General features: G+C 35.9%; 49 protein-coding genes and 2 riboswitches (2 of these 51 cut by a window edge). Of the genes, 46 read left to right on the forward strand and 3 right to left on the reverse strand.

Translation table 11 applies throughout. The features are described from left to right. The 16 genes from SPD48_RS10860 to SPD48_RS10930 all read left to right on the forward strand — a co-directional run. Positions 1-184 carry the 3' end of a beta-N-acetylhexosaminidase gene (locus SPD48_RS10860; RefSeq protein WP_336258132.1) on the forward strand. The gene continues 1,730 nt to the left of window position 1, outside the view, so 184 of the gene's 1,914 nt are visible here — the last part of the coding sequence; its start codon lies off the left edge, out of view; it ends in the stop codon at positions 182-184. 17 nt (positions 185-201) lie between these two features. Then, entirely contained in the window at positions 202-1,230 is a 1,029-nt protein-coding gene (locus SPD48_RS10865) for a lactonase family protein (protein ID WP_336258133.1), read from the forward strand. Positions 1,231-1,468: 238 nt separating this feature from the next. Then, positions 1,469-3,106, forward strand: coding sequence for an extracellular solute-binding protein (locus tag SPD48_RS10870; RefSeq protein WP_336258134.1), 1,638 nt, complete (start codon positions 1,469-1,471; stop codon positions 3,104-3,106). A 320-nt stretch (positions 3,107-3,426) separates the two neighbouring features. Then, positions 3,427-4,410 carry an ABC transporter permease gene (locus SPD48_RS10875; RefSeq protein ID WP_336258135.1) on the forward strand — a complete coding sequence of 328 codons (984 nt, stop codon included), beginning with the start codon at positions 3,427-3,429 and terminating at the stop codon, positions 4,408-4,410. Positions 4,411-4,422: 12 nt separating this feature from the next. Next, the gene (locus SPD48_RS10880; protein ID WP_336258136.1) at positions 4,423-5,319 is read left to right on the forward strand and encodes a carbohydrate ABC transporter permease; all 897 of its coding nucleotides are present in this window, start codon (positions 4,423-4,425) and stop codon (positions 5,317-5,319) included. A gap of 26 nt (positions 5,320-5,345) precedes the next feature. Next, positions 5,346-5,963, forward strand: a complete 618-nt coding sequence (locus SPD48_RS10885) for a YesL family protein (protein ID WP_336258137.1) — start codon at positions 5,346-5,348, stop codon at positions 5,961-5,963. A 46-nt stretch (positions 5,964-6,009) separates the two neighbouring features. Next, positions 6,010-7,140, forward strand: coding sequence for an amidohydrolase/deacetylase family metallohydrolase (locus SPD48_RS10890; protein WP_336258138.1), 1,131 nt, complete (start codon positions 6,010-6,012; stop codon positions 7,138-7,140). Beyond that, positions 7,097-8,185 carry a DgaE family pyridoxal phosphate-dependent ammonia lyase gene (locus tag SPD48_RS10895; protein ID WP_336258139.1) on the forward strand — a complete coding sequence of 363 codons (1,089 nt, stop codon included), beginning with the start codon at positions 7,097-7,099 and terminating at the stop codon, positions 8,183-8,185. Before SPD48_RS10890 ends, SPD48_RS10895 begins: the two co-directional genes overlap by 44 nt. A gap of 3 nt (positions 8,186-8,188) precedes the next feature. Beyond that, a complete protein-coding gene (gene dagF / locus SPD48_RS10900) occupies positions 8,189-8,926 on the forward strand; it encodes a 2-dehydro-3-deoxy-phosphogluconate aldolase (protein ID WP_336258140.1) in 738 nt (245 codons plus the stop codon). Between the two features lies 1 nt (position 8,927). After that, a complete protein-coding gene (locus SPD48_RS10905; RefSeq protein ID WP_336258141.1) occupies positions 8,928-9,944 on the forward strand; it encodes a sugar kinase in 1,017 nt (338 codons plus the stop codon). Between the two features lie 7 nt (positions 9,945-9,951). Then, entirely contained in the window at positions 9,952-10,665 is a 714-nt protein-coding gene (locus SPD48_RS10910; RefSeq protein ID WP_336258142.1) for a GntR family transcriptional regulator, read from the forward strand. 40 nt (positions 10,666-10,705) lie between these two features. Then, entirely contained in the window at positions 10,706-11,419 is a 714-nt protein-coding gene (gene nagB / locus SPD48_RS10915; RefSeq protein ID WP_336258143.1) for a glucosamine-6-phosphate deaminase, read from the forward strand. Between the two features lie 23 nt (positions 11,420-11,442). Then, positions 11,443-11,592 (forward strand): ABC-2 family transporter protein, encoded by a 150-nt coding sequence (locus SPD48_RS19965; RefSeq protein ID WP_442962144.1) that lies wholly within the window; start codon positions 11,443-11,445, stop codon positions 11,590-11,592. A 220-nt stretch (positions 11,593-11,812) separates the two neighbouring features. Further along, positions 11,813-13,768 carry an aconitate hydratase gene (locus tag SPD48_RS10920; RefSeq protein WP_336258144.1) on the forward strand — a complete coding sequence of 652 codons (1,956 nt, stop codon included), beginning with the start codon at positions 11,813-11,815 and terminating at the stop codon, positions 13,766-13,768. After that, positions 13,765-13,932 (forward strand): hypothetical protein, encoded by a 168-nt coding sequence (locus tag SPD48_RS10925; RefSeq protein WP_336258145.1) that lies wholly within the window; start codon positions 13,765-13,767, stop codon positions 13,930-13,932. Before SPD48_RS10920 ends, SPD48_RS10925 begins: the two co-directional genes overlap by 4 nt. A gap of 134 nt (positions 13,933-14,066) precedes the next feature. After that, a riboswitch (purine riboswitch) is annotated at positions 14,067-14,167 on the forward strand. 217 nt (positions 14,168-14,384) lie between these two features. Beyond that, positions 14,385-15,713 carry an NCS2 family permease gene (locus tag SPD48_RS10930; protein WP_336258146.1) on the forward strand — a complete coding sequence of 443 codons (1,329 nt, stop codon included), beginning with the start codon at positions 14,385-14,387 and terminating at the stop codon, positions 15,711-15,713. Positions 15,714-15,747: 34 nt separating this feature from the next. Here the strand turns inward: SPD48_RS10930 and SPD48_RS10935 are convergent, their stop codons facing one another. Then, the gene (locus tag SPD48_RS10935) at positions 15,748-16,920 is read right to left on the reverse strand and encodes an MFS transporter (RefSeq protein ID WP_336258147.1); all 1,173 of its coding nucleotides are present in this window, start codon (positions 16,918-16,920) and stop codon (positions 15,748-15,750) included. 103 nt (positions 16,921-17,023) lie between these two features. Between SPD48_RS10935 and SPD48_RS10940 the strand changes: the two genes are divergently transcribed. The 20 genes from SPD48_RS10940 to pruA all read left to right on the forward strand — a co-directional run bounded on the left by SPD48_RS10940 (position 17,024) and on the right by pruA (position 44,209). Next, entirely contained in the window at positions 17,024-17,734 is a 711-nt protein-coding gene (locus SPD48_RS10940) for an MOSC domain-containing protein (RefSeq protein ID WP_336258148.1), read from the forward strand. A 138-nt stretch (positions 17,735-17,872) separates the two neighbouring features. Next, on the forward strand, positions 17,873-18,571 hold the full coding sequence (locus tag SPD48_RS10945; protein ID WP_336258149.1) for a DUF2179 domain-containing protein: 699 nt from the start codon (positions 17,873-17,875) through the stop codon (positions 18,569-18,571). A 65-nt stretch (positions 18,572-18,636) separates the two neighbouring features. Next, a riboswitch (purine riboswitch) is annotated at positions 18,637-18,737 on the forward strand. A gap of 160 nt (positions 18,738-18,897) precedes the next feature. Beyond that, a complete protein-coding gene (purE, locus tag SPD48_RS10950; protein ID WP_336258150.1) occupies positions 18,898-19,389 on the forward strand; it encodes a 5-(carboxyamino)imidazole ribonucleotide mutase in 492 nt (163 codons plus the stop codon). A gap of 4 nt (positions 19,390-19,393) precedes the next feature. Next, positions 19,394-20,512 (forward strand): 5-(carboxyamino)imidazole ribonucleotide synthase, encoded by a 1,119-nt coding sequence (purK, locus tag SPD48_RS10955; protein WP_336258367.1) that lies wholly within the window; start codon positions 19,394-19,396, stop codon positions 20,510-20,512. Next, positions 20,509-21,801, forward strand: a complete 1,293-nt coding sequence (gene purB, locus SPD48_RS10960) for an adenylosuccinate lyase (RefSeq protein ID WP_336258151.1) — start codon at positions 20,509-20,511, stop codon at positions 21,799-21,801. The genes purK and purB overlap by 4 nt, the downstream gene beginning before the upstream one ends. A 601-nt stretch (positions 21,802-22,402) precedes the next feature. Further along, the gene (purL, locus tag SPD48_RS10965; RefSeq protein ID WP_336258368.1) at positions 22,403-24,619 is read left to right on the forward strand and encodes a phosphoribosylformylglycinamidine synthase subunit PurL; all 2,217 of its coding nucleotides are present in this window, start codon (positions 22,403-22,405) and stop codon (positions 24,617-24,619) included. Positions 24,620-24,635: 16 nt separating this feature from the next. Continuing rightward, positions 24,636-26,009, forward strand: coding sequence for an amidophosphoribosyltransferase (purF, locus tag SPD48_RS10970; RefSeq protein WP_442962145.1), 1,374 nt, complete (start codon positions 24,636-24,638; stop codon positions 26,007-26,009). Between the two features lie 126 nt (positions 26,010-26,135). After that, complete coding sequence (gene purM, locus SPD48_RS10975; RefSeq protein WP_336258152.1) at positions 26,136-27,152, forward strand: phosphoribosylformylglycinamidine cyclo-ligase; 1,017 nt, start codon at positions 26,136-26,138, stop codon at positions 27,150-27,152. Beyond that, positions 27,149-27,718 carry a phosphoribosylglycinamide formyltransferase gene (gene purN / locus SPD48_RS10980; protein ID WP_336258153.1) on the forward strand — a complete coding sequence of 190 codons (570 nt, stop codon included), beginning with the start codon at positions 27,149-27,151 and terminating at the stop codon, positions 27,716-27,718. Before purM ends, purN begins: the two co-directional genes overlap by 4 nt. Positions 27,719-27,777: 59 nt before the next feature. Further along, positions 27,778-29,310, forward strand: a complete 1,533-nt coding sequence (purH, locus tag SPD48_RS10985) for a bifunctional phosphoribosylaminoimidazolecarboxamide formyltransferase/IMP cyclohydrolase (protein WP_336258154.1) — start codon at positions 27,778-27,780, stop codon at positions 29,308-29,310. Between the two features lie 256 nt (positions 29,311-29,566). Further along, positions 29,567-30,820 (forward strand): phosphoribosylamine--glycine ligase, encoded by a 1,254-nt coding sequence (gene purD / locus SPD48_RS10990; RefSeq protein WP_336258155.1) that lies wholly within the window; start codon positions 29,567-29,569, stop codon positions 30,818-30,820. 373 nt (positions 30,821-31,193) lie between these two features. Further along, a complete protein-coding gene (locus tag SPD48_RS10995) occupies positions 31,194-32,936 on the forward strand; it encodes an adenine deaminase C-terminal domain-containing protein (RefSeq protein ID WP_336258156.1) in 1,743 nt (580 codons plus the stop codon). Between the two features lie 22 nt (positions 32,937-32,958). Then, positions 32,959-34,005, forward strand: a complete 1,047-nt coding sequence (locus SPD48_RS11000) for a DUF3048 domain-containing protein (RefSeq protein ID WP_336258157.1) — start codon at positions 32,959-32,961, stop codon at positions 34,003-34,005. Between the two features lie 12 nt (positions 34,006-34,017). Further along, the gene (locus SPD48_RS11005) at positions 34,018-34,311 is read left to right on the forward strand and encodes a YerC/YecD family TrpR-related protein (protein ID WP_336258158.1); all 294 of its coding nucleotides are present in this window, start codon (positions 34,018-34,020) and stop codon (positions 34,309-34,311) included. 593 nt (positions 34,312-34,904) lie between these two features. Continuing rightward, a complete protein-coding gene (locus SPD48_RS11010) occupies positions 34,905-35,588 on the forward strand; it encodes a heptaprenylglyceryl phosphate synthase (RefSeq protein WP_336258159.1) in 684 nt (227 codons plus the stop codon). A gap of 13 nt (positions 35,589-35,601) precedes the next feature. Continuing rightward, positions 35,602-37,854 (forward strand): DNA helicase PcrA, encoded by a 2,253-nt coding sequence (gene pcrA, locus SPD48_RS11015; RefSeq protein WP_336258160.1) that lies wholly within the window; start codon positions 35,602-35,604, stop codon positions 37,852-37,854. 10 nt (positions 37,855-37,864) lie between these two features. Next, complete coding sequence (gene ligA, locus SPD48_RS11020; RefSeq protein ID WP_336258161.1) at positions 37,865-39,883, forward strand: NAD-dependent DNA ligase LigA; 2,019 nt, start codon at positions 37,865-37,867, stop codon at positions 39,881-39,883. After that, positions 39,880-41,001, forward strand: coding sequence for a CamS family sex pheromone protein (locus SPD48_RS11025; RefSeq protein WP_336258162.1), 1,122 nt, complete (start codon positions 39,880-39,882; stop codon positions 40,999-41,001). The genes ligA and SPD48_RS11025 overlap by 4 nt, the downstream gene beginning before the upstream one ends. Positions 41,002-41,253: 252 nt before the next feature. Further along, positions 41,254-42,492, forward strand: coding sequence for a PucR family transcriptional regulator (locus tag SPD48_RS11030; RefSeq protein ID WP_336258163.1), 1,239 nt, complete (start codon positions 41,254-41,256; stop codon positions 42,490-42,492). Between the two features lie 163 nt (positions 42,493-42,655). Further along, positions 42,656-44,209: an L-glutamate gamma-semialdehyde dehydrogenase gene (gene pruA, locus SPD48_RS11035; RefSeq protein ID WP_336258164.1), complete on the forward strand. Its 1,554-nt coding sequence runs from the start codon at positions 42,656-42,658 to the stop codon at positions 44,207-44,209. A 586-nt stretch (positions 44,210-44,795) separates the two neighbouring features. Here the strand turns inward: pruA and SPD48_RS11040 are convergent. Next, complete coding sequence (locus SPD48_RS11040; RefSeq protein WP_336258165.1) at positions 44,796-45,005, reverse strand: hypothetical protein; 210 nt, start codon at positions 45,003-45,005, stop codon at positions 44,796-44,798. Between the two features lie 83 nt (positions 45,006-45,088). After that, a complete protein-coding gene (locus tag SPD48_RS11045) occupies positions 45,089-45,235 on the reverse strand; it encodes a hypothetical protein (RefSeq protein WP_336258166.1) in 147 nt (48 codons plus the stop codon). 43 nt (positions 45,236-45,278) lie between these two features. Here SPD48_RS11045 and SPD48_RS11050 point away from each other — a divergent pair, with 43 nt between their 5' ends. From SPD48_RS11050 to SPD48_RS11095, 10 genes are all read left to right on the forward strand, one after another. Beyond that, positions 45,279-46,013: a hypothetical protein gene (locus SPD48_RS11050; RefSeq protein ID WP_336258167.1), complete on the forward strand. Its 735-nt coding sequence runs from the start codon at positions 45,279-45,281 to the stop codon at positions 46,011-46,013. Between the two features lie 435 nt (positions 46,014-46,448). Beyond that, positions 46,449-47,681, forward strand: coding sequence for a DUF2157 domain-containing protein (locus SPD48_RS11055; protein WP_336258168.1), 1,233 nt, complete (start codon positions 46,449-46,451; stop codon positions 47,679-47,681). Next, complete coding sequence (locus SPD48_RS11060; RefSeq protein ID WP_336258169.1) at positions 47,678-48,196, forward strand: GDYXXLXY domain-containing protein; 519 nt, start codon at positions 47,678-47,680, stop codon at positions 48,194-48,196. Before SPD48_RS11055 ends, SPD48_RS11060 begins: the two co-directional genes overlap by 4 nt. Before the next feature lie 192 nt (positions 48,197-48,388). After that, positions 48,389-49,909: a sodium/proline symporter PutP gene (putP, locus tag SPD48_RS11065; RefSeq protein WP_336258170.1), complete on the forward strand. Its 1,521-nt coding sequence runs from the start codon at positions 48,389-48,391 to the stop codon at positions 49,907-49,909. Between the two features lie 192 nt (positions 49,910-50,101). Then, the gene (gene gatC, locus SPD48_RS11070) at positions 50,102-50,392 is read left to right on the forward strand and encodes an Asp-tRNA(Asn)/Glu-tRNA(Gln) amidotransferase subunit GatC (RefSeq protein WP_336258171.1); all 291 of its coding nucleotides are present in this window, start codon (positions 50,102-50,104) and stop codon (positions 50,390-50,392) included. A gap of 12 nt (positions 50,393-50,404) precedes the next feature. Continuing rightward, the gene (gene gatA / locus SPD48_RS11075; protein ID WP_336258172.1) at positions 50,405-51,868 is read left to right on the forward strand and encodes an Asp-tRNA(Asn)/Glu-tRNA(Gln) amidotransferase subunit GatA; all 1,464 of its coding nucleotides are present in this window, start codon (positions 50,405-50,407) and stop codon (positions 51,866-51,868) included. Between the two features lie 3 nt (positions 51,869-51,871). Then, positions 51,872-53,299 (forward strand): Asp-tRNA(Asn)/Glu-tRNA(Gln) amidotransferase subunit GatB, encoded by a 1,428-nt coding sequence (gene gatB / locus SPD48_RS11080; RefSeq protein WP_336258173.1) that lies wholly within the window; start codon positions 51,872-51,874, stop codon positions 53,297-53,299. A gap of 191 nt (positions 53,300-53,490) precedes the next feature. Continuing rightward, a complete protein-coding gene (locus SPD48_RS11085) occupies positions 53,491-54,447 on the forward strand; it encodes a diacylglycerol kinase (protein ID WP_336258174.1) in 957 nt (318 codons plus the stop codon). Positions 54,448-55,033: 586 nt separating this feature from the next. After that, on the forward strand, positions 55,034-56,656 hold the full coding sequence (locus SPD48_RS11090) for a helix-turn-helix domain-containing protein (protein WP_336258175.1): 1,623 nt from the start codon (positions 55,034-55,036) through the stop codon (positions 56,654-56,656). Between the two features lie 83 nt (positions 56,657-56,739). Next, positions 56,740-57,671, forward strand: the 5' portion of a protein-coding gene (locus tag SPD48_RS11095) for an aldehyde dehydrogenase family protein (protein WP_336258176.1). It continues 520 nt past the right edge of the window; 932 of the gene's 1,452 nt are visible here — the first part of the coding sequence; it begins with the start codon at positions 56,740-56,742; its stop codon lies beyond the right edge, outside the window.

Raw genomic sequence — 57,671 nt, forward strand, 5'->3', positions numbered from 1 at the left:
TGATACAGTAACAATGAGAGTGAATGATTATCTAAACGGACAAATTGAGATGATTGAAGAATTGGAACAGGAACGTCTCTATTACTCACCAGGGATAGAGAATGCTACTAGTTTAGGTTGGTGCAGTTACTATTATCGAATGGCATCGCCAAACGTATTTTTCCATGTACTTCCCATTTATTAATGAAAGAGTGAGTATAAATGTTTAAAAAGCACTTAGATCTTTTTATCGGTTGTTATGGCAGTAAAAAAGAGGAAACGATTCATTGGTTGAACTTTGATATTCAAACTGGGAGGTTAAGCAGAAAGTATTCATTCACCGGTATAGAGAATCCTTCGTTTCTAGCAGTCGATAAAAAGAAGAGTCACTTATATGCTATTAGTGAAACGGCTAACGGTGAAGTAGTAAGTTATCAGATAAAAGAAAATCAAGGAATCATTGATGAATTGAACAAATTGCCAACTAAGGGAGGACCATGTTACTTAGAAGTTGATCAGAATAAACATGCTTTATATACAGCAAATTATGGTAATGGAAGTGTCATTGTTCATTCATTAAAAGAAAATGGCGAAATAGGAAATGAAATAGGTTTTTATCGTTCTTGCTCAGAACAGTCGGACTCTAAAATGCATGCGATTAGGAATATCCCTAATACTCCTTATTATATTGCAACAGATTTAGGGTTGAATAAATTAAATCTTTTTAAGCATGATCAGTCGACGGGAAAATTTATGTTTCTTTTTGATGAAAAGGTACCTGATGGATCTGGACCACGCCATATCGCTTTTCATCCGACATTATGTGTTTTTTATATTGTAAATGAATTTAATTCAACCATTTTAATGTATTCCTACGATAAGAAGTTAAATCAATTAAAATTATGTCAAATATTGCCGACAATATCCGATGATTTTCAGCACGAAAATTACGGTGCGGATATTCATGTAACACTGTCAGGGGAATTTGTTTATGTTTCAAATCGAGGACATGATTCGATTACAGCATATAAAGTTTTAGAAGATGGGACGTTATCATTAATATCTTGTACTGAAACGGGAGGCAAGTGGCCAAGAAATTTTACGATTTTGCCTAAGGATGAACATATTTTAGTTGCAAACGAACATTCGAATTCTATTACTGTGATGAAAATATTAACAGATGGGAGTTTACAAAGAACAGGACATCAATATAGTATAAACAAGCCAGTTTGTATACATGCCGTAGTATAGAAATTACTAGAAAAACTCAGATTTTTTGTAATTTTATCGAAATAAACATTATAATGTTATAAGATAATGTTGATTTATTTTCTGAATAGTAGTATTATATAATTAAGTTGAAAACGCTTTCGTTTTTTCACACTTAGATTCTTGTAGCTAAAGGGGGAGAGAGAAAGTCTTTTTCTTAAGAAAGATAGAGAGTGAATTTTTGGAAAAATTTTCGAATTTTATTAAGGAGGGTAATTTGGTGAAATATAAAAAGAGCCTAATATTATTATTGTTTGCTTTATCAGTCTTATTAGTTTTTGCTGCCTGTGGGGGAGATAAGGATTCGGGATCAGATAGTGATTCAAATGAAAGCGCATCCTCGGGAGACAGCAATGTAAATGAATCTGGTATGCCTATCGTAGATGAAGAAATAAATATGACCATTTTCGCAAACAAACCAGCGCAAAATGAGGATAATGATTGGAATGACATTTTAATTTGGAATCATTATCGTGATTTGACTAACGTTAATGTAGAGTGGAACTCCATTAATCCTGATGCCCTTGAGGAAAAAAGAAACTTGGCACTTGGTAGTGGTGATTTACCGGACGCATTTTTCTTGTCACAACTTACGAATGCAGACTTACAAAAATATGGTGGACAAGGAACATTCTTGCCGCTTAATGACTTAATTGAAGAATATGCGCCGAATTTAACGGCGTTGATGGAAAATGATCCAAGTATCCGAAAAGCAATTACTTTCCCAGATGGAAATATATATTCGATGCCATCATTAATTGAAGAGGACTTTTTATCCCTACGTCTTAGTGCAAGGCCTTGGATCAATGAAGATTGGCTGAAAGAGTTAGATATGGACATACCTGAAACTACAGGAGAGTATTATGAGTACTTAAAAGCAGTTAAAGAGCTAGATCCAGTTGGTGGCGGGAAAACAGTTCCATATGGTGGAACAGATATCACTGAGTTAGTTCAATGGTTAGCTGGTTCATTTGGTGTTATGAATCATGGTGCTGCGAATACAAATATCGATTTGGACCCAGATGATCCGAGTAAAGTACGTTTCTATGCAACTACTGATGAATATAAGCAACTTTTAGAATATATACACATGCTATATGATGAAGGCTTAATTGAACAAAACATCTTTTCTATCGAGTGGGGTCAGTTTTTAGCTAACGCGTCTGACAACTTATATGGAAGTATGATTTTCTACGATCCTATTGAACTATTTGGTGAAGAAATTGGTTCACAATATAACAGTGTTGCAGCTTTAGAAGGACCTGAAGGGTATAAGGACTATAATAAACTTTCGCCTTCTGTTTGGGAAACTTCGAGCTTCGTTATTACAAGTGAAAACGAAAGTCCAGAAGCTGCTGTACGTTGGATGGACTACTTCTATAGTGAAGAAGGAGCAAAACTTTACTACATGGGTGTAGAAGGAGAAACTTTTGAAGAAGATGGTGGAGAAACGAAGTACATGGATCATATCTTGAACCCTGAAGGAGATATGACATTTGAACAAGCGATCGCAAAACAACTTACTTGGTTAGGTGCGATCAGTGGAATCATTAAAACTGACTACTTCCAAGGTGGAGAAACTGCACCACAGTCGATGGAAGCTGCTGAAAAGATCGAACCATTTGTTCCAGACGAAATTTGGCCAAGATTTACATTTACTCCAGAAGAAAACAAAGTGCTTGAAGCAACAGGAGCAGATGTAGATAAATATGTTGAAGAAATGCGCGATCAATTTATTAGTGGAGACGCAGATTTCTCACAATGGGATGGCTATGTTGAAACAATTGAAAAAATGGGTGCTTTAGATGAATTATTAGATGTGTATCAAGCAGCATATGATAGATATGAAGCGAATTAAGTAGTGAATTGGTCTTAAGTGATAGTTGAAAACTAGGCTTATTGCCAAAGGAAACATGCTCCTTCATAGGAGTATGCCGACGTTAGGCGCAAAGCCTGTTCTTAGTCGATCTTTCTTAGAGCCGTACTGGCGTTGCGACAAATCTATACGGTGGGACGAACAGAAGTGTAGTCTCCGAACGTTGCGTGTTAGCCATGAGCAGTAAGAAAAGATGTATACTTTTTATCTGCCTAAAAAAAGGGGGGGCTCCCCCTCCCCTTATTTAATTCGTTAAGTTCAGAGTTTAATAGGATAGTAGTGTAAGAGGGGGCGTGCAATCAATGGAATTGCAACAAGACAAAGAAACTCTAAATCAAATAGAGTTACAGCAAGTTAAACAGGGAATCAATCGTAAAAGTCGAATATATACAATTAGAAAAAGTCTCTTAAGAAATTGGCAATTATATGTTTTTCTTTTACCTACTTTAATTTATTTTCTTATTTTTCATTACATTCCAATGTATGGTGTGCAAATTGCATTTAAAGATTACTTTGCAAACTTAGGGATATTAGGAAGTCCTTGGGTTGGCTTTGAGCATTTTGAGCGATTTTTTAATTCGTATTATTTTTGGCGAATATTAAAAAATACAATAATTTTAAATGCGTATGGATTAATTCTTTTCCCACTTCCAATTATATTTGCTTTATCATTAAATGAACTAAGAAATGGACCATTTAAGAAGTGGGCACAGACATTAACTTATGCACCACATTTTATTTCTGTAGTAGTTGTTGTAGGAATGTTAATTGCATTTTTTGATCCAGTTACAGGTTTAGCAAACCATGCGATTAAATGGTTAGGTTTTGAATCTGTTCCATTTTTAACTAGTCCGGATTGGTTTAGACATATTTATGTATGGTCGGGACAATGGCAAACATTGGGCTGGAGTACCATCATTTATTTGGCAGCTTTAGCTGGAGTGAATCCAGAGCTGCATGAAGCAGCTAAAGTTGATGGAGCAACAAGACTACAAAGAGTCTTACGAATAAATGTTCCGGGAATTATGCCAACAATCGTCATTTTGTTTATATTGAATATGGGGAATTTCATGCAAATTGGTTTTGAAAAAGTTTTATTAATGCAAAATACCTTAAACTCCGAAACATCAGACATTATACAAACATTTGTTTATGAGACAGGACTATTAGAAGGCCGCTATAGTTTCGCTGCGGCGATCGGTCTATTTGAATCAGCAATTAATATTGTTTTGCTAATTACCGTTAATCAAATAGCCCGAAAGGTTAGTGAAAATAGTCTATGGTAAGGGGGAGAAATGATGCGTAACTTTAGCTTGTCTGATGAGGCATTTGGTAGAATTAATTTTATTTTTGTCCTAATGATCACGTTGATCATTGTTTATCCACTTATATTTGTGATAAGTGCGTCCATTAGTGACCCACACGCTGTAAATACAGGAAAAGTCTGGCTTTGGCCAGTTGATATAACATTTGATGGATTTATACGAGTATTTAATAATAAGGCAATTTGGGTTGGGTATAAAAATACAATTATTTATACAGCATTAGGTACACTAATCCACTTATTTCTGCTCTTGCCATGCGCGTATGCATTATCAAGAAAAGAATTAATGGCAAAGAGATTTTTTTTATGGTTTATTTTATTCACAATGCTTTTTAATGGGGGATTAATTCCTACCTATCTAGTTGTTAAGGGATTAGGTATGGTAAACACCATGTGGGCAATCGTCGTTCCGGGTGTAATAGGCGCTTGGTCAATCCTAGTTGCACGTTCTTTTTTTCAACAAACTATTCCAGATCAGTTAGTTGAAGCATCTAAAATTGATGGAGCAAGTGACTTTTATTTATTTATTAAGGTTGTTTTACCCTTATCCTTGCCGATCATAGCAGTAATGGCATTATTTCATGCGGTTGCTTTATGGAATCAATATTTTAATGCGTTGATTTATTTATCAGATGATAAGTTATTTCCACTTCAATTGATATTAAGACAGATATTAATTTTGAATGAAGTTAGTGCCGACAGTGCAGCTTCAGCAGCAGGGGCAGCCCAATCATTTTCAGATCAAGTAAAAACTGCATCGCTTGTAAAATACGCGGTTATTATTGTGTCTGCTTTGCCATTACTAATAGTCTACCCGTTTTTACAACGCTTTTTTGTTAAAGGAGTTTTAATAGGATCAGTTAAAGAATAATGTAAAGAGTGAATGGAGGAAACACAATGCATGGATTTATCGCAGGGTATTACAAATTTAGTGTTTGGGCGATGAAATTGGCTTATGTCAATTTCCTATGGATAGCCTTTACATTACTTGGTTTAGGTGTTCTTGGTTTTATGCCTGCAACGATTGCAATGTTTTCTGTGGTGAGAAAATGGAATAATGGTGAAGAAGAAATTCCGGTTTTTAAAACATTCTGGAATACGTATCGTAAAGAGTTTTTAAAAGCGAACGGTTTTGGCCTTATTTTGTTTCTTTCCGGCTATTTATTAGTGTTAGAGTTCCAAATTTTAAGATTGCAAGAAAATATTATTTATTTCATTGTAAGTTTTGGAGTTTTAGCTATATTCATTTTATATGCAATCGTACTAATCTATTTCTTTCCAATCTACGTTCATTTTAATTTAAAGATCACAGATTATATAAAATGGCCATTCATTATAGGAATTGTTCACCCGATATTAACATTATTTATGATGGTCGGATTAGTGGCGATTGTATATCTTATTTATGTAACAATACCTGCTATTCTGTTCTTCTTTGGAGGTAGTGTCACAGCATATTTCATCATGTGGGGTGCTTCAAAGACCTTTGAAAAATACGAAATAACAGAAGCTTAAAATTACTAATTGAATTGATAATAGCAGTACTAAAGGGGCACTAAACATGATACAGATTATCAAAAATGCAAGATTATCAAATGATCAAAAAGTAGATATTATTATTAAAAATGGAAAAATACTAGATGTTGTTTCCGATTGGACTGGATTAGGAGAAATTATTCAGTTACCTAAAAATGTATATGTCTCTTCTGGATGGATCGATTTACATACTCACTCTTATCCAAAATATAAACCGTATTGTGCATATCCAGACGATATTGGATTTAAAACCGGAGTGACCACAGTGGTTGATGCAGGGAGTTGTGGTGCGAATGATATTGATGAATTTTATTTTTTATCAAAAAAATGTATTACAAGAGTCTATTCTTTTTTAAATGTATCTTCGGTAGGTTTAAAGATAAGAAATGAATTAGCGGATATGTCAATGCTCTCGTTAGAAGCAGTCTTACAAGCCAATGAAAAATATTCTACATTTATTGTAGGTCTTAAAGCAAGAGTGAGCGCCAGTGTGGTAGGGGAAAACGGCACATTACCCTTAGAAGTTGCGAAAAAATTTTCTAAGCAAATTAACAAACCGTTAATGGTTCATATAGGAAGCACTCCTCCAAAATTAGTCGATATTGTCAGTTTACTAGAACCAGGGGATATTATTACTCATTGTTATAATGAAAAAATCAATAATCACATTTTTAGTGATAATGGTTTGACTAAAAATAGTATAAAAGAAGCCATTGAACGTGGCGTGTATCTAGATATAGGGCATGGAACATCTAGTTTTTCTTATCCTGTTGCACAACAAGCGAAAAAAGAGAATATTAATTTTCATAGTATAAGTACAGATATTTATGAATGGAACAAGATAAATGGTCCAGTTTATAATATGGCTACAACATTATCAAAATTTTTAGCACTAGGATACTCGTTGGAAAAGGTAATTCATTCTGTAACAGAAATGCCCGCTAAAATAATTAACAAACGAGATATTGGTGTTATTCAAAAAGGAGCACTTGCTGATTTTACTTTTTTTACAATTGAAAATAAAGAAGTGATTCTTGAAGATTCAATAGGGAATGAAATACTTGCAGAAAAGCAGATTAAACCATATGCCGTGATGATAGGTGGGAACTACTATGAATGTAACACAAATGAAATTAAAGAAGGTTATAAATGCTAGTGGTAAAATGAGTATACTTGGTGTCTCTACTATTTCACATGATGTCTTAGAAGCAATGAAAATAGGGGCATCAAATTTTTATGAAATGGAACAATTAATTGATGAATCTGGTAAAATTGTATCCAAATATATGGGAACAGAAGCTGCTTTGATAACAAATTCAGCATCTGCAGCAATCGTTCTTGCTATTGCTGGCCTTGTAACAAAAGGTAATACGTATATGGTGGAACATTTTCCCGCGTTGCCAAAAAATAAAGAAATTATTATTATGAGAGGACATATGGTTGATTACGGGGCTCCAGTTAGTACAATGATTCAATTAGGTGGAGGTTTAATAAAAGAGGTCGGATATGCAAATGGGTGCAGTTTACAACAAATTGAAGCTGCAATTACAGAGCAAACGGCTGGAATGATTTTCATCAAATCTCACCATACTGTACAAAAAAATATGCCTACATTACAAGAAATGAGTAAACTCGCACAGCGAAAACAAATTCCATTAATATTGGATATTGCAGCGGAAGAATCTATTATTAACTATGAAGATATAGCGGATTTAATTATTGTTAGTGGTTCAAAAGCGATTGAAGGACCAACTTCCGGAATCTTAGCAGGTAGAAAAGAGTACATTGGTTTTTCAAAACAACATTTACAAGGTATCGGCAGAGCAATGAAAGTAGGGAAAGAATCGATTTTTGGCCTATTAAAGGCACTGGAATATTTTAAGAGCAATAAGATGTCAAAGCAAGAACAATTGGAATTATTGGACTCATTATTAGGATTAGAGAAAATATCCGGTGTAAAAATTACAATTAAACAAGATGAGTCGGGTCGTGAAATCTTTCGTGCCCGAATTCAAATCGATGAAAAATTAACAAATGTATCAGCGAAGCAATTAACATATGAATTGCAATCTGGAGATGTTGCTGTTTATACGAGAGATTATTATGCAAATATTGGGTATTTTGATATTGACCCACGTGCATTATCAAGTAAAGATATTGAATATATTACTGCTAGAATAAATGAATTATTGGGAGCTTAACATATGATACAAAAGCGCTTTTATAATAATAAAATTTGTTTAAATGTACTGGCGGCCGATGTAGAAAATGCGAAAGAAATATATGAGATTACAGAAGGTCATGTTGTGATTGGTTTATTAGCGGCAAATTATGCAACGGTTGAACAAGCGGTTAACGAAATGGCAAAATTTAAAAAGGCAATTGATGGGGCAATTTCAATAGGATTAGGTGCAGGTGATCCAAATCAGTGGCAAAAGGTTGCCCATATTGGTCACCAATTGGAAGCAGAACATATTAATCAAATATTTCCAGCAGTAGGGTATACCCGGGCAATGGTCAAAAATAATTCGACTTTTATTAATTGCCTTGTAAATCCGACTGAACAATCGGGATATGTAAATATTGCAACTGGACCACTTTCTTCAAGGGAAGCCCCGGCAAAAGTTCATCTCACAACCGCAATCGCACTCATTAGAGAAATGGGGGGGAATTCGGTTAAATTATTCCCATTGAATGAAATGACAAACAAAGAAATGTATAAAGAAATTACTAAAATATGTGCAAATGAAAATTTTGCTATCGAGCCAACCGGGGGCATCGATTTAAATAATTTTGAAGAAATTGTTATGATCGCACTTGAATCAGGAATAAAACAGATCATTCCACATGTATATTCTGCTATTATAGATTCAAGTACAGGTAAAACAAATATAGACGATGTCAAACAACTGTATGAAATAATAAAAAGAGTTGGGAGATAACATGAAAGAAATAATAAAAGCCTATGGCGAAGTAATGATGCGCTTGGAAGTACCAAATTATTTAAAATTGGAGCAATCCCATTCACTAAATGTTACTTATACAGGTACTAGTGTAAATGTATTAAGTGCTTTAAGTAAATATGGACATCATACGTCGTTAATTACAAAATTACCTGAAAATAGTCTCGGTGATGCTGCTATTGCTTCGATCAGATCGAGAGGAGTATCAACTTCAGATATCGTTCGCGGTGGAGAGTATTTAGGAATGTACTTCTTAGAAAATGGGTATAGTGTCAGACCGACAAAGGTAACTTACTCAAATCGAGAGGCAAGCAGCTTTTGTTCGGCATCTTTATCGGATTTTGATTTAACAACTATTTTACAGGATACGAAAATAATTCACTTTTGTGGAATCGCTCTAGCAATTTCGGAACAAACAAGGATGAATGCTCTTCAGATCGCTAAAATGGCAAAAGAACAAGGTATTACCATTGTTTTTGATTGTAATTATCGACCAAAGCTTTGGAAAAATCAAAAAACAAATCCGAAAAAAGTATATGAAAAAATGTTACATTTATCAGATATTTGTTTTATGACCGAAAAAGATGCATTATATGTACTAGGTATGGAAACGAAAGAAATTGATCAACAGAAACAAATTGAGGATGTTTTACCAATGGTCGCTAAAAAATATCAACTATCCACAATTGCAGGGACCATAAGAAAAAATGAACATAGTGAGAACAAGATAATTAAAGGGTTTCTCTATTACGATAATGATTTTATTTATTCAAAGGAGTATGTATATAAGGTAGTAGACCGAATTGGAGCCGGTGATGGATTTACAAGTGGTGTGATGCATGGATTGTTGAATCAATTGTCTTTAAAAGATACGATTGAATTTGCAACTGCTTCAGGTGTTTTAGCTCATACTACCCATGGGGATGTACCGGTATGCTCGCTGGAAGAGGTATGGAATTTAGTTAACGAAAAATTTGAGACAAATTTGGAAAGGTAGATGGACGATGAAACTAAGCTTAAAAAAAGGTCCACTTTATATACAATTAGAAGAAATATTAAAAGAACGGATAATTAGTGGAAAATACCAAAAAAATACGTTAATTCCATCTGAGCAAGAGCTTAAAGATGAGTTTGGTGTAAGTATTATAACCGTGCGCCGTGCTGTAGAACAGCTTTCACAGCAAGGGTATGTTGAAAAACGCAGTGGAATTGGGACTACTGTACTTGAAAATAATGCAATTTCAAAACTATCAAAGGGGCAACGGTTTTCGGAATATTTATTGGAAGAGGGCAACGAATTAAGTAAAGAATTCGTTGAACTTTCTGTTATTGAAGGGTCTTCTCATTCTATTTTAAAAGATTATTATACTGGTGTGAAATTAAATTGTATTGAACGTCTGTATAAATTAAATGGAAAACCTTACATCCATTTTAAACATTATATTCCACAAAATATTGTGTTACCGAAAAATTACGAACATTTACAAAACTCATTATACGAAATTATGTATCAACAAGGTATTAGATTTCACCGTTTTAAGGATGAATTCGGAGTAGGTACTCCCAATGAAAAAGTTGCACAAATGTTACAAATAGAACAACAACCTTTGTTACAGAGATTTCGATTTTCATTCGATTTAAATGGAAATTTGGCCGAATATTCGGAGGCTTATTATAACACGAATATTCACCGATACGTAGTAAACTTTGATATGTAATGTTTAACTAATATAAATTTCAAGGAGGAATGACATTCCATTGCAAATTGTAAAAGTGAATAACTATGAGGAAATGAGTGAAAAAGCTGCCGATTTAGTGACCGGATTAATAAACCAATCTAAAAAATCCGTTTTAGGTTTAGCAACTGGTTCAACACCGGAAAAGTTATATGACATTTTAGTCGAAAGAAATATTCGTAAAGAAATTTCATTTCAGCAAGTGAAGACATTTAATTTAGATGAGTATGTAGGATTGGGAGAAAATGACCTTAATAGTTATCGTTATTATATGAATGAGAAACTGTTCCATAAAGTAGATATTGAAATGGAAAATACGTATATTCCAAACGGATTGGCTACTTCTCTAGATAAAGAATGTGAAAGATATGAGCAAGAAATTCAAAAGGCTGGAACCATTGACTTGCAACTATTAGGTTTAGGGTTGAATGGACATATCGGATTTAATGAACCAGGGTCCTCATTTAACTCCAGAACGCATGTCACCCAATTAGATCAATCGACAATTGAAGCGAATGCTCGTTTTTTTAAGACACCAGAAGATGTTCCGACAAAGGTAATAACGATGGGAATAGGAACGATTATGAAGGCAAAACAAATACTTCTTTTAGTTCAAGGAGAAAAGAAGGCAGAGATCTTAAAAAAAGCAATTGAAGGAGAGGTAACGGAACATATACCTGCTTCTATCTTACAACGGCATTCAAATGTAACATTAATTACGGATATTTCTATCTAAAATAATGTCTGAATTATCTTAGTTTGTATTTTAAGATAAAAGATTTTATTAATTATCCCCCATCTATTAACTTCAATTTAATCCAAATAACGTTAACATGGATTATTCCGATAGCGTTTATTAATTATTATCCAAGCTTGTTTTTGTTAGAAAAAGAAATATGGATTTTTTAACCTTGCGATAAACTTTCTTTGTAGCATTTCCATACTGGTAGAATATTCTTTTAGTTTTTTGATAGATGTCCTATTTTTTTGAAATGAAAATTCCCCTTTAAAGATAAGTATAATGATATGGTCCTAAATTATTTTGGGGCTTTTTTTATTGTTTACATGAATTTGTGTGAACCAATTGGGAAATATATGACCTAAGTACACTGTAGGAGGAATAATCTATATGGGACTAAATGTTACACAAAAACTGATTCAAGATCATTTACTTTCAGGTGAAATGGTACCCGGTCAAGAGATTGGTCTTAAAATTGATCAAACACTTACCCAAGATGCTACTGGTACAATGGTGATGCTTGAACTAGAGGCGATGGAGCTTGATCGAGTTAAAACAGAGGCGTCAGCCCAATACGTCGATCATAATTTAATTCAAGTGGATAGCAAGAATCCGGATGATCATCTCTTTTTACAAAGTGCAGCAAGACGTTTTGGATTCTACTATAGTCGACCTGGTAACGGAGTAAGCCATCCTGTACATATGCAACGTTTAGCGAAACCAGGAAAGACATTACTTGGTTCAGATAGTCACACTTGTGCAAATGGCTGTATGGGAATGCTTGCAATGGGAGCTGGTGGAATTGATGTGGCGATGGCAATTGCAGGAGAACCATTTTATGTAAAAATGCCGCAAGTATGGGGAATAAAATTAACCGGAAAATTGCCTGATTGGGTAAGTGCGAAGGATGTTATTTTAGAATTACTTCGCCGCCATGATGTAAAGGGTGCAGTTGGTAAGGTGATCGAATATTATGGTCCAGGTTTAAATCATTTAAGTGCCATGGATCGCCATGTAATTGCCAATATGGGGGCTGAATTAGGTGCTACAGGAACCGTTTTTCCTTCTGATAATGAAATTAAGCGTTTTTTAAAAGAGCAAGGAAGAGAAGAAGATTGGGTTGAATTAAAAGCAGATAAAGATGCAATATTTGATATTGACGAAGAAATCGATTTATCGACACTTGAACCGTTAATTGCGAAACCATCTAGTCCTGGAAATGTTGTCCGCGTAACAGATGTGGCAGGAACCCCAATTTATCAATCTTATATTGGATCCTCTGCAAATCCGGGTTTTAGAGACTTTGCAATTGCTGCTGAAATTGTGAAAGAAAAACAAGTTGCTGAAGGAGTTTCTTTGGATGTGAATCCAACCTCAAGACAAATGTTGACTGACCTTGTAAAAGAAAGTCATATTGCAAGTCTTTTGCAAGCTGGTGCCAGATTACACCAAGCAGGTTGTAATGGTTGTATCGGGATGGGACAAGCTCCTGCTACAGGACGAAATAGTTTACGTACAACTCCAAGGAATTTTCCTGGTCGCTCGGGAACAAAAGAGGATAGTGTTTTTTTATGTAGCCCGGAAACAGCCGCTGCATCGGCTTTAACCGGAGTTATCACTGATCCACGTACAATTGGAAAAAATGCTCCAACCATAAAAGAACCGAAACAAGTAACAATTGATACGAACTTACTTGAAGAACCTCTACCAATCGAAGAAGCGCAAAAGATAGAATTACAAAAAGGACCAAACATCGCTTCCATACCTGAAATGGATGCATTGCCAGATGAATTAGAATTACCGGTCTTATTAAAGATGGGTGATAATATATCTACAGATGAAATTTTGGCTGGTGGTTCACGGGTACTCCCATATCGAAGTAATTTGCCTGAAATAAGTAAGTTCTGTTTTGAGATTATTGATCCGACGTATTATGAACGTGGTAAATTAAGTTTAGACCTTGGTGGACATGCTGTTGTCGGTGGTTTTAATTATGGGCAAGGATCAAGTCGAGAGCATGCAGCATTAGCCCCGCGGTATTTAGGACTACGTGTTGCGCTAGTAAAAGATTTTGCTCGTATCCATTGGCAAAACTTAGTGAACTTTGGTATCTTGCCTCTCACTTTTATAAATGTACAGGATTACGATGAGTTAGAAGAGGGAGATATTCTCCAATTAAAAGATATCCGTACTAAAATAAAACAAGCTAACGAATTATCAGTTGATGTAAAAGGGAAAAATAAGAGTATCGCTGTGAATCATTTATTATCCCCACGACAAATTGAAATTATCTTAGCAGGTGGCCTTATTAATTGGGTTCGTGAGACGAAGGAGGCGAAAAAATGAAGGAGACTGAATGTATTGCTTGCCATGGTTCAGGGATGCAAGCGGATGATGAAGGTTGGCAATATAAATGTAGTGTTTGCGATGGATTAGGATTAGTAGCAGCTGAGCGTGAACATGGAACTAGGATTATGTCGGTGGATGAAAACAATCGTTTGTTAGATTGAGCTTTCTAAGTTTAAACTTTCCAAAAATTTAAATAGTGCTGCTATCGCAATGTAAACGAAATCATGAATAAAACACGATAAATCAACGTTTTTTCATTGACGAAACGCTCTTTTATTCGTATGATTAGAAGTATGAAAATACAATAAAAGCTTTGCGTATAATCTAGGGAATATGGCTTAGAGTTTCTACCAGACCACCGTAAATGGTCTGACTACGCTTAATAGTAATCAATGATTGGACAGGATAAATGAAGATATATGTCTTTTTTCTGCCATTGTGATTACTTTATTAGCATAGATCGGTAGCACTCTTTATTAGAAAAGAGTGCTTTTTTTGTTTTTATGCAGAGGGGATTTTAAACCAGCATAAGAGCAATGAAGACTACGTCATAAAATTAGTTTCTAAAGGAACTCCCAGTACCAAGGCGTTTACTATTTAAGGAGGAAAAGGATTGAAAAAGTATTTTCGATTTGAAGAATTAGGAACAAATTATCGTACAGAATTTATGGCGGGTTTGACGACATTTTTAGCAATGGCATATATTTTATTCGTAAACCCAGCAACTTTATCACTTGCAGGAGTAGATGTTCCCGAAGGTACAGGAATGGATGCAGGAGCTGTATTTACAGCGACGGCAATAGCTGCTGCTGTAGGAACTTTGTTAATGGGAGTCATAGCAAAATATCCGATTGGACTTGCTCCAGGGATGGGACTTAATGCATTCTTTGCATATACAGTTGTCCTAGGTTACGGAATTCCATGGGAAACAGCATTATCTGGTGTTCTTGCATCTGGACTAATTTTTATTGTTTTAACTCTTACTGGTTTAAGAGAGAAAATAATTAACCTGATTCCGGGTAATTTAAAATTAGCTGTTGGAGCAGGAATTGGATTTTTTATTGCATTTATCGGTTTTCAAAACGCAGGAATTATCGTTGGAAATGATGCAACATTAGTAGCAATTGGAGAATTAACATCTCCTCCCGTTTTACTCGCGATCTTTGGAATAATAATATCTGTTATTTTATTAAGTTTAAATGTTCGTGGTGGAATTTTTTACGGAATGATTATTACATCAATTGTAGGAATGATTTTTGGATTAATTCCAACCCCTAAAGGAATTAGCGATATTGTCAGTTCTGCACCAAGTATCGCACCAACATTTGGACAAGCTTTTGTTAACTTTGGTGATATATTTACATTGCAAATGTTTGTCGTTATTTTAACCTTTTTATTCGTAGACTTTTTTGATACAGCTGGAACCCTTGTTGCGGTTGCAACTCAGGCTGGTCTTATGAAAGATAATAAATTACCGCGTGCAGGAAAAGCATTATTTGCTGATTCATCTGCAACTGTAGTCGGGTCGATCGTTGGGACATCTACTACAACCTCTTATGTTGAATCTACTGCCGGGGTAGGAGTAGGAGGGCGTACAGGATTTGCATCCGTTGTTACAGCAGCATTTTTCTTACTGGCATTATTTTTCTCTCCATTATTAGCTGTAATTACGGTTGAAGTAACAGCGCCAGCCCTTATTATTGTTGGTGTTCTTATGTCATCTTCACTTAAAAATATTGAGTGGGATCGTTTTGAAATAGCTGTACCAGCCTTTTTAGTTATCATTTCGATGCCATTAACCTACAGCATAGCTACGGGGATTGCGATAGGATTTGTATTTTACCCGATCACGATGATTATGAAAGGGAAAGCGAAAGAAATTCATCCGGTAATGTACGGGTTATGTTTGATATTTATACTTTATTTTATTTATTTAACATAAAACAGCATAAAAGCTAGTGGTCAATAGAGACCCACTAGCTTTTTTCACTAATCAGTGCACGTTTTCGTTCAACACCAAAATGAAAAGCAAGTAGAGTTAACGCTCCTATTAATGCAAGGAAGCCCATAATTTGATAGAGGGTCTGACCGCTCAAATGTTCAAAAATGAGCCCGCCACCCATTGAGCCGATGATTCCTGAAACGCCAAAAAGTACTGAATAAAAAATTAGATGTCCAGTAGATTGTAACAGTTTTGGAATTATCCTAGTGACATAATCGAATGCAGCAATGTAAAAGATTCCAAATGTTAGACCGTGTAATATTTGTAAAGAAATGATTAAAAACGGACTTGTAGCCGTCCCATAAATAAACCAGCGTAAACTATACAGAGAACCGGCAATGACAATGAAAGAGATCGGATGAAATCTCCGAAACCAAAAGCCAGCAGAAGCAAAAATAACGGCTTCACTGATAACGCCTATAAACCATGCAAAACCGACCAATCCTTCACTACCGCCAAGATCTGTAATGTAAATACCCATAAAACTGTCATTTGCACGATGTCCAATTGCAATAAACATCATTAAAAATAAAAATAAGATAAAAGGTTTATTTGTTATTAGTTTACCCATGTCTCTTATTTTAACAGGGGAAGAATCAGCTTGAACGTCTTGGATAGTAAATGTTATAAGTAATAATATCGTACCTATAATAACGTAAGGCCAGACAATAAATTGGACTCCGAATCTGGTTAGAATTTCTCCTACAAGAAGTGAAGAAAATGCAAATCCGACTGAACCCCACATACGGATGGTGCCGAAAGGGATTTTGAGATCAAATGCCTTTCGTTGGGCTAAACTGTCACTCAGTGCACCAACAGGAGAAGAGAAAAAATAAAAAATTGCGCCAAAGATGAGAATTGCAACCAAATGATTCATCTGAAAAAATAGTATACTAGCTATTAACATACAAATAACAGAGATTATAAGCATACGTTTTACTGTTTTATATTTATCACTTAAATATCCCCAAAATGGTTGAGAAATGATGGAGGCAAACGGCCCGATTGCAAGGACCCAGCCAATCTCAGTTCCAGTCAATCCTTTATATTTTAAATACAGAGGTAAAAAACTAATAATGATTGTATTCGTTGCGTGAAAATTGAAAATTAACATTTTTAACGATAGTAACGAATTGTTTTTTGTCATATCGACACCTCAAAATAAACGATAGTTTGCTGAACGTTATTTCCATAGTAAACTAGTAAATAACTGATATTAACTATACCATATTACGAAAGAGGGGCATAACATGAATTCACCATTTATAAAACAGCTTCGAACGGGTAAAGTAAAACAAATGGGGACTGAAAACGCGAATGATCCGCTTGAACGACCATGGAAGAGTGGGATGTTTAAAAAGGAACAGGAAGGGAAAATCTTGCTTACTAAGACTGGGTTAACGTCTGATGAAGTGGCTGATACAAAAGTTCACGGCGGCCCGGAAAAAGCATTATTTGCTTATCCAATTCTACACTATTTTTACTGGCGTGAAGAATTAAATGTTGATATTGATGCTGGCGCAATGGGAGAAAACTTAGTCATGGAAGAAGCGGATGAATTCACGACGTATATAGGGGATACATATCGATTTGGAGATGCGATTATTCAAGTTTCACAGCCACGGCAACCATGTTGGAAACCGGCAAGAAGATTTAAAGTGCTTGATTTCGCATTGAGAATTCAAAAGAGCGGCAAGACTGGCTGGTATTATCGAGTTATTGAAGAAGGAAAAGTTGAAGCAGGGAGTTCATTAGAATTACTTGAAAGACCATACCCTGAATGGTCGATAGCTGCATGTAATGAAGTCATGCATGTAAATAAATCTGATCTACACTTAACGTATGAATTAGCATCATGTCCGCTATTAGCTGAAAATTGGCGGCACAGACTACAAAGACGACTACGAGGGCAGGAGTCTTCCATTGAAAAGCGAGTTTATGGTCCAAATAAAGAAAAATAATAGTTATTAGTATAGCGGCAATCCTCTTTTAATCAATAAGCTTTTTAATCGGGGGTTTTTATTAACTACTGTTCTTTCTATGTAAAAAAGTGAATACAATAAATTTGGTGTGCAAAGAAGGAATCGGGAGGGAACGTCGTGTTAAGTAATGCATATATGATCGTTGCTATTATATTAATCGTCAATATTGTCTATGTTACTTTTTCCACCATTCGCATGATATTAACGTTGAAAGGTCGTCGTTATCTTGCAGCGTTTGTTAGTATTTTTGAAGTAATTGTCTATATCTTAGGATTAAGTATCGTCTTAGATAATTTGGATGGAATTCAAAACATTATTGCCTATGCTGTCGGATATGCACTTGGAATCGTAACTGGATCAATGATCGAAGAAAGATTGGCGCTAGGATACATTACAGTAAATGTAATCTCGTCTAATCCAACATTGAATTTTACTGAACGACTTAGAGAAGAAGGTTTCGGTGTAACAAGTTGGACATCATCCGGAATGGATGGGGATCGACTATCTATGCAAATTTTAACACCAAGAAAATCAGAAATCCGATTATATCAACTTATTTCAGAAATTGACCCACGTGCTTTTATGGTTGCTTATGAACCAAAACATATTCAAGGAGGGTTCTGGGTTAAACAGGTTAGAAGGGGAAAGCTATTTCAGAATGGTAAACAAAAAGATCAGGTATTAAAAGATATTGTTCCTACAGAAAAAATTATGGAGGATGACCAAATAGTAGAAGAATTCATTGATGAACAGGATACTATCAGTCCTCTCACAAAGCCTAGAGCGCAAAAACCGAACATTAAACCTAAATTGTAGTTTAATGTTCGTAATTTAATTGACGAATAAATTATTGATTTGTTATACTAGGGTAGTAATTAATATAAATAACATAAGTATTTCCCCGTATAATTTTGAGAATATGGCTCGAAAGTTTCTACGTTGCACCGTAAATGCTACGACTATGGGGGAAGATGATGTGGTGAAAATGAAATTATATATTATTTTTATTTTTCGTTCATATTTTACATGGTAGTCTATTCATCTTCTCCTAAGGTTTATGGGGAGGAATAGACTTTTTTTACTTTTTTATAGAAATATTAACGAAAAATACCAACTTATTCAAAAAAATGGAGGGCTTAATCATGACTCAAGTGGGAATCATTATGGGTAGTATTTCAGACTGGGAAACGATGAAATATGCTTGTGAGATGCTGGATGAATTAGGTGTGAGTTATGAAAAAGAGGTAGTTTCAGCACATCGGACACCAGACGATATGTTTGACTACGCTAAAACAGCAAAACAACGTGGTATAAAAGTAATCATTGCAGGAGCTGGAGGGGCTGCTCACTTACCTGGAATGGTCGCCTCACAAACAACACTTCCAGTGATAGGGGTACCTGTACAGACGAAAGCATTAGGAGGAATGGACTCTCTTTTGTCTATCGTCCAAATGCCAGGCGGTGTTCCGACAGCAACAATGGCCATCGGTAAGGCAGGGGCTACGAATGCAGGAATATTTGCTGCACAAATCATTGGGTTAACAGATATGACAACGAGTATCAAATTAGATAATTACCGCAAAAAAATGAGAGAAAAAGTACAAGAAATGAGGGACGATCTTGCAAGCAAATAAATCTATGAAAGTTTTACCGCCTCAGACGATTGGAATTATTGGCGGCGGACAACTAGGAAGAATGATGGCAATTGCTGCAAAATATATGGGGTACAATGTGATCGTTCTTGACCCTACACCTAATTGTCCCACTGCTCAAGTTGCAGATGGACAAATTGTTGCAGCATATGATGATATGGACGCAATTAAAGAGTTAACAATGAAAAGTGATGTTGTAACCTATGAGTTTGAAAATGTAGATTTAGATGCAGCAACATTTATTGAAAAGGCGGGCAAACTTCCTCAAGGATCATATGCATTAGAGGTTACACAAAATAGAGAAAAAGAGAAAAATTTAATGAAAGATATTGGTTTACCTGTACCGAGTTTTTCAATAGTTCATAATGGGGCTGAATGCGAAGAAGCTTTAGAAAAAACAACTCTCCCAGCAGTAATTAAAACATGCCGTGGAGGATATGATGGTAAAGGACAATTGAAGATTGAAACAGAGCAAGACAAAGATGCAGCAATCCAATTTGCGGACCAGGGTGGCACGTTTATTATTGAAGAATGGATTACATTTGACAAGGAAATATCTACTGTATTTACAAGAAGCCAGTCTGGGGAGATCGTCTTTTTCCCGGTTGCTGAAAATGATCATAAAGACCATATATTATATGAAACAATTGCTCCTGCAAGAATTTCAGAAGAATTACATCGAAAAGTAAAAGAAGCCGCTTCTTTGCTCGCTGAAAAAATTAACGTTGTAGGCACCTTTGCGATTGAAATGTTTGTTAAAGGTGAAGAAGTTTTTATTAATGAAATGGCACCTCGACCGCATAATTCTGGTCATTTTACGATCGAGGCTTGTAATGAATCACAATTTAGCTTGCATATTCGTGCAATTTGTGGATTACCACTACCAGAAGTTTTCGAGCATCAAAAAGCTATGATGATCAATGTTCTTGGGGAAGATATGCTTAAAGCACTTCGAGCACTTAATCAACTCCCTCAAGCACATGTTCATCTATATGGTAAAAAAGAAGCAAAAGAAAAACGTAAAATGGGGCATGTGACATTCATCGCAACTAGCCAAGAGGAACTTTATACGTACAAACGCAAATACGAGGAGGATCTTACATGATTGACCGCTACACCCGAGAAGAGATGGGTACTATCTGGACAGAAGAAAATAAATATAAAGCTTGGCTTGAAGTAGAGATATTAGCTTGTGAAGCATGGGCAAAACTTGGCGTTATCCCAGAAGAAGATGTTAAAGCAATCCGGAAAAATGCATCGTTTAACGTGGATCGTATTTATGAAATTGAACAAGAAACTCGCCATGATGTTGTTGCTTTTACTCGCGCAGTGTCAGAATCACTTGGGGAAGAACGTAAATGGGTACATTACGGTTTAACATCAACAGATGTCGTTGATACAGCACTATCTTATTTAATAAAGCAGGCTAATGAAATAATTCGGAAAGATTTAGAACAATTTATTGAGATTATTAAAACAAAAGCGATCGAACATAAGCATACAGTCATGATGGGACGTACTCATGGTGTACATGCCGAGCCGACAACATTCGGCTTGAAGCTTGCTTTATGGTATGAGGAAATGAAGCGGAATCTAGAACGTTTTAACGAAGCGGCAGAGAGAGTCGAATTTGGAAAATTATCGGGTGCGGTTGGAACATATGCAAACATTGATCCATTTGTTGAAGAATATGTTTGTAAACATTTAGGTTTATCACCTGCACCATTATCAACGCAAACATTACAGCGTGATCGTCATGCAGCTTATATGTCCGTGCTTGCGCTAATTGCTACATCAATTGAGAAATTTGCAACGGAAATTAGAGGGCTGCAAAAGACTGAAACACGTGAAGTAGAAGAGTTTTTCCGTAAAGGACAAACTGGTTCATCTGCAATGCCACATAAACGGAATCCAATTGCTTCGGAAAACATGAGTGGAATGGCACGAGTGGTAAGAGGATATATGGTTACAGCCTATGAAAATGTATCTTTATGGCATGAACGTGATATTTCTCATTCTTCAGCTGAACGGGTTATTATCCCAGATGCAACAATTGCTTTAAATTATATGCTGAACCGTTTTAGTAATGTAGTGAAAAACTTAACCGTTTATCCAGAAAATATGAAACGAAATATCGATAAAACATTTGGAGTTATTTTTTCACAACGTGTACTGCTTGCCTTAATCGATAAGGGACTTGCTCGAGAAGAGGCTTATGGTATTGTTCAGCCACTCGCAATGGAAGCGTGGGAGACAGAAACACATTTTAAGCAATTAGTAGAACAAAATGAAATTGTACAGGAAAAATTATCTAAAGAAGAAATTGATGATTGCTTTGACTATACGTACCATTTGAAAAATGTTGATTTTATTTTTGAACGTTTAGGGTTATAACAAACGAGCCTAAATTATCTGAAGATAAAAATGAAAGTTGCTCGATTCGGGCTGAAAGTCGCGCAATTCGGATAAAACCTGAGCAATTCTAGGTCAAAGTTGCGCAATTGGGGTAAAAGTTGCTCGATTCGGGCTGAAAGTCGCGCAATTGGGGTAAAAGTTGAGCAATTCAAGCTAAAAGTCGCGCGATTGGGGTAAAAGTTGAGCAATTCAAGGCAAAAGTCGCGCGATTCGGGTAAAAGTTGCGCAATTCAAGGTCAAAGTTGCGCAATTCAAGGTAAAAGTCGAGCGATTCGAGGTAAAGTTGCGCAATTCAAATTGAAAGTCGCGCGATTGGGGTTAAAGTTGAGCAATTCAAGGTAAAAGTCGCGCGATTCGAGGTAAAGTTGCGCAATTCAAGGTAAAAGTCGCGCGATTGGGGTAAAAGTTGAGCAATTCAAAGTGAAAGTCGCGCGATTGGGATAAAAGTTGCGTAATTCAAGGTAAAAGTCGCGCAATTCGAGTTAAAGTTGAGTAACTTAAGGTACAAGTCGAGGTTTCAACATATACTCAATCTGTAATAGGGAACACCTGAATGAAAATGTTTCTACTATATAAGGAGATGATCATTGTGCCAGAAAATATGAATCCGGAACAAATAGAACGAGATAAAGAATATCGGAAGATGGGGTTATCGGACGAAGAGTATGATCGCATAAAAACCATTATGAAACGTCATCCTAATTATACCGAAACGGGTATTTTTTCAGTAATGTGGTCAGAACATTGCAGTTATAAAACATCAAGGCCACTTTTAAAGAAGTTTCCGACAAAAGCTCCACAAGTTCTCGTCGGACCGGGAGAAGGTGCAGGGGTAGTAGATATTGGCGATGGCCAAGCAGTCGTCTTTAAGATGGAAAGTCATAATAGCCCATCCAAAATTAATCCTTTTGAAGGAGCAGCAACGGGTGTTGGTGGAATTTTAAGGGATGTATTTTCAATGGGAGCTCGTCCAGTTGCGGCGATTAACTCTTTACGATTTGGGCCTTTGATCTCAGACAGAACGAAATATTTATTTGAAGAAGTTGTAAAAGGAATTGCACATTATGGAAATAATGTTGGTGTTCCAACAGTTGGTGGAGAAGTCAAATTTGATGAGTGTTATGAAGACAGTCCATTAGTGAATGCGATGGTCGTGGGAGTTCTAGATCATAAAGATATCCAAAAGGGAATTGCAGCTGGAGTAGGAAACACCGTAATTTATGCGGGAGCACCTACAGGTAGAGATGGGATCCATGGTGCAACACATTCTTCAGATGACCAGCAGTCAGAAGATGCAAGCCCTGCAGCAGGAAATCCAGAGCTTGAAAAAAGACTGATTGAAGCATGCTTAGAAGTGATCCATCATGATGCGCTTATAGGTATGCAAGATATGGGAGCGGCGGGACTTACGTCATCTGGAAGTGAAATGGCATCAAAAGCCGGAACAGGAATGTTACTTGACTTAGATTCCGTACCTCAAGCAGAAGAAGATATGTCAGCATATGAGATGATGCTATCTGAGACGCAAGAAAGAATGCTTTTAGTCGTTAAAAAAGGTTCCGAACAAGAAATTATTGATCTGTTTAATAAGCATGATATTGAAGCTGTTGCAGTTGGCAAAGTTTTAGAAGAAAATGTTTTTCGAATTCAGCATGAAAATAAAATTTGGGCAGAAATCCCGGTTGATGCATTGGATAAAGATGCCCCAATCTATCATCTCCCATCAAAAGAAGCAACTTATTATAAGGAGTTTCAGCAATTAGAAGAGACTGTTCCGAAAATTAATAATTATGGTGAAATGTTAAAGCTGTTATTAGAAAGCCCAACAGTTTCAAGTAAAGAATGGGTATACGATCAATTTGATTCAGAAGCGCGTGGGAATACATTAGTAGGACCTGGGTCTGGAGCAGCCGTAGTAAAAATAGAAGGAAAAGATAAAGCAATCGCAATTTCGGCAGATTGTAATGCTCGTTATATCTATTTAGATCCGGAAGTAGGCGGAAAAATTGCTGTTGCAGAGGCATGTCGAAACATTATTGTTTCAGGTGCAAAACCAATTGGAATTACGGATGGTTTAAATTACGGGAATCCTACAAATGAAGAAGTTTTTTGGCAGATGGAAAAAAGTATTGATGGGATAAGTGAAGCATGCCGTGAGTTAAGTGTACCTGTTATTAGTGGTAACGTATCGATGTACAATCAGTCATACGGCGAGCCAATTTTTCCAACACCGATCATTGGCATTGTCGGTCTGTTTGAATCACTGGATCACATTACACCAAACTCGTTCCAAAACAGTGGAGATGTTATCTATGTGATTGGTAAAGCAAAAGCAGAATTTGGCGGCAGTGAACTGCAAAATCTTATGCAAGAAGAATACGATGGAAAAGCACCACAACTCGACTTACAAATAGAAAAAGAACGTCAGGAAAAAGTATTGCAAGCCATTCAAAATGGACTTCTCGTATCAGCTGAAGATATCGCTGAAGGTGGGTTAGCCGTTGCATTAGCGGAGAAAGCGATTCGTGGAAATGTTGGAATCAATATTACCTTAACAGAAGATGCGACGATTGAACTATTCAGTGAGACACAATCTCGTTATGTTGTTTCAGTAAAGGAAGAAGATGCAGAATCATTTGAAAAAAGTGGGCTTGAACTAACTAAACTTGGTAACGTAACATCAGAGGGGAAATTTATCGTCTATACAAAAGACGGTGAGCAAATCATCAATGAAGATATGGAACAACTCAGAAAAGGATGGAAAAACAGTATCCAAACTTTACTGAAATCCAATTAAAAAATGAGGAATGACTATGTTTGGAATTTGGGGTCATAAAAAAGCCGCTGAGATCACCTATTATGGATTACATTCTATGCAACATCGAGGACAAGATGGTGCAGGAATAGTTGTGACAGATGGTGAACAGTTAAACGTTCATAAAGATGTTGGTCTAGTCAATGACGTATTTAAACGGTATGACTTTGCCGAAAATCCAGGACATGCTGCGATTGGGCATGTCCGAAACGCTACACAAGATGACGGAGTTTTTAATAATGTACAACCTTTCGTATTTCATACATTAAATGGCAGTACAGCAATCGCACATAATGGCAAAATTGTTAATGCAGACAGTATTCGTAGAAATTTAGAAGAGACAGGAAGTATTTTACAAACTACTTCCGATACAGAAGTTTTAGCACATTTAATGCGAAAAAACAGTCAAAAAACAACTGAAGAAGCAATTATTGAAAGTTTAAAACAGCTTGTCGGCGCATATGCATTTCTAATTTTAACAGAGGATAAGTTATACGTTGCACTAGATCCAAGGGGGATTCGTCCTTTATCGTTAGGTAAGTTGGGAGATGCTTATGTCGTTGCCTCGGAAACTTGTGCATTTAATATCATTGGTGCAACATTTGAACGTGAAGTTATGCCAGGTGAATTACTGACAATAAGTAATGAAGGCATAAAATCGACTCGTTTTCTATTAAGAGAACCTCGAAATCTATGTGCAATGGAATATGTTTATTTTTCTCGTCCGGACAGTGATTTGAATGAAGTAAATGTTCATACAGCAAGAAAAAGAATGGGAATTGAACTCGCTAAAGAACATCCTAAGTTTGATGCCGATGTTGTTACAGGTGTGCCTGATTCAAGTATTTCTGCGGCGATCGGGTATGCGGAGCAATGTGGATTACCATATGAAATGGGTGTCCTTAAAAATCGGTATATAGGGAGAACGTTTATTCAACCTTCTCAAGAATTAAGGGAACAAGGGGTTAAAATGAAACTTTCTCCTGTACGTGGTGTCGTAGAAGGTAAAAGCGTTGTGATGATCGATGACTCTATTGTTCGGGGAACAACAAGTCGACGGATCGTTCGTTTATTAAAAGAAGCTGGTGCAAGAGAGGTTCATGTTCGAATTTCTTCCCCTCGTATTGAAAATCCATGTTTATATGGTATTGATATGCTAACGAAAAAAGAGCTTATTGCAGCTAATCACACGAATGAAGAGATTAAAGATCTTATTGAAGCGGACTCGATCGAGTTTTTATCCGTTGAAGGAATGGAAAAAGCGATTATTAAAGATAAAACATTGAACCAAGGTGTTTGTGCTGCATGTATGACAGGTAACTACCCTGTTCTTGAAAATGACCAGCGAAAAGAGTTTTATAGAAAATATTAATTCGCTATTCGATTAAATAAGCTGAAAAAAATAGGCTAACAAACAGTAAATAAGCTATAATATAGAAAACATATTTACAAACAAACTTTCAATATGAATACAATAAATTTAGGGGCGAATAAATATATGTCAAATGTATATAAAAATGCTGGTGTCGATGTTGAAAAAGGGTATGAAGCTGTCGAACGTATGAAAAAACATATCACGAAAACAACACGATCAGAAGTATTAGGTGGAATAGGGTCCTTCGGCGGGTTATTTGAATTAACATCTCTACAATACAAAGAACCGGTACTTGTTTCAGGGACAGACGGAGTAGGTACAAAATTAATGCTTGCATTTGAAATGAATAAGCATGACACAATCGGCATTGATCTAGTTGCTATGTGTGTAAATGATGTCGTTGCACAAGGAGCAAAGCCACTATTCTTTCTCGATTATATCGGCTGTGGAAAAAACGATCCAGAAGTTATTGAACAGATTGTTGCTGGAGTAAGTGAGGGATGTGTTGCCTCAGGTGCTGCTTTAATAGGCGGTGAAACAGCCGAGATGCCAGGGATGTATAAAGAAGAAGAGTATGATTTAGCTGGCTTTGCAGTTGGGATTGCTGAAAAATCAAAACTTATTACCGGTGAATCAATACAAGCAACTGATTGTGTAGTTGGTATTGCATCAAGTGGCATTCATTCAAATGGTTATTCGTTAGTACGAAACGTAATTCAAGGACTTGATTTAAATAAGCAATATGATGGCCTCTCAGAAACATTAGGGGAAGCTGTTTTACGACCGACAAAAATATATGCCAAATCAATTGATGCCGTGATGGAAAAGATCGAGATAAAAGGGATCGCACATATTACGGGCGGCGGATTTTATGAAAACTTCCCACGCATACTTCCTGATGGACTCGGTGTGAAATTAGATGAGAGTAAATGGGAAGTCCCTGAAATTTTGACATTTATTCAGCGTAAAGGAAATATATCTACTGAAGAGATGTATGGAGTGTTTAATATGGGTGTCGGCATGGCGTTAGTCGTTTCAAAAGAAGATGCAGCTGAAGCAATTACTATTTTGCAAGATTTAGGTGAAGAAGCTGCAATAATTGGAAATGTGATTAGTGGGGAAGGGGTGCAATTTGCATGATTGAGATTCGGACGCGTGTAGCAGTTTTCGCATCTGGTGCTGGAACAAACTTTGAGGCAATGATGACAAGTAGAGATCGTAATTTTGATGTCGTCATGTTAGTTTGTGACAAACCAAAAGCACATGTAATAGGAAAAGCAGCAGGTTTTGGTGTAGAAACAGTCGTGCTAGACCCAAATACCTTTTCATCAAAAGAAGAATATGAAGAAGACATTTTAAAAAGACTTAAACGAGCGAATGTTCAGTGGATTGTATTGTCAGGCTACATGCGAATTGTAGGGAAAACATTACTTAACGGTTATGGCGACAAAATTATCAATGTACATCCATCTCTTCTACCGTCCTTTCCAGGAAAAGATGCTGTAGGACAAGCTCTAGAAGCGGGAGTAAAGGTTTCTGGAGTTACTATTCATTATGTAGATGAAGGCGTTGATACAGGGCCAATCATTGCACAAGAGCCGGTAACTGTCTTTCCTAATGATACGCGGGAGACACTACAAGAGCGAATTCAACAAGTAGAGCATGTATTGTATACAAGAGTAATAGCCGACATAACGAAACAATGATTAATAGTTAAATCTTACTAGTTCATAAAAATTTTAAACACGTATGAGGAGTATCAAGCATGAAAAAAAGAGCATTGATCAGTGTATCGAATAAGGAACATCTCGTACCATTTGTAAAAAAATTAGCAGCATTAGATTATGAAATCATATCTACAGGCGGCACCTTAAAATTGTTAACAGATGAAGGTATTGACGCAAAACAGGTTGATACGGTAACCGGGTTTCCAGAAATTTTAGATGGAAGAGTAAAAACATTACATCCGAAAGTGCACGGTGGTCTACTTGCAAAACGCGATCAGCAAGCACATATGGAAGCATTAAAAGAAAACGAGATTGAACCGATCGATCTTGTCGTTGTTAACTTATATCCATTTAAAGAGACGGTAACGAAACTAGGCGTAACAGAAGAAGAAGTGATCGAAAATATCGATATCGGTGGACCGACAATGTTACGGGCCGCTGCCAAAAACTTTAATGATGTTGTCGTTGTCGTAGACCCTGCTGATTATGAGCATATTGGTGCTAAACTTGAGGAAGGCACGGTCGATATGGAAACACGCAAACAGTTAGCGGCAAAAGTATTTCGACATACTGCACATTATGATGCGATGATTGCCCGCTATTTCAATGAAGTCATCGAAGAAGTTTTTCCTGAAAATTATACAGTTACATATGAAAAAGTACAAGATTTGCGTTATGGAGAGAATCCTCATCAACAAGCTGCGTTTTATGAAGATGTACAATATAAAGGGGTAAGCTTAGCAACTGCAAAGCAATTACACGGCAAGGAATTATCGTTTAACAATATTCAAGATGCGAATGCAGCCCTTGAAATTGTCGCAGAGTATGATGCATCTGCTGTTGTAGCGGTAAAACATATGAATCCATGTGGAATCGGATTAGCGGATCATTTACATGAAGCATTTAAGCGTGCATATGAAGCAGATCCTATTTCAATTTTTGGTGGTATTATTGCATGTAATCGAGAAGTGGATAAAGATACAGCGATACAAATGCATGAAATATTTTTAGAAATTGTGATGGCGCCAAATTTTACGGACGAAGCAAAAGAAATTTTAATGCAAAAACAAAATATTCGTTTACTTGAACTAGAAAATTTTAACGCAAGAAAAGCGCCTGAAAAAATAACAACAGTTAAAGGTGGAGTTCTCGTTCAAACGAGTGACGAAGGAAAGATTGAAGCTTCAGATCTTGAGGTTGTTACAGACCGAAAACCGTCAGCGGAAGAAATAGAAGATTTATTATTTAGCTGGAAAGCAGTTAAACATGTAAAATCGAATGCAATTGTAGTCGCAAAAAATAAACAGACTGTAGGAATCGGTGCTGGGCAAATGAATCGAATTGGCGCAGCGAATATCGCTATTGAACAAGCAGGGAAAAAAGCTGAAAATGCAGTTTTGGCATCTGATGCATTTTTTCCAATGCCAGATACGGTTGAAGCCGCAGCAAAAGCCGGAATCACAGCGATCATTCAGCCAGGAGGGTCAAAGCGAGATCAAGATTCCATAGACGTATGTAATGCAAATGGAATTGCTATGGTCTATACGAAAATGCGTCATTTTAAGCATTAAGAACAGTGGTGCAGTGGGCACCTTGGAGGCGGCGGGTGATTTTCGCACTTAGTGTGAGAATACGCCGAAATATTTCGTAATACGGCCGATAAATACGATTTATCGCCGATATATCTAGGGAATCACCGATAAATACAATTCAGCGCCGATATCTCTAGGGAACCACCGATAAATACAATTCAGCGCCGATATATTCGTAAAACCGCTGATAAAACAAATTATTATAAAATATAACAGTCTTAGAAAGGTGTATGGGATGAATATTTTAGTTGTCGGGCGTGGGGGACGCGAACATAGTGTCATCATGCATTTAGAAAAAAGTGATCGTGTTGGAAAAATATACGCAGCTCCAGGCAATGGTGGGATAGAAGAGCATGCGACATGTGTTCCAATCGATGAGATGGATATTGAGGGACTTATCCAATTTGCAAAGGATAAAAACATTGATTTGACAATTGTAGGACCTGAGAATCCATTAAATGCCGGGATCGCAAATGCATTTAAGGAACAGGGATTAGCTATTTTTGCCCCGACGAAGGAAGCAGCATTGTTGGAAGGTAGTAAAGATTTTGCTAAACAATTCATGGTGAATCATGGTATTCCTACCGCAGCCTACGAAACTTTTACAGAAGCAGAAGCAGCAAAAAAATATGTGGAAGAAAAAGGTGCACCGATTGTTATTAAGGCAGATGGCTTAGCAGAAGGTAAAGGGGTTATCGTCGCCGAAACAAAAGAAATGGCGCTCGATGCGATTGATAAATTAATGGTTGAAGACGCCTTTCGTGGTGCAGGGCGTAAAATTGTAATAGAAGAATTTCTGGATGGCCGCGAATTTTCATTAATTGCTTTCGTACATGAGTCCAATGTTTTTCCAATGATTCCTGCACGTGACCATAAACGGGCTTATGATAATGACGAGGGGCCAAATACTGGTGGTATGGGAGTATTTGCACCAGTACCTGATATTACGGATGACATCGTGGAATATACAACGAGAGAAGTATTACAAAAGGCAGCAGATGGCTTAATGAAAGAAGGCCGTCCATTCACAGGAATTTTGTATGCAGGTTTAATGCAGACAGCAACGGGTACGAAAGTGATCGAATTTAATACTCGTTTTGGGGATCCGGAAACTCAAGTAGTCTTGCCTCTTTTGGAAAATGATTTATTGCAAGTCATTCTTGATGTTATGGAAGGAAAAGACCCGAAATTAAGTTGGAAAAATGAAGCTTGCGTTGGGGTTGTTGTGGCATCAAAAGGGTATCCGAATTTGTATGAAAAAGGTGCTCTTATTCCTGACACAAAAACGACTGAGCAAACATTTGTCGTTCAAGCCGGTACAAAAAGCACTGAAAAAGGTCTTGTCTCAAACGGAGGGCGTGTCTTACTTATAGGCGGTTTAGGAGACAATTTGGAGATTGCCCGGAAAAATGCATACGAACTTTTACGTGTTTATGACGATACTGATGCATTCTTTTATCGAACAGATATTGGCATATCAAAAATATAATTTTTAAACAAAGAAAAATCCGAACATCAATTTGGATTTTTCTTTTTCTGTTTTATAAGCAGCGTGTGTGCCAAGGATTAATTTCCTGTTCAGATAAAGGAATAGTGATTTTCTGACTAATAGGAATGATCAGTGATATGCGATTTTCACCATAGTTGAACTTATATGATCCAATTTTATCTTATTTCTATTAATCTATATTAGAAAAACTTCTCTATTTGTTCAAACTTTCACATGAACTTTTATTTTTTTAAGCGTTTTCAGCAAAATATCTTTTCTATGTATGATAAAATAATAATATAATCACAATCATAAAATAACCAAAAACTTTGATTGTGTTGGGAAAGAATTCATTTTATTGGAGAGTTGACTTATGCTAGAACAAGGACAATTTTGGAGAAACAGAGAGCTGCGTGAACATGTGGCTGTCGTTGAAAATAAAATAGCACCATCCATCGTATTTACAAATGGTACATACTTAAATGTTTTTACAAAGACTTGGAAACAAGAAAATGTTTGGGCGTATAAAGAGCGTATTGTATATGTTGGAAATAGAATGCCTCAACAAACAGAAGGTACAGAAATCATCGATTGTACTGGACAATATTTGGTTCCAGGTTATATAGAGCCACATGCTCATCCATTTCAGTTATATAATCCTGAGATGTTAGCATTTCATGCTGCAAAATTTGGAACGACTACATTAATTAACGATAATATTCGGTTACTTTCTTTATTTGATAAAAAGAAAGCGTTTTCGATTATAGAGAATTTTCACAAATTACCCGTTTCGATGTTTTGGTGGGGGCGGTACGATTCCCAATCGATGTTAAGAGATAGCGAAGAAAAGTTTAATACGAATGATATTTTATCATGGGTATCAAACCCATCTGTAATTCAAGGTGGTGAGCTGACTTCTTGGCCTCAGCTGCTCGCAGGAGATGACCGATTATTATATTGGATACAAGAGACAAAGAGATTGGGTAAACGAGTGGAAGGTCATTTTCCGGGAGCTTCACAAGAGACATTAACCAAATTAAAGTTACTCGGTGCTAGTGCAGATCACGAAGCAATGACAGGAGAAGAAGTTGTAAGAAGACTTGAGTTAGGGTATCATGTAGCGTTGCGTTATTCATCTATTCGCCCTGATTTGCCGATAATATTAAAACAATTGCTTCATGATAAAATAGATGCGTATGACCAAATGATGTATACGACTGATGGATCTACCCCTTCGTATAATAAACGTGGATTAATTAATGTCTGTATAGATATTGCCATTAAAAAAGGTGTTCCGCTTATAGATGCTTACCGAATGGCTACGTATAACGTGGCAAAATACTATCATTTGGATGAACTATTAGGTAGTATCGCTCCTGGAAGACTGGCGCATATTAATATACTGTATGAAAAGGATGACCCGCATCCATTAAGTGTTTTAGCTAAAGGAAAGTGGATTATCCGAGATGGTGTCACAAGTCCTCAAAAACCTTTGATTGATTGGAAAAAACATGAAGTAACCAAGGCTGAATTTAATTGGGAAATTAATAAGGATGATCTACAATTCTCTATACCAATCGGATTGAAAATGGAAAATGATGTCATTATGAAACCATACGCGGTTGATATCGACATTACTGCCGATAATTTACCTTCTGGAAATGAAGATGCATTTTTACTATTAATCGATCGATTTGGTAAGTGGCGTGTGAATTCAGTTATTAACGGATTTACAAATCAACTTGGTGGTTTATGCAGTACTTATTCTACAACAGATGATATTATAGTAATTGGAAAGAGAAAATCAGATATGAGTTTAGCGTGTAATCGAATGAAAGAAATTGGTGGAGGAATTGTTCTCGCTCATGAAGGAAAGATTCTATTTGAATTATCATTACCTCTTGCAGGTGCTATGTATGATGGGAAAATGTCGAGTCTGATTGACAAAGAAAGAGAATGTGTCAAGATCCTTAAAGAGGCAGGATATAAGTTTACAGATCCAATTTATACACTCTTATTTTTATCTTCCACTCATTTACCTTATATTCGCGTTACTCAACAAGGGATTGTTGACGTTATGAAACATGAAGTCATTGTTCCAGCAAATATGCGTTAAGAAAATAGGGGGAACGCATTATATGAAAAAAATCTATCTACTTATAATCGTCATTGCAATTGGACTAGTAGCAGTTGCTTGTTCGACTAATGAAGAAGAAAAAGAAAAAGGTTCTGAGGATAGTAATGAAGTAGGAAAAGTAGAAACGGAACAAAATATTTACCCATTTACTGGGATCGCAACTGATGAGGATGTTACAAATCGTGCCATTGCAGTTATGGTTAACAATCATGCACAAGCAAGACCACAAACTGGTCTCTCGGATGCAGACATTGTTTTTGAAATGTTAACAGAAGGAGATATTACACGATTTTTAGCAATTTATCAAAGTACTGAACCAGAAGTTGTTGGTCCGGTCCGCAGTGCCCGCGAATACTTTTTTACACTCGCCGATGGATATGACGCAATTTATGTGTATCATGGAGCAGCAAATTTTGTAAATGATATGATCCAGTCCAGAGGAATAGAAAATTTGCCTGGAGCTATTTACGATAATGACGGACATCTGTTTGTACGAGAATCATTTAGACAAGCACCACATAATTCTTATTTTCAATTTGGTGCTGCTTATGATGTTGCCGCTGAAAAAGAGTATGAAACTCATATGAATTATGAACCATTACCATTTTTGAAAGAGGACGATAAAATAGTTGGAGAAGATGCAAATTATGTCCGAATTAATTATGCTCAAAATGACGTTTATGTAGAATTCACCTATGATGAGACAACTAATCAATATACACGTTATAATGATGGACAAATGAGTGCTGAATTAAATACAGATGTACCGATACAGGTTTCTAATGTTTTAATCGTTGAAGCTGAACATCGAGTTATCGATGATGAACAAAGAAGATCTATAGATATTGAATCTGGCGGGTCCGCGTATCTACTACAACAAGGTAAGGTTCAGCAATTACAATGGGAAAACCAAGATGGACGAATTATTCCTATTAAAGATGGACAAGTAGTGCCATTTGTACCCGGAAAAACATGGATTAATTTTATTCCATCTACTACATCTCCACAAGGTGTAGATGAACAGGTTGAATTTAAGAATAAAGAATAAGGGGGATTTGATTTGCAAATTGATAAATTACGTGGGAAGCAATTAGATCAATTATTCGATGCGATTCTCTCTTTAAAAACACGGGAAGAATGTTATAAATTTTTTGATGATGTCGCAACGATGAATGAAATCCAATCGCTAGCCCAACGACTTCAAGTAGCTAAAATGTTAAACGAAGGAAGTACGTACAATGAAATAGAGCGACAGACGAAAGCTTCTACTGCTACTATTTCCCGTGTAAGAAGATGTCTTGATTACGGCAGCGGCGGTTATGAAACAGTTTTAAGTCGGATGATAGAAAAATAAGGACTAGTCAACGTAGGATCTTAATAGATAGTTGCTATAAACTGCGCAGTAATTATAAAAAGTTAATCGTATAACTCGCTACGAAAATACACTGCGCTTTCCGTGGGCGGCTGTTGAGCCTCCTTCGTGCCACGCACTTCGTAGTCTCACCGAGACCTTTCCTCCCACAGGAAGCGGTTTTTGCTTCCGAGGAGGCTGAGGCCGTGCCCACGGTAAAGGAGATACTGTAAAAGCAAACGATAGTGCAGCTTGAACAGATGTCGCTCTTATGCCTGTGGTGAAAGCGAAGTATTCTGCCGAAGCGGTATTTCAACTCCAAATTATTGGGGTGGTGAACAGTCTACGTTCATTTAACAACACAATTTTATAAAAAAATATACAAAAGATAATCCGAACAAATATAATTCATTGTTCGGATTTCAATTTGAATAAAACGTATTTAATTTAACCTCTACATTATCTCCTGTACTACTACTTTCCTTTTCAATTAGTTTCTGTTCAAATGGAAATAGAATTTATTCTCGTTTCACTCTAGTTCATACAATATTTTTGCTATAATATATAAATGGATAATAAAAGTGGAGGACTATGCCTTGAACTATCTAATTAATGAATGGAAGCATGTATTTAAATTAGACCCAGCGAAAGAAATTTCTGATGATCATTTAGAACAATTATGTGATTCAGGAACAGATGCGATTATAATTGGTGGAACTGATAATATCACTTTTGATGCGATTTTAGAATTAATGTATCGTGTTAGAAGGTATGCAATTCCTTGTATATTAGAAGTTTCTTCTTTAGATGCAATTTCACCAGGATTTGACTATTACTTCATTCCAATGGTATTAAATAGTAAAGAAAAAAAGTGGATTATGGATATTCAGCATAAAGCTATTAAAGAATATAGAGAAATGATGGATTGGGATGAGATTCTAGTTGAAGGATATTGTATATTAAATCCGGAATCCAAAGCATATAAAAAAACGAATTGTATATTACCGGATGAGGAAGACGTAATTAGTTATGCATTTATGGCAGAACATATTTTTAAATTACCGATTTTTTATTTGGAGTATAGTGGTACATATGGCGACCCAAAACTCGTTGAAAAAGTAAAACAAGAACTAAATAAGACGACATTATTTTATGGTGGCGGCATTAAGAATGTTGAACAAGCGAAAGAAATGAAACAATTTGCTGACGTCATCGTAGTTGGAAATAGTATTTATACTGATTTTAATGACGCATTAAAAACAGTAGAGGTAGTAAAATAAGGGGCTGGTATTAATGAGCGTTATTGAATTTTTAAGTAACTTAAATAAAGAACAACAAGAGGCAGTTAGACATACAGCAGGCCCACTTTTGATCATGGCAGGTGCAGGTAGTGGTAAAACACGAGTTCTGACCCATCGGATAGCTTATTTAATCGATGAAAAATCCGTAGCACCAAGAAATATATTAGCGATCACATTTACGAACAAGGCCGCTCGAGAAATGAAGGATCGTGTACAAAAGCTAGTTGGTCCGGCAAGTGATGCAATGTGGGTTTCTACATTTCACTCGATGTGTGTAAGAATTTTGCGAAGAGATATTGATCGAATAGGATATAGTTCTAATTTTACTATTATTGATAGTAGTGACCAGCAGTCTGTAATGAAACAGATTTTAAAAAACTTAAATATAGATCCGAAACAATATGACCCAAGAGCAATGATTGGGCAAATTAGTAATGCAAAAAATGAATTGATTACTGCACAAGAAGCTTTGGAAAAAGCCGGCAATGTATACGAAAGGCAAGTTGCAGAGATTTACGATGCATATCAAAAAACACTTAGAAAAAACCAAGCACTTGATTTTGATGATTTAATTATGGAAACCATTCATTTATTTAAACGTGTTCCGGAAGTTTTACACTATTATCAACGTCGATTTCAATATATCCATGTTGATGAGTATCAAGATACAAACCATGCGCAATACTATTTAGTAAAACAACTTGCAAGTCGTTATCAAAATCTTTGTGTCGTAGGGGACTCTGACCAATCGATTTACCGCTGGCGAGGTGCAAATATCGGTAATATTTTAACTTTTGAAAAAGATTATCCGAATGCTCGGACCATTTTCCTTGAACAGAATTATCGATCAACAAAATCAATATTAGCTGCGGCAAACCATGTTATTAATAATAATACGGGAAGAAAACCGAAAAAGTTATGGACGGATAATGAAGAAGGGAATAAAATTACTTATTTCCAAGGAGCAACAGAACGAGAAGAGGCTTTATATATTACAGAAAAAATCCAAGATCTATTAGTAAGTGGAACGTACACTCCCGATGATATTGCAATTTTGTACCGAACAAATGCCCAGTCTCGTGCTATTGAAGATACGTTAATGAAAGCGAATATGACGTATCAAATCGTTGGAGGTTTACGATTTTACGACAGAAAAGAAATTAAAGATATTATTGCTTATTTAAGACTTATTACTAATCCGAATGACGATATTAGTTTTGAACGAATTGTAAACGTACCGAAGCGTGGGATTGGAGCTACCTCCCTTGAACGGTTACGGGCGTATGCGACTAAACATGGTCTTTCTTTCTTTCAAGCCGTAAAAGAAATTGATCAAACAGGTGTACCTAAACGAGCCGCTCAAGCATTAATAGAGTTCCAACTGCAAATGGAAACATTGATTAAACAACAAAACTTTCTTACTGCAACGGATATGGTAGAAATGGTATTAGAACAAACAAAATATGAAGAGATGCTAAAAAATGAAAAATCAATAGAAGCACAGAGTCGTCTTGAGAATATAGCAGAGTTTTTAACAGTCACAAAGGATTTTGAGAAATCTAGTGAAGATGATAAAACGCTTGTTACTTTTCTAACAGACTTAGCCTTAATCGCAGATATTGACACGATGGATGATACAACAATTGATGCTAATGAAAAAATAACATTAATGACGCTTCACTCTGCGAAAGGACTTGAGTTTCCAGTAGTATTTCTTATCGGAATGGAAGAAAATATTTTCCCACATAGTAGGTCGCTTATGGATCAAGAGGAGATGGAGGAAGAAAGAAGGCTTGCATATGTTGGAATTACAAGAGCGGAAAAAGAATTGTTCTTAACTCATGCAAATATGCGTACATTATATGGCCGGACTAACTTCAATCCAATCAGTCGGTTTATCAATGAGATTCCAGAAGATCTAATAGAGGGAGTAGACGTAGCGAAAAAATCAATGTTTGGCTCATTTTTTGACGAACCAAGTGATAACTCAATCTCTTTCGCTAAACCTAAAGCTCACCCACCAAGAAAGCAACCAGCGCGTAGAAAAACTGAAAAAATTACTACGACTGGGGCACAAAATCAAGAATGGAGAGCGGGAGATAAAGCTCATCACAATAAATGGGGAATAGGAACGGTCGTTAAAGTTCAAGGGAACGGCGATGCAACAGAACTAGATGTGGCATTTCCAGCTCCTACCGGTATTAAACGGTTATTGGCGAAATTCGCACCGATTACGAAACAATGAGGTGTAGATGATGGATAAACAAGAAGTAAGACAGAAAATAGAATCATTAGTTGACCGCTTAAATAAATATGCTCATGAATACTATGTATTAGATACACCAAGTGTACCTGATGCAGAATATGATAAATTATTTAATGAATTAGTACAGTTGGAGGGAGAACATCCTGATCTAGTATTGGAACATTCGCCGACGAAACGAGTAGGAGGGGAACCTCTTGAAGGTTTTGAAAAGGTCGAACACGAGATTCCAATGCTTAGTCTAGGAAATGCTTTCGACGAGCAGGATTTAAGAGATTTTCATCGACGGGTTACAAACGGTTTAAATGAAGAAGTTGTTTATATTTGTGAATTAAAAATTGATGGGTTAGCAATTGCATTAACATATGAAGCTGGTCAATTTGTTTTAGGTTCAACACGAGGAGATGGACGGGTTGGAGAGAATATTACAAGTAACTTACGTACTGTAAGAAGTGTTCCTTTAACAATTCCGGAAAAAAGAAAGGTAGAAGTACGTGGAGAAGCGTATATGCCGCATGAATCTTTTGTAAAATTAAACGAATTGCGCGAGAAAAATGGAGAAATGTTATTTGCTAATCCTCGAAATGCTGCCGCTGGTTCTTTAAGGCAGCTTGATCCCCGCATTGCAGCTACCCGGAATCTTGATTTATTTTTATTTGGGTATGGAGTGTGGGAATTAGATGATATTCCAACACATAGTGAACGTTTAACGTATTTGACTGATTTAGGATTTAAAATTAATAAAGAATGGAAAAAATGTCATTCGATCGAAGAGGTGATCGAATATGTCACATATTGGACAGAAAATCGACGAAGCTTATCCTATGAAATTGACGGCATTGTCATCAAAGTAGATGATTTAAGTCAGCAGAAAAAGTTAGGGTTTACAGCTAGAACTCCTAGATGGGCCATTGCATATAAATTCCCAGCAACTGAAGCAGTGACAACGATTGAAGATGTTGAATTAAGCGTTGGAAGAACGGGAGTCGTCACACCTACTGCCATCTTAAAACCAGTTTTCATTGATGGCTCGACTGTTGGAAGAGCTACCCTCCATAATGCAGATCAAATTCGAGCACTTGATATTCGAATTGGAGATACAATTATTATTAAAAAAGCAGGAGACATTATTCCAAAAGTAGTCAGAGTAATAAAAGAAGAGCGTTCAGGTGATGAGGAACCATATGAAATGCCGACCCATTGTCCTGCCTGTGATTCAGAACTTGTCCACTTGGATGATGAAGTAGCACTTCGTTGTATGAACCCAAATTGTCCTGCCCAATTAAAAGAGGGCCTCATACACTTTGTTTCTCGTGATGCCATGAATATTGACGGTCTTGGTGAAAAAGTAATTGAACAACTTTTTAGAGAACAATTAGTTAACTCCATTGATGATATTTATCGATTAGAAAAAGAACAGCTGCTTCCACTGGAACGGATGGGAGAAAAGTCAGCTACTAATTTAATTCAAGCAATTGAAACGTCGAAGAATAACTCATTAGAGAAACTTATTTTCGGGTTGGGAATTCGCCATATTGGAGCAAAAGCAGCTCAAATTTTAGCTGGTGAATTTGAAACTATGGAGAGCTTACAACAAGCAACATATGATAAACTCGTTTCCATTGATGAAATCGGGGAAAAGATGGCTGATGCGGTTGTTCATTATTTTGCACTAGAAAAAGTAAGTACATTGCTGAATGATCTGCGTGAATTAGGTGTTAATATGACTTATCTTGGAAATAGAAGAACAACAGATGAGACGTCTGGAGAGCTAATTTTCGCAAATAAAACAGTTGTATTAACAGGAAAATTAGAGAAATTAACGCGGAGAGAAGCAAAAGAGTTTATCGAAGCGAACGGTGGCAAAGTTACAGGCAGTGTAAGTAAAAATACAGATTTAGTTATTGCCGGTGAAGCAGCCGGATCTAAATATGATCAAGCAAAAAAATTAGAGATTACGATTTGGGATGAAAGCCAGTTAGAAGAAGCAATTAAGGGAGTGTCCACATGAGAAAGTTTTTGATCATGCTTGGATGTTCACTCCTCGTGTTAGCAAGCTGTTCGAACCAAAAACAAGAAGATATTGTTCAACCTGAAGAAAATGAAGGCGAGACAGAGGTGTCTATTATCCCTCATTATTCTTTATCAGAAGACCAATATAGAATGGTTTTGCCATATCGGCCAAGTGCTGCTCGTGGAGCGATCACAAACCAAGTAACAAACCGGGTAGATATTGATGAATTAGAAGAAGGACTTCGGAGGCATTCAACAACCGTTTTCGACCCGAAAAAATATGTTTTTGAAGAAGGACAATTTTTAGATACAGAAGAAATTTATAGTTTAATTGATTCGTTAAATCCTGAAATAAAGAAAAAAGGAACGAAGGAAGAACAGATTAAAGAACACAGAAATAATCCAAGAGTTTTTTCCCATGTACTGGAACAGAATTTTTTAAAGAAAAATGATGATAATACAGTAAAATTGGTTGGAGTATCAATAGGGATTTCTTTAAAATCAGTATACCGATTCCAGACAGAAACAGGCGGACCATATTATTATGAGAAAATACCTAAGGATGAAATGATTGCAGAAGGGCAGCGAGTTGCCGAACAAGTACTGGCAACTTTACAAGAAAAAGATGGTCTTGAAAAAGTGCCGATTATGTTTGCATTATTTAGAGAAGAAGAGCAATCTTCACCAGTGCCAGGAAATTTCGTTATGAAAACCGTTGTTGGTGAAGGCGATACTTCTATTGGTAAATGGGAAAATATTAACGAAGAATATGTTTTATTCCCCTCTGATCGGGCAAAAGATAAATACAATGAGGATTATCAAAAAGTAAAAACATTCAGTGAAAAAATTGCTGGTTATTTTCCTAATTATGTTGGAGTAGCAGGAAAAGGATTATATATCGATAAAAATTTAACTCAATTGTCGATCGAAGTACCGATAGAATTTTATGGGAAAGGTGAAGTACTCGGTTTCACTCAATATGCTTTTGGTTTAGTAAAAGAGATTTTTCCTAATTATTATGATATTCAGATAGAGATTACATCAAGTAGCGGTTCGGAAAGTTTAATTTATCGAAAAGCTGGAGAAGACGAACCGAAAGTCCATATCTATCATTAATATGAATGCTGTATCCTCATATAAAGAGGTACGGCATTTTTTCTTATTGTGGAACATCCACAATAAGATGCCTTTAACTTTAGATAGTTTCGATATTGTCCTGAGTTTTTTTACAATTTATACTAAGGTTAGTAAAGTAATTTTTCTCTTTTTCCAATCATGAAGTCAAGTGTAGACATGCTTTCGTTTACTTAGTACAATTTAATTAGACGAAAGCACGTAAATTTTAAATAGGGGAGAAGAGAGAAGAGGATGGATATAACTGAAAAGGTTTTCCAATCTACAAACGTACATCAGTTAGTAGAGCAATTAAGTAAAAAATTACAAAAAGCAACGATTATAGAAAATAAAAATTTCGAACTCATTGCTTACAGCTCGCCAAATGAATTTTCATTTGATCCTATACAGCAGAAGACAATTTTATCCAAAAGATGTCCATTATTTATTATTGAACGATTAAAAAAAGAAGGCATAATTGATCGACTGAAATGGGAGGATCAACCAATTCGTTTGCAGGCAATCGAAGATATTGGGTTTTACCAACGAATTGTCGTCAGTTTGAAATATCATAATATTATACGAGGGTACTTGTGGATTTACGAAGCAGATGAGTTATTGAATGAAGAAGATTTTGCATTGTTATCTAAAATAGCGCCTTATTTAGGGAAATTATTATTCGAGGAACAGAGCATAATAGAGAATGATGTGCAAACAGTAATTTGGAAACTACTTAATGATGAATTTTTAAATGAAGCTGAGATGCATCAAGCTACTAATAAAGTTTCCTATACTGTTCCCGATCAATTTACTGTGTTGGTTACATCGATAATAGAAACGGAATACTTAAATATTCTTGAAAAGATAAAAGAAATTTTTATACAAGAAGAAATTGGCTATTATCTTGGGAAAGGCACAGAAATTGTGGGTATAATTGATGGTACAAAACACCATCCTGCTTCTGATAAAGTAATTCGAATTCAGGAACGTATCGAAAAAACGTTAACAAAACAGGAACAGAATGCTGTTTTTATCGGCAGTGGAAAAGAATACTCCAAAATCAGTCAAATTAGAAAAAGTTATTTAGAAGCTCTTGAAGTTATTGAAACGATGGTATTTCTTGATGTTGATAAACTAAGTAGTACATTTGAAGAGCTAGGTTTATTTCGATATTTAAAACTGATGTATAAAAAAAATATAAGTGAGCAATATCGTAACGAAAAAATCGTAAAAATCATGAAAAAAGATGCAGAGAATAATAGCGAATTATTAAAAACGTTATGGTGCTTTATAAAAAATAATTGTCGAGTCGGAAAAACAGCGGAACAGTTATTTATCCATCCAAACACATTAAATTATCGAATTAAACAAATTACAGAGTTGACTGCGATTGATTTTGGTAATGTCCATGAACGAGCCGAATTATATTTTCAATTAATTGCTTTGCATTATATACCAGATTATTATGAGTTTTACCGAAAACAATTTTATTAATGCCTAATAATTTGGGGTAGAATATAAAAGAGGAAATATTAGCTAATTTAGGTAATCAGATAATTTGCGGATGTATTCCCATCTCCCGTATGTATATCATTTTTTTAGAACGTTTATATTATCTATATCATTAATCCGTTATTATTTAAAGGAGGCTATATAAATGGTAGTTCCATATAAACATGAACCATTTACCGATTTTTCCATCGAAGAAAACAAACGTCAAATGGAAGAGGCATTAAAAAAAGTAGAGGCAGAATTAGGACGTGAGTATCCGCTCATTATTAATGGAGAGCGAGTTACAACAGAAGATAAGATCGTTTCTGTTAATCCTGCTAATAAAGAAGAAGTCATTGGCTATGTATCAAAGGCGAATCGGGAAATTGCTGAACGTGCGATGAAGGTTGCTGATGAAACGTTTGAAACATGGAGAAAATCTGATCCTGTTTTCCGGGCAGATATTTTATTTAGAGCGGCAGCAATTGTTCGTCGTCGCAAACATGAATTTAGCGCACTATTAGTAAAAGAAGGCGGAAAACCATGGAAAGAAGCAGACGGAGATACAGCAGAAGCAATTGATTTTCTTGAGTATTATGGACGTCAAATGCTTCGGATAAAAGATGGTGTACCAGTTGAAAGCCGTCCGATTGAACGAAATCAATTTCACTACATTCCTCTTGGTGTAGGAGTCGTCATTTCTCCTTGGAACTTCTTGTTTGCTATCATGGCAGGAACGACTGTGGCAGCAATGGTAACTGGTAATACGGTATTATTAAAACCAGCAAGTGCAACTCCTGTCATTGCATATAAATTCATGGAAGTACTGGAAGAAGCAGGCCTTCCAAAAGGTGTCGTTAACTATATTCCTGGCCCTGGTAGTGAAGTTGGAGATTACTTAGTGGATCATCCACGTACTCGATTTGTCAGCTTTACAGGTTCTCGTGAAGTTGGAACAAGAATTTTTGAACGGGCAGCTGTCGTTCATGAAGATAAGGGACAAAAGTGGTTGAAACGTACCATTATTGAAATGGGTGGAAAAGATACTATTGTAGTTGATAGTGAAGCTGATTTAGAACTTGCAGCCCAATCAATCGTCCAATCGGCATTTGGTTTCTCCGGTCAAAAATGTTCTGCATGTTCCCGTGCGGTGATTCACGAAGATGTATATGATGACGTTAAAAATCGTGTTGTAGAACTAACGAAAGAAATGGTAGCAGGAGATCCAGCGACAAATGAACATTTTACAGGACCTGTAATCGATCAAGCTGCATATGACAAAATTATGAGCTATATTGAAATTGGGAAAAAAGAAGGAAAGCTTCTTATTGGTGGCGAAGGAGATGATTCAAAAGGCTGGTTTGTTCAACCGACTGTATTTGCTGATGTTGATCCAAAGGCACGTATTATGCAAGAAGAAATCTTCGGGCCTGTTGTTGCTTTGACAAGTGCAAAAGACTTTGATGAAGCAATTGAAATTGCAAACAATACAGAATACGGATTAACCGGAGCGGTTATTACAAATAATCGTGCACATCTGGAACAAGCTCGCGAAGATTTTCATGTTGGAAATCTCTACTTTAACCGTGGCTGTACTGCTGCAATTGTTGGTTACCAACCATTCGGTGGATTTAATATGTCAGGAACAGACTCAAAAGCAGGAGGACCTGATTATTTAATTCAACATATGCAAGGAAAATCTACATCAGAAATGTTTTAATACTATTAGATAATTCGACTAACGGTTATCTATACTAAATTTTTACAAGCAGTATCGTTTAATGATTGATTGAGAAAATATAAAATCTAACCTTTTCGTTTAAAGCCTAGCAATTTCCTGCTAGGCTTTTTTTTCGTCATTATTCTGATCGCTTCCTGTTCTCTACTAGATTCTTTGATTAATGACTCTTGTCCATTCGTTGAGATATTTACTTATAAAGTCTTCAAGATCATGGGGGCTATTTTCACTGCTATTCGATTATTAGCAAGTTATAATATTTACTGACAAGCAAATATTAATTTTTATTAACTTCGGTAAATTATTCTATAACCTAGAATAGGTGATTATTAAAAGATCTGCCGAGTCTGCTTGATTTGAGGGAAGCAAATTGGAGTAATATGGTTAATGAATTGGTTTCTACTGTTTAGACTCGTAATGAAATTCATCTAGTAAAAATTATAGCGCGATCACTTAATTAGTTTTAGTATTCTTTCAAGTTCCTTTGACGTCGCTTGAGGGAGAAGTTGATTTATTTAATACATCAGCTAATTCCTTTTCCATATTAGCTGCAACTTCGATAAAATTATCAAGAATAGCACTTACGTCGTTTTTTCTTAGGCCGGTGAAACTCCTCTAGTAAAAATTGTAATACAATCTCTTTTTTGATTATTAATTTTAATATTCTTTCTAATTGTGCTTTATCATGAAAATTATCAGAAGTAATACTTTTTAATACATCCGCTAACGCATTTTCCATATTAGCTGCGGCTAGCTGAAATTGTTCTTTTGGTGTCATATCTTTTCCCTCCTCTCTGTTACATTAATATCTTATTGACTTTTTATAATAAGGTATAAACAACTGTCACTTTCAAGGGCTATTTAGATTAAAATGGTAAAACGAACTAGCGACAGTTTATTAATCATAATATTTCCAGTAAGCTTTCGAATCCCTAAATAAATAGCAGGTACAATAATAATAATTATTGTCAAACTCATCACGTTCACATCTACAATTCTCGTAATCACAATATCTACATCTTAAATGGCATCTACAGTTTATAAGGTGACAATGCGGACACTTCTTACATTTACATTCGGTGTGGTTACAACGCTGGCATTTTTTCTTACATTTACATTCCGTGTGCTTGCAACGTGGGCATTTTTTCTTGCATCTACATTCTGTGTGGTTACAACGTGGGCATTTTTTCTTGCATTTACATTCTGTGTGCTTGCAATGCGGGCATTTTTTCTTGCATCTACATTCTGTGTGGTTACAACGTGGGCATTTTTTCTTGCATTTACATTCGGTGTGGTTACAATTCGGGCATTTTTTCTTGCATTTACATTCGGTGTGGTTACAATGCTGGCATTTTTCCTTGCATTTACATTCTGTGTGGTTGCAATGCGGGCATTTTTTCTTACATTTACATTCTGTGTGGTTGCAATGCTTGCATTTTTCCTTGCATTTACATTCTGTGTGGTTACAATGCTGGCATTTTTTTTTACATTTACATTCGGTGTGGTTGCAATGCTGGCATTTTTCCTTGCATTTACATTCTGTGTGGTTGCAATGCTGGCATTTTTTCTTACATTTACATTCGGTGTGTTTGCAATGCTGGCATTTTTCCTTGCATTTACATTCTGTGTGGTTACAATGCTGGCATTTTTTTTTACATTTACATTCCTTGTGGTTGCAATGCTGGCATTTTTTCTTGCATTTACATTTCGTGTGCTTACAATGGCATTTTTTCTTACATTTACAATCTTTACAACCTTTTTTTATGTCATCAATAAGGAGTTCTAAAATTATTTCTTTCTTTATAGCGAGTTTTAATATATCCTCCAGTTGATCTGAAAAATAGCGTAGTTGTTTTGGGGATAATGAATCTCTTTTTAATAAATCACTTTGGGCTTTTATTGCGTCTGCTAAGGAATTTTCAATATTTGCTGCTGCTCGAATAAAGTGATTAAACCCAGTTGAACAACAAAATTCCCTGCCGTCTAGTTTTGTGTCTTTTTGATCAGCCATTATTACACTCTCCTTTCATTTCATGGACTTATATTAGTTTACTCATATGGCTTCATCTATGTATAAGCAGCTGTCTACCAAAAACTTTAGAAATAGATTTTTATATTAAAAAAGATTAATTGATGGCTAAATGTGGTAACAGTTTACTAATTAATGGTTTATAATGAAAATACAATAAGAATGTGACCTTAGTTAGTAGGAGGCCTATAAATGAATAAAGAAAAGCTAAGAAAAGAAGGAAAGAATTGGGTGAAAGATGGTATTATTACTGATCAACAGTTAGAGGCGATTTTAAATAAGTATGTAAAAAAGGATCAAAGCTATTTGCTAATTCTTTTTTCGGTTTTATTAATTGGGATAGGTGTATTAATATTTATTTTCTCTGATTGGGCCCAAGTACCGCATTTTTCACGATTAAGTATTATGATTTTTTGTATGTTAACATTTTATATAGTCGGTCATTATTTTGCCAAACGGAGCACTACTCAAGAAGAAGACTCACAAAGAAGATCACATATATATGGAATGAGCTTTATAATTCTAGGCTATATTTTTTTTGGAGCGACATTATTTTTAATTTTAAATGTTTATCAAGTTCATTATTTAAATGTCTGGCCGTTTATTATTTGGAGTATTGTCGGACTTCTTCTATACAGTATTTATGAGAATCCTACTTTATTTGTTCTTGCCTTACTTATTACTATATTTACTCAAATATATAGTGCTTTTGCTTTTTCAACATATAGTTCCATTGCATTTCTAATTTTTTCCCTCGGATATTTCTACTTTGTATTTCATCGATCAAATCCTGTGTTTAATTATATTTTTGCAATCGGGCTTAGCATCCAATTAGTGATACATACGGTAATAGAAGCTCCAGAATACTATTGGATGATCTTTTTTTTCTTACTTATGTATACATTGGCTCACATTATTCCGAAACCGCATTTACGTCAGTCGCTAATTTATATAAGTTTACTAAGTATCTTTATATTTAAGATATATGAATCATTTTTATTGCAAGAGTCATATTTTTTGGAAGATATGCATATCCAAGTTTCCTTTTTTGTTATCATTTCAATTTGTCTCTTTGGAGCATTCGTTTATAAAAGACGGACCAACCCCTCAGAATTAATAGATTTACTATTATTTCTTCCACTGTTTTATTTACCTTTTTCATTTCTTTTCGTTATTCTCAGTATGTTTGTTTTCTCAGTTTACTGGTTAGTCGTGGGCTTTCAAAGAAAACTAGAAGATAAAATAATTATTGGAATTATGAGCTTTATTATTAGTACGTTCACTGCCTATATCCAATTTGCATGGGAAACTTTAAATAAATCATTGTTTTTCTTATTAGGTGGAATTTTATTGTTTCTCATTAGTTTTATTCTTGAAAGAAAAAGACGAACAACAGAAATTGAAAAGGGAGGGCACACTAAATGAAACGACTCCTTTTTTATCTCGTAATATTACTTCAGTTATTTGTACTCCTGTTTTTAATTTTTCAATTTGAAAAGATTGATCAGACGGGTCATGAAGTAAAAATTCAAACATTATCTTCTGATTTTCCTGTTTACGATGATTTTATTCGTAGTGACTTGTATGTAGATTACGACATTAATAAAATAGCATCTGATAAATGGAATGATTCTTTGCCATCAGATTATAATTCTCGTGTATATGTGTTGCTTCAAAAAGATAAAATGAATGTTTATCGAACACGTGAAGCTTCAGCGGATAAGTTGGAGGCAAAAGGGGAAGACGAAGCTGTACTAGTCGGGACATATCAATACTACGATGTAGACAGGGATGTTTATTATGTCAATTATGGGTTTGAAAAGATTAAAGGAGTGGATCAATTTGGTGGATTTAAGCAAACAGATCAACTAATTGTAACCTTATTAATTGGAAAGTGGGGGCAGTATAAAGTGATTAATATTGAGAAATGGAACGAATAATGTACTATTCGACAGAATCAGATAAATCCTTAAGAGTTTCCTTGGTATAATAGTAAAAAATTACAATTAATAAGGAGGAAAAAATGTGGAATATGCTATTTCCGGCTGGTCCTTATTTTGGCTTTTTGTACCAATGCCATTATTAATTTTACTTTCGATCATTATGATGTTTGTTGAAAGGAGTAGATAGGTTTGAGTACTAGTACATTAATTACTTTTTTAATCTATTTAGTAGGTATGTTAGCAATTGGAATTATTATGTATCGTCGTACGACAGATTTATCAGATTTTGTTCTAGGAGGACGTTCACTTGGTCCAGCAGTTGCAGCACTTAGTGCAGGTGCTTCGGACATGAGCGGTTGGTTATTATTAGGTTTGCCGGGAGCAATTTATTTAACGGGAATTTCTGAATCTTGGATTGCTGTAGGACTTGCGATTGGTGCTTATTTAAACTGGCAATTTATCGCAAAAAGATTACGGGTCTATACGGAAGTCTCAAATAATGCGATTACAATTCCTGATTTTCTAGAAAATCGTTTTAAAGATACGTCTCGTTTATTACGTTTAATTTCAGCAATTGTAATTTTATTGTTCTTTACTTTTTATACATCTTCTGGAATGGTAGCAGGAGCAAAACTTTTTGAGGCATCATTTGGTTTATCCTATCAAGCTGCATTATGGATTGGTGTCATTGTTGTCGTATCTTATACTTTTTTAGGTGGATTTTTAGCGGTTGTTTGGACTGACTTTATTCAAGGTTCATTAATGCTTCTAGCTTTGATTGTCGTTCCAATCGTTGCGATCAGTCAAATAGGTGGTTGGAATGAAGCGGTGCAGGCAGTTGGTTCAATTAATCCAAGTCATTTGAGCATGATAAAAGGGGTTGGAGTAATTGCTATCATTTCTTCTTTGGCTTGGGGACTAGGTTATTTTGGGCAACCACATATTATCGTACGATTCATGGCGTTAAGATCAGCTAAGGATGTACCTACAGCTCGTTTTATCGGAACGACATGGATGATTTTAGGGTTATATGGTGCTATTTTCACTGGTTTTGCTGGGCTTGCTTTTGTTGCTTCCCAAGACGCCACAATTTTTTCCGGGATTGGTATTGGTGTAGTGAATGAAGGCGGCGTCCAGATGCTTGACGATCCAGAAAAAATCTTTATTGCGTTTTCCCAAATTCTTTTCCATCCTGTAGTGGCTGGTCTACTGTTAGCTGCTATTTTATCCGCTATTATGAGTACGATTGACTCACAGCTTCTCGTTTCTTCGTCTGCGGTTGCAGAAGATTTTTATAAAGCGATCTTTAGAAAAAATGCTTCTGATTCTGAATTAGTATGGGTTGGAAGGATTGCGACTGTAGTAATCGCATTGATCGCTGCTATTATCGCAATTAACCCGGAAAGTAGTGTACTTGAGTTAGTAAGTTATGCGTGGGCTGGATTTGGAGCTGCATTTGGACCAATCATCATTTTGTCGCTTTTTTGGAAAAAAATCACTCGAAATGGTGCGTTGGCAGGAATAATTGTTGGTGCAGTTACCGTAATCATATGGGGAGACTTCCTAAAAGGGGGAATCTTTGATTTGTATGAAATTGTACCAGGATTTTTATTGAACTTAATCGTAACAATTATAGTAAGTTTAATGGGGAAACCAAAACCAGAAATGGAACAGGAATTTGAAGAAACGTTGAAAAGATTAAATGAATAAAATGTAAAGAAATTAACGGAAAAAAACCTGCGCATCTGTGTAGGTTTTTTCTTCTGAAAAGAACGATTAGTTGCGAAGAGACAAGCATTTCTGATATTATCAAGAGTGTTGTTAGATATATTACAAAATTATTTATCATAAAAATTGAAACCGTACAGATACTGATAGTAAGCATTTTTGGAGGTGAAAGATATGGCAGAAATTACAAAGCAAGATATGTTAAGGACAGCGGACCAAGCACGTTTAGTCCTAACTGAGGAAGAGGCTCAAAACTACGCTGTACAATTGAGTGAAATTTTAACTTTTACAGAAAAAATAAATGAAATTAATATGGACGATGTTAAGCCGACAACGAACGGAAATACGATTATAAATGTGTTAAGAAATGACGAACCAAAACAATGGGATGAAAAAGGAGCAGCATTAGAAAATGCTCCAGAACATGAGGATAATCATTTCAAAGTGCCTGCAATTATGGACTAAGGAGGTTTGAGAATGGGATTATACAATTTTACAATTAAACAAATTGAAAATATGTTACATAAAAAAGAAATATCTGCCGAAGAACTTGCTAATCTTTCATACGAACAAATTGACAAGGTCGATGGTGATATAAAAGCATTTTTAACATTAAATAAAGAAAACACCTTGGAAAAAGCGAAACAGATTGATGCACAAGGAACATATGATAAAAAATTATCAGCAATTCCAGGTGCGATTAAAGATAATATTGTAACGAAAGGTATTCGGACAACTTGTGCAAGTAAAATATTAGCAAATTTTGATGATCCACTTTACGATGCAACAGTTACTGAGAAACTTGCCAGTGAAGATTCATTAATGATCGGGAAGCTGAATATGGATGAATTTGCCATGGGATCATCCACTGAAACTTCCGCCTTCCAAAAGACAGTAAACCCTTGGAATCATGACTTCGTACCGGGAGGATCAAGTGGTGGATCAGCGGCAGCAGTAGCGGCAGGAGAAGTGATGTTCTCGCTTGGAACAGATACAGGCGGATCGATCCGTCAACCAGCATCTTTTTGTGGAATTGTTGGGATGAAACCAACATATGGTCTTGTGTCACGTTATGGACTAGTAGCATTTGCTCCATCTTTGGATCAGATTGGCCCAATGACGAGAACAGTAGAAGATAACGCAAGAGTATTAGAAGCGATTGCCGGATATGACGCGAATGATTCAACTAGCAGTAAAGAATCTATCCCATCTTATTTAAATGCTCTTTCTGAAGATATTAAAGGTTTAAAGATTGCTGTTCCTAAAGAATTTTTAGGAGAAGGAGTTTCCGAAGAAGTAAAAGAGTCGGTTCAAAATGCATTGCAAATGTTTGAACTGCTTGGAGCTACATGGGAAGAAGTATCTTTACCACACTTAGCATATGCAGATGCAGCTTATTACTTAATTGCAAACGGAGAAGCATCATCCAGTTTGGCAAGGTTTGATGGTGTACGATTTGGAAAACGATCTGACAATGCAACAGACATGATCGATATGTTTAAACAGTCAAGAACTGAAGGGTTCGGTGATGAAGTAAAACGCCGGATTTTAATGGGAACAACTGTATTAACTGGTGATAATAATGAGGCATATTTTAGAAAAGCTCAGAAGGTTCGAACATTAATAGGAAACGATTTCCGTTCTGCCTTTGAACAATATGATATTATTATTGGGCCAACTACACCAACTGCAGCTTTTAAATTTAATGATAAAATAAAAAATCCACTGACAATGTATATGAGTGATATGCTAACTGTCCCAGCAAATTTAGCAGGACTTCCAGCACTTTCTGTTCCTGCAGGATTTACCGAAACAGGGTTGCCTTTAGGATTACAAATTATCGGAAAACATTTTGATGAACAAACTGTATATCGTGCAGGTTACGCATATGAAAAAGCTACGAACCATCATAAGAAGCGTCCAGAAAGAGGGGGTGCGTAAATAATGAAATTTGAAACAGTGATTGGACTTGAAGTTCATGTCGAATTGAAAACAAAATCAAAAATATTTTCATCTAGCCCAAACGCGTTTGGAAATGAACCGAATACAAATATAAACCCAAAAGATCTAGGTTACCCGGGTACATTACCAGTGCTAAATGAGGAAGCAGTAAACTTCGGGATGAAAGCTTCGATGGCACTTAATTGTGATATCGCTTCGGAAACTGTCTTTGATAGAAAGCATTACTTTTATCCGGACAACCCAGCAGCATATCAGATCTCTCAAGATGCACAACCGATTGGAGAACACGGTTGGATAGAGATCGAAGTGGACGGAAATAAAAAGAAAATAGGTATTGAACGAATTCATTTAGAGGAAGATGCGGGAAAATTAACGCATGCAGCCGATGGATCACTTGTTGATTATAATCGTCAAGGAACTCCATTAATTGAAATTGTTTCTGAGCCAGATATTCGGTCACCAGAAGAAGCGTATGCTTTTTTAGAAAAACTAAAAAGCATTATTCAATATACAGGCGTTTCGGATGTACGTATGGAAGAAGGTTCATTACGTTGCGATGGTAATATTTCTCTTCGACCAGTAGGACAGAAAGAATTTGGAACGAAAACAGAGATTAAAAACCTTAATTCATTCGCATTTGTTCGAGCAGCGCTTGAATACGAAGAGAAGCGTCAGGCGAAAGTCCTTTCAGAAGGCGGAGAGATTCAACAAGAAACACGCCGTTACGATGATAAAACAAAAAAGACAATTTTAATGCGAGTGAAAGGCAGTGCAGATGACTATCGTTTATTCCCTGATCCGGATCTAGTACCTTTATATATTGATGAAGAGTGGAAAGAACGTATTCGTAAAGAAATACCTGAGCTTCCAGACGCGAGAAGAGAAAGATATGCAAAGGAGTTAGATTTACCAAAGTATGATGCGGGAGTCCTTACAGCTACGAAGGAAATGGCAGATTTCTTTGAAAGAACGGTTGAATTAGGAGCAGATGTTAAACAAGCTTCAAACTGGCTTATGGGTGATATCTCTGCATATATGAACAAACATTTAAAAGAACTTCCTGATCTTGCAATCACACCAGAAGGCTTAGCAAAAATGATTAAGTTAATTGAAGATGGAACTATTTCATCGAAAATTGCAAAGCAAGTCTTTGCCGAACTTGTTGAAAATGGTACTGATCCTGAAAAGTACGTTAAAGAAAAAGGTCTCGTTCAAATTTCAGATGAAGGTCAATTACGTGAAATCGTTGATAATGTGTTAGATGAAAACGAACAATCTGTTATTGACTTTAAAGAAGGAAAAGGACGAGCACTTGGATTCCTAGTAGGACAAGTAATGAAGGCGACAAAAGGCCAAGCAAATCCACAAATGGTTAATAAGATTTTAAAAGAAGAGATTGAAAAAAGATAAAACGTAGTACCTCTTAAAGATATGGATTATCAAAGAGAAAAACTGAACAACTATCTTTATTAGGACCGTCGCTCTTTGTATTAATGAAGGGATGTCTAAAAACTTATTAATAGAATGCATATTCAATACGTTTATAGACATCCCTTTTACAAAGTATTCATTCTTCTCGTTGAAAGAGGGAGGTCTTTTTTATGAAAACAGCACGGATTATATATAATCCCACTGCAGGCAGGGAAGCTTTTAGAAAAGAGCTGCCACTCGTGTTAGAACGACTTGAACTTGCGGGATATGAAACATCAGCACATGCTACACGAGGCGAAGGCGATGCGACTGAAGCAGCCCGAATTGCCGTGGCGAGAAAGCATGATGTCGTCATTGTCGCTGGTGGAGACGGAACAATAAATGAAGTTGTACAAGGAATAGCGGAAGCAGAGTATCGACCAAAACTTGGGGTAATTCCTGCTGGAACAACGAATGATTTTGCTCGTGCTTTATCTATTCCTCGTGATATAAAAAAAGCGGTTGATATTATATTAAATAATCAGGCAAAAGCACTTGATATTGGAAAAGTGAATGAGCATTATTTTATTAATATAGCCGGCGGTGGAGGACTAACTGAGCTCACATACGATGTACCTATAAAGCTGAAATCTGCTATTGGACAGTTAGCTTATTACATTAAGGGAATAGAAATGCTTCCTTCATTAAAACCAGTATCGACCATTATTGAATATGATGACCGGGTTTTTGAAGGAGATATTATGTTGTTTTTAGTTGCCAACACGAATTCAGTCGGTGGATTTGAAAAGCTTGCCCCTGATGCATTGATTGACGACGGATATTTTGATCTTTTAATATTAAAGAAAACAAATCTGGCGGAATTTCTACGCATTGCTACTGCTGGACTTCGCGGGGTACATATAGAAGATGACAATATCATTTATACTCAAGCTAAACGAATAAAAATAACACCAAAAGACAAAATGCTATTGAATGTAGATGGAGAATATGGCGGGGAATTACCAGGTGAAATAGTGAATCTCCACCAACATATTGAATTTTTTGTCAGCAACGAATTCATTGAAAGAGAAGCAAGGATAAAAGGCCAATTGGCATTAGAAGAAACGAAACAAAGCGAACCTAGCTAATTGTTTCGTTTTTTTTATTATAAAATGAATTTCCAACTCTCTGAAGTAAGATAAGGGAAAGATGGATAATCCGAGGCAGAAGTTGAGCAATCGAAGAAAAAGTAGAGCGACTTAGCGTCGAAGTTGAGCGATTTAGGGCAGAAGTTGCGCGATCGAGTTAAAAGTTGAGCAACTTAGGGTAGAAGTTGCGCGATCGAGTTAAAAGTTGAGCAACTTAGGGCAGAAGTTGCGCGATCGAGTTAAAAGTTGAGCAACTTAGGGCAGAAGTTGCGCGATCGAGTTAAAAGTTGAGCGATTTAGGGCAGAAGTTGCGCGATCGAGTTAAAAGTAGAGCAACTTAGGGCAGAAGTAGAGCGATCGAAGTAAGAGTTGAGCAACTTAGGTCAGAAGTTGAGCAATCGAGAGAAAAATAGAGTAATCCGTTACAGAGTTTGAGCCGCCCAATGACCAAATTTTGAAGTCGATGTTCCTCTTTTTTGAATAGTAAATATTCACTTCTTTAAAGGTACACCCCTCATTTTAAGATTTTTATGATAAAATAGACGTAAATTATCCTGGTTGAAATTCTAGTAAAGTGGTGATTATCGTGCCTGATTTCATTGATCTACATAAAGCAAAAAAATTATTGGAAATAAATAAAATGTTAACAAAATCACTTAAAATTGAAGAAATATTAAAAAGCGTTATTCAGGCAGCTACAGAATTAATTGAAGTGTCTGGAGTATTTATTATTTATTTGTATGATGAGAAAACAAACACATTAAGGTTTGCAGAAGGTCAAGGAGTTGATAAGGATCATTTTAAAAATGTTGCCTTTACTCCAGGTGAGTCCATTTCTGGGAAAGTATTTCAAGATAAAAAGTCTAAACTATTTACATCAGAACAAGAAATTGATCAATATATGAGAAATATGTCTCCAAGAAATTATGAACATTATTATAAAGGGGTAAATAAACGGAAGATAAAAAGTGCTTTCGTTGTTCCGATCCTGAATAAAGATCGATGCCATGGTATTGTTGTTGTAGATAATTTTAATGAAAATGGTGTTTTCACAAAAGAAGATATGCAAGTAATTGAAATTGTTGCCGATCAAAGTGCTATAGCAATTGATAATTCAAATGTATATCAACATTTAAAAGAAAAGAATGAGCTTTTGCAACAATCCATATCTATTCACAATCAATTTTATCAACAAATCATTGAAGGAAGAGGAATTGTGAATGTCATTACATTGCTTGAAAAAATTATCTCTTCACCTGTAATATTCGAAGGGGAGCTAACAGAGGAACAGAGTGATCATGTTTTCCCTATTGTGCGGGGTAATGAAGTCCTTGGTCTGTTAAAAATAGAAAGACCATTTGCCGACTTTTCACATATGAATCAGATTGCTATCGAACAGGCAAGTTTATCGATTGCACTTGAATTGATTAAAAATAATGCGATTTTTGAAAAAGAAATCCACTTAAGAGAAGAAGTTTTTAATCAATTAATTGAAGGAATTTCTGGTAAAGATTTATACCATGCATTGCAGTATATAAAATGGGATGAAAATTGGAATGTACAATGTGTGATTATGGAAGGAAAAGACACTCCACTATGGCAGTCCGATAAATTGATAGACAAGGAACGTTTTGTCCACACAATAGAAAGGATCACAAAATCGATAGGATTTGATTGTCTCATATTTACTAGAGCATTCCAGTTAATTGTTATTATTCCAAAACTGAGAAAAAGCGGCTTGAATGAATTAATCCGTCAAGTGAAACAGCAATGGAATAGAACAGAAATTATCTATGGAATCGGTAGAGAAACGTCAATAGAGGATTTGTCCATTTCTTATCATGAAGCAGTAAGATCGATAGGCTATGCAAAACTTCACCAAATGGAAATGGTAGAATACTCCATGCTAGGTATCGAACGCCTTTTATATGAAGTAGATGAAGATGTTCTCGAAATGTTTATGTATGATAAATTGGCTAATTTAAACACATTAGATAACAGTTTTATTGAAACATTAGAGTATTTTATTAAAATGAATAAAAATCATAAACAGACAGCAGCAGTTCTGCATATACACCCAAATACATTGTATTATCGTTTACGTAAAATAGAAGAAGTATTAGAAACGGATTTTGATAACGAAAAAGATTGGATCGACTTAGTTATCGCCTTTCGTTTATATGTGGCAAGCAACAAAAAGGAAAGCTAATCTTCGTTGCTTGCCCTATTTATTTTCCTTATTCTTCGTTTTAACATTAAGTTAAGACATCAATTCAAGGAGGTAACTTGATAATGAGTAAGACATACTATAATTATATAAATGGAGAATGGGTTGCATCGAAAACGAATGAAACATATGCAAGCATTAATCCGGCTAATACGGAAGAAATATTAGGGTATTTTCAACAATCAAATAAAGAAGATGTAGAGTTAGCTATTCAATCAGCTGAAAACGCTTTCTATGAATGGTCACACACAGCTGCTCCAACAAGAGGCGATGTGATCTTTAAACTGATTGGACTTTTGGAAAAAAATCAAGAAGAATTGGCTACTATTATAACGAAAGAAGTCGGAAAGTCGTTTAGAGAAGCAAATGGAGAAGTTCGTAAAACGATTGAAGCAATGAAACAGTTTAGTGGAGAAGCAACGAGACTTACTGGAGAAACGATCCCTTCGCATGACAACGATATCTTCGGATATACAATTCGCGAACCACTCGGAGTAGTTGGTGTTATTGCACCATATAATTTTCCGCTCGGTATTGGAATTTGGAAGATTGCTCCAGCTATCATTGCAGGGAATACAGTCATTTTCAAACCAGCAAGCAACACTTCTTTAATCAGCGTAAAAATTATTGAACTATTTGAAGAAGCTGGTGTTCCGGCAGGTGTTATTAATATGGTAACAGGTCCGGGAGGAGTAATCGGGGATGTCATTGGAAATCATCCAAAAATTAAAGCCGTATCTTTTACCGGCTCAACAGATGTTGGTTTAGCGTTAGGAAAAGCCGTAACATCACGCGGAGCAAAAATGCAGGCAGAAATGGGAGGAAAAAACCCATCTATCATTTTAGAAGATGCTGATCTGGATGAGACAGTAGAAAATCTAGTAATTAGCGGATTTTTAGATAATGGACAGCGTTGCACAGGAACAAGCCGAGTCATTGTTCTGAAGTCCATTGAGAAAGAATTAACGGAAAAGTTAGTAGAGCGAGCGAAAAAATT

This window comes from Pseudogracilibacillus sp. SE30717A (assembly GCF_037071985.1).
Classification (GTDB): Bacteria; Bacillota; Bacilli; order Bacillales; family Amphibacillaceae; genus Pseudogracilibacillus.

Coding starts and splice junctions, on each gene's coding strand:
- purH (WP_336258154.1), top strand. CDS start 27,778: ATGAAAAAAAGAGCATTGATCAGTGTATCGAATAAGGAACATCTCGTA.
- purL (WP_336258368.1), top strand. CDS start 22,403: ATGATCATTGTGCCAGAAAATATGAATCCGGAACAAATAGAACGAGAT.
- purE (WP_336258150.1), top strand. CDS start 18,898: ATGACTCAAGTGGGAATCATTATGGGTAGTATTTCAGACTGGGAAACG.
- pcrA (WP_336258160.1), top strand. CDS start 35,602: ATGAGCGTTATTGAATTTTTAAGTAACTTAAATAAAGAACAACAAGAG.
- SPD48_RS10895 (WP_336258139.1), top strand. CDS start 7,097: ATGAATGTAACACAAATGAAATTAAAGAAGGTTATAAATGCTAGTGGT.
- ligA (WP_336258161.1), top strand. CDS start 37,865: ATGGATAAACAAGAAGTAAGACAGAAAATAGAATCATTAGTTGACCGC.
- pruA (WP_336258164.1), top strand. CDS start 42,656: ATGGTAGTTCCATATAAACATGAACCATTTACCGATTTTTCCATCGAA.
- SPD48_RS11055 (WP_336258168.1), top strand. CDS start 46,449: ATGAATAAAGAAAAGCTAAGAAAAGAAGGAAAGAATTGGGTGAAAGAT.
- purM (WP_336258152.1), top strand. CDS start 26,136: ATGTCAAATGTATATAAAAATGCTGGTGTCGATGTTGAAAAAGGGTAT.
- purB (WP_336258151.1), top strand. CDS start 20,509: ATGATTGACCGCTACACCCGAGAAGAGATGGGTACTATCTGGACAGAA.
- SPD48_RS10995 (WP_336258156.1), top strand. CDS start 31,194: ATGCTAGAACAAGGACAATTTTGGAGAAACAGAGAGCTGCGTGAACAT.
- SPD48_RS10935 (WP_336258147.1), bottom strand. CDS start 16,920: ATGACAAAAAACAATTCGTTACTATCGTTAAAAATGTTAATTTTCAAT.
- SPD48_RS10885 (WP_336258137.1), top strand. CDS start 5,346: ATGCATGGATTTATCGCAGGGTATTACAAATTTAGTGTTTGGGCGATG.
- SPD48_RS11050 (WP_336258167.1), top strand. CDS start 45,279: ATGCGGACACTTCTTACATTTACATTCGGTGTGGTTACAACGCTGGCA.
- SPD48_RS11085 (WP_336258174.1), top strand. CDS start 53,491: ATGAAAACAGCACGGATTATATATAATCCCACTGCAGGCAGGGAAGCT.
- SPD48_RS10880 (WP_336258136.1), top strand. CDS start 4,423: ATGCGTAACTTTAGCTTGTCTGATGAGGCATTTGGTAGAATTAATTTT.
- purK (WP_336258367.1), top strand. CDS start 19,394: ATGAAAGTTTTACCGCCTCAGACGATTGGAATTATTGGCGGCGGACAA.
- SPD48_RS11025 (WP_336258162.1), top strand. CDS start 39,880: ATGAGAAAGTTTTTGATCATGCTTGGATGTTCACTCCTCGTGTTAGCA.
- SPD48_RS11040 (WP_336258165.1), bottom strand. CDS start 45,005: ATGACACCAAAAGAACAATTTCAGCTAGCCGCAGCTAATATGGAAAAT.
- gatC (WP_336258171.1), top strand. CDS start 50,102: ATGGCAGAAATTACAAAGCAAGATATGTTAAGGACAGCGGACCAAGCA.
- SPD48_RS10865 (WP_336258133.1), top strand. CDS start 202: ATGTTTAAAAAGCACTTAGATCTTTTTATCGGTTGTTATGGCAGTAAA.
- SPD48_RS11060 (WP_336258169.1), top strand. CDS start 47,678: ATGAAACGACTCCTTTTTTATCTCGTAATATTACTTCAGTTATTTGTA.
- SPD48_RS10890 (WP_336258138.1), top strand. CDS start 6,010: ATGATACAGATTATCAAAAATGCAAGATTATCAAATGATCAAAAAGTA.
- purN (WP_336258153.1), top strand. CDS start 27,149: ATGATTGAGATTCGGACGCGTGTAGCAGTTTTCGCATCTGGTGCTGGA.
- purD (WP_336258155.1), top strand. CDS start 29,567: ATGAATATTTTAGTTGTCGGGCGTGGGGGACGCGAACATAGTGTCATC.
- dagF (WP_336258140.1), top strand. CDS start 8,189: ATGATACAAAAGCGCTTTTATAATAATAAAATTTGTTTAAATGTACTG.
- SPD48_RS10920 (WP_336258144.1), top strand. CDS start 11,813: ATGGGACTAAATGTTACACAAAAACTGATTCAAGATCATTTACTTTCA.
- SPD48_RS10875 (WP_336258135.1), top strand. CDS start 3,427: ATGGAATTGCAACAAGACAAAGAAACTCTAAATCAAATAGAGTTACAG.
- SPD48_RS10910 (WP_336258142.1), top strand. CDS start 9,952: ATGAAACTAAGCTTAAAAAAAGGTCCACTTTATATACAATTAGAAGAA.
- SPD48_RS10905 (WP_336258141.1), top strand. CDS start 8,928: ATGAAAGAAATAATAAAAGCCTATGGCGAAGTAATGATGCGCTTGGAA.
- SPD48_RS10925 (WP_336258145.1), top strand. CDS start 13,765: ATGAAGGAGACTGAATGTATTGCTTGCCATGGTTCAGGGATGCAAGCG.
- purF (WP_442962145.1), top strand. CDS start 24,636: ATGTTTGGAATTTGGGGTCATAAAAAAGCCGCTGAGATCACCTATTAT.
- SPD48_RS10940 (WP_336258148.1), top strand. CDS start 17,024: ATGAATTCACCATTTATAAAACAGCTTCGAACGGGTAAAGTAAAACAA.
- gatA (WP_336258172.1), top strand. CDS start 50,405: ATGGGATTATACAATTTTACAATTAAACAAATTGAAAATATGTTACAT.
- gatB (WP_336258173.1), top strand. CDS start 51,872: ATGAAATTTGAAACAGTGATTGGACTTGAAGTTCATGTCGAATTGAAA.
- SPD48_RS11030 (WP_336258163.1), top strand. CDS start 41,254: ATGGATATAACTGAAAAGGTTTTCCAATCTACAAACGTACATCAGTTA.
- SPD48_RS11000 (WP_336258157.1), top strand. CDS start 32,959: ATGAAAAAAATCTATCTACTTATAATCGTCATTGCAATTGGACTAGTA.